Origin of the sequence: Primorskyibacter sedentarius (assembly GCF_004342065.1) — a bacterium.
Classification (GTDB): Bacteria; Pseudomonadota; Alphaproteobacteria; order Rhodobacterales; family Rhodobacteraceae; genus Primorskyibacter; species Primorskyibacter sedentarius.
This window is the reverse complement of sequence record NZ_SLZU01000011.1, coordinates 1-56,550: the sequence shown is the minus strand read 5'-3', so window position 1 is coordinate 56,550 and position 56,550 is coordinate 1. Positions and strand designations below refer to the sequence as shown.

General features: G+C 61.5%; 51 protein-coding genes and 1 pseudogene (1 of these 52 only partly in view). 25 read left to right on the top strand and 27 right to left on the bottom strand.

Annotated elements, in window-relative coordinates; genetic code table 11:
- Positions 1 to 678: the 5' portion of a glutathione binding-like protein gene (locus EDD52_RS14825; RefSeq protein WP_132246329.1), read on the bottom strand. 24 nt of this gene lie to the left of the window's left edge; only the first 678 of its 702 coding nucleotides appear in the window; its start codon is at positions 676 to 678; its stop codon lies beyond the left edge, outside the window.
- A 140-nt stretch (positions 679 to 818) separates the two neighbouring features.
- On the opposite strand from EDD52_RS14825, the gene mscL reads away from it, so the two are divergent.
- On the top strand, positions 819 to 1,241 hold the full coding sequence (gene mscL, locus EDD52_RS14820) for a large conductance mechanosensitive channel protein MscL (protein ID WP_132246327.1): 423 nt from the start codon (positions 819 to 821) through the stop codon (positions 1,239 to 1,241).
- A 179-nt stretch (positions 1,242 to 1,420) separates the two neighbouring features.
- Positions 1,421 to 2,296 (top strand): cation diffusion facilitator family transporter, encoded by an 876-nt coding sequence (locus tag EDD52_RS14815; RefSeq protein WP_424449919.1) that lies wholly within the window; start codon positions 1,421 to 1,423, stop codon positions 2,294 to 2,296.
- Positions 2,297 to 2,335: 39 nt separating this feature from the next.
- Here the strand turns inward: EDD52_RS14815 and ald are convergent, their stop codons facing one another.
- Positions 2,336 to 3,460 carry an alanine dehydrogenase gene (gene ald, locus EDD52_RS14810; RefSeq protein WP_132246323.1) on the bottom strand — a complete coding sequence of 375 codons (1,125 nt, stop codon included), beginning with the start codon at positions 3,458 to 3,460 and terminating at the stop codon, positions 2,336 to 2,338.
- Positions 3,461 to 3,597: 137 nt separating this feature from the next.
- Between ald and EDD52_RS14805 the strand changes: the two genes are divergently transcribed.
- Positions 3,598 to 4,056, top strand: a complete 459-nt coding sequence (locus EDD52_RS14805; RefSeq protein WP_132246321.1) for an Lrp/AsnC family transcriptional regulator — start codon at positions 3,598 to 3,600, stop codon at positions 4,054 to 4,056.
- Between the two features lie 87 nt (positions 4,057 to 4,143).
- Here the strand turns inward: EDD52_RS14805 and rpsU are convergent, their stop codons facing one another.
- Both rpsU and EDD52_RS14795 read right to left on the bottom strand, forming a co-directional pair.
- Positions 4,144 to 4,350 (bottom strand): 30S ribosomal protein S21, encoded by a 207-nt coding sequence (rpsU, locus tag EDD52_RS14800; RefSeq protein WP_008207378.1) that lies wholly within the window; start codon positions 4,348 to 4,350, stop codon positions 4,144 to 4,146.
- Positions 4,351 to 4,403: 53 nt separating this feature from the next.
- A complete protein-coding gene (locus EDD52_RS14795; RefSeq protein ID WP_132246319.1) occupies positions 4,404 to 5,120 on the bottom strand; it encodes a hypothetical protein in 717 nt (238 codons plus the stop codon).
- 51 nt (positions 5,121 to 5,171) lie between these two features.
- Between EDD52_RS14795 and EDD52_RS23860 the strand changes: the two genes are divergently transcribed.
- From EDD52_RS23860 to EDD52_RS14785, 3 genes are all read left to right on the top strand, one after another.
- A complete protein-coding gene (locus EDD52_RS23860) occupies positions 5,172 to 5,312 on the top strand; it encodes a hypothetical protein (RefSeq protein WP_207906035.1) in 141 nt (46 codons plus the stop codon).
- Positions 5,309 to 6,016, top strand: coding sequence for a COQ9 family protein (locus EDD52_RS14790; RefSeq protein WP_132246317.1), 708 nt, complete (start codon positions 5,309 to 5,311; stop codon positions 6,014 to 6,016). The genes EDD52_RS23860 and EDD52_RS14790 overlap by 4 nt, the downstream gene beginning before the upstream one ends.
- A gap of 95 nt (positions 6,017 to 6,111) precedes the next feature.
- The gene (locus EDD52_RS14785) at positions 6,112 to 7,095 is read left to right on the top strand and encodes an NAD(P)H-quinone oxidoreductase (protein WP_132246315.1); all 984 of its coding nucleotides are present in this window, start codon (positions 6,112 to 6,114) and stop codon (positions 7,093 to 7,095) included.
- Positions 7,096 to 7,150: 55 nt separating this feature from the next.
- On the opposite strand, the gene EDD52_RS14780 is transcribed toward EDD52_RS14785, so the two are convergent.
- Positions 7,151 to 8,152, bottom strand: coding sequence for a hypothetical protein (locus EDD52_RS14780; protein ID WP_132246313.1), 1,002 nt, complete (start codon positions 8,150 to 8,152; stop codon positions 7,151 to 7,153).
- Between the two features lie 77 nt (positions 8,153 to 8,229).
- Positions 8,230 to 8,862: a ribonuclease T2 family protein gene (locus EDD52_RS14775; protein ID WP_132246311.1), complete on the bottom strand. Its 633-nt coding sequence runs from the start codon at positions 8,860 to 8,862 to the stop codon at positions 8,230 to 8,232.
- A 124-nt stretch (positions 8,863 to 8,986) separates the two neighbouring features.
- Here EDD52_RS14775 and EDD52_RS14770 point away from each other — a divergent pair, with 124 nt between their 5' ends.
- Positions 8,987 to 9,751 carry a DUF1013 domain-containing protein gene (locus EDD52_RS14770; protein WP_132246309.1) on the top strand — a complete coding sequence of 255 codons (765 nt, stop codon included), beginning with the start codon at positions 8,987 to 8,989 and terminating at the stop codon, positions 9,749 to 9,751.
- Positions 9,752 to 9,965: 214 nt separating this feature from the next.
- Here EDD52_RS14770 and recR read toward each other — a convergent pair whose 3' ends face one another.
- Genes recR through EDD52_RS14750 form a run of 4 tightly spaced genes read right to left on the bottom strand, consistent with a single transcriptional unit; the run spans position 9,966 to position 13,120 of the window.
- Positions 9,966 to 10,559, bottom strand: coding sequence for a recombination mediator RecR (gene recR / locus EDD52_RS14765; RefSeq protein WP_132246307.1), 594 nt, complete (start codon positions 10,557 to 10,559; stop codon positions 9,966 to 9,968).
- Positions 10,560 to 10,611: 52 nt separating this feature from the next.
- Entirely contained in the window at positions 10,612 to 10,956 is a 345-nt protein-coding gene (locus EDD52_RS14760; protein ID WP_132246305.1) for a YbaB/EbfC family nucleoid-associated protein, read from the bottom strand.
- Between the two features lie 14 nt (positions 10,957 to 10,970).
- On the bottom strand, positions 10,971 to 11,378 hold the full coding sequence (locus tag EDD52_RS14755; protein ID WP_132246303.1) for a hypothetical protein: 408 nt from the start codon (positions 11,376 to 11,378) through the stop codon (positions 10,971 to 10,973).
- Positions 11,354 to 13,120 carry a DNA polymerase III subunit gamma/tau gene (locus EDD52_RS14750; protein ID WP_132246301.1) on the bottom strand — a complete coding sequence of 589 codons (1,767 nt, stop codon included), beginning with the start codon at positions 13,118 to 13,120 and terminating at the stop codon, positions 11,354 to 11,356. Before EDD52_RS14750 ends, EDD52_RS14755 begins: the two co-directional genes overlap by 25 nt.
- A gap of 522 nt (positions 13,121 to 13,642) precedes the next feature.
- Between EDD52_RS14750 and ypfJ the strand changes: the two genes are divergently transcribed.
- From ypfJ to EDD52_RS24035, 3 genes are all read left to right on the top strand, one after another.
- Positions 13,643 to 14,473, top strand: coding sequence for a KPN_02809 family neutral zinc metallopeptidase (gene ypfJ / locus EDD52_RS14745; protein ID WP_132246299.1), 831 nt, complete (start codon positions 13,643 to 13,645; stop codon positions 14,471 to 14,473).
- Positions 14,474 to 14,897: 424 nt separating this feature from the next.
- Positions 14,898 to 16,358, top strand: coding sequence for a family 16 glycosylhydrolase (locus tag EDD52_RS14740; RefSeq protein ID WP_132246297.1), 1,461 nt, complete (start codon positions 14,898 to 14,900; stop codon positions 16,356 to 16,358).
- Between the two features lie 272 nt (positions 16,359 to 16,630).
- Positions 16,631 to 17,794 carry a Hint domain-containing protein gene (locus EDD52_RS24035; protein WP_132246295.1) on the top strand — a complete coding sequence of 388 codons (1,164 nt, stop codon included), beginning with the start codon at positions 16,631 to 16,633 and terminating at the stop codon, positions 17,792 to 17,794.
- A gap of 190 nt (positions 17,795 to 17,984) precedes the next feature.
- Here EDD52_RS24035 and EDD52_RS14730 read toward each other — a convergent pair whose 3' ends face one another.
- The 3 genes from EDD52_RS14730 to EDD52_RS14720 all read right to left on the bottom strand — a co-directional run bounded on the left by EDD52_RS14730 (position 17,985) and on the right by EDD52_RS14720 (position 21,461).
- Entirely contained in the window at positions 17,985 to 18,587 is a 603-nt protein-coding gene (locus EDD52_RS14730) for an SDR family oxidoreductase (protein ID WP_207906034.1), read from the bottom strand.
- A 135-nt stretch (positions 18,588 to 18,722) separates the two neighbouring features.
- Positions 18,723 to 20,099 (bottom strand): NAD-dependent succinate-semialdehyde dehydrogenase, encoded by a 1,377-nt coding sequence (locus tag EDD52_RS14725; RefSeq protein WP_132246293.1) that lies wholly within the window; start codon positions 20,097 to 20,099, stop codon positions 18,723 to 18,725.
- Between the two features lie 153 nt (positions 20,100 to 20,252).
- Positions 20,253 to 21,461 (bottom strand): S8 family serine peptidase, encoded by a 1,209-nt coding sequence (locus EDD52_RS14720; RefSeq protein ID WP_243651958.1) that lies wholly within the window; start codon positions 21,459 to 21,461, stop codon positions 20,253 to 20,255.
- Between the two features lie 53 nt (positions 21,462 to 21,514).
- Between EDD52_RS14720 and EDD52_RS14715 the strand changes: the two genes are divergently transcribed.
- Positions 21,515 to 22,054, top strand: coding sequence for an RNA polymerase sigma factor (locus EDD52_RS14715; protein WP_132246291.1), 540 nt, complete (start codon positions 21,515 to 21,517; stop codon positions 22,052 to 22,054).
- On the opposite strand, the gene EDD52_RS14710 is transcribed toward EDD52_RS14715, so the two are convergent.
- Entirely contained in the window at positions 22,051 to 22,629 is a 579-nt protein-coding gene (locus tag EDD52_RS14710) for a hypothetical protein (RefSeq protein ID WP_132246289.1), read from the bottom strand. The genes EDD52_RS14715 and EDD52_RS14710 overlap by 4 nt on opposite strands.
- A 112-nt stretch (positions 22,630 to 22,741) precedes the next feature.
- On the opposite strand from EDD52_RS14710, the gene EDD52_RS14705 reads away from it, so the two are divergent.
- Together EDD52_RS14705 and EDD52_RS14700 are read left to right on the top strand one after the other, a co-directional pair.
- Positions 22,742 to 23,185 carry a toxin-activating lysine-acyltransferase gene (locus tag EDD52_RS14705; RefSeq protein WP_132246287.1) on the top strand — a complete coding sequence of 148 codons (444 nt, stop codon included), beginning with the start codon at positions 22,742 to 22,744 and terminating at the stop codon, positions 23,183 to 23,185.
- A 130-nt stretch (positions 23,186 to 23,315) separates the two neighbouring features.
- Positions 23,316 to 29,678 carry a calcium-binding protein gene (locus tag EDD52_RS14700; protein WP_132246285.1) on the top strand — a complete coding sequence of 2,121 codons (6,363 nt, stop codon included), beginning with the start codon at positions 23,316 to 23,318 and terminating at the stop codon, positions 29,676 to 29,678.
- A gap of 224 nt (positions 29,679 to 29,902) precedes the next feature.
- Here the strand turns inward: EDD52_RS14700 and iolG are convergent, their stop codons facing one another.
- From iolG to iolD, 5 genes are read right to left on the bottom strand one after another with little or no spacing between them, the layout of a single operon-like run.
- Entirely contained in the window at positions 29,903 to 30,892 is a 990-nt protein-coding gene (gene iolG, locus EDD52_RS14695; RefSeq protein WP_132246283.1) for an inositol 2-dehydrogenase, read from the bottom strand.
- 1 nt (position 30,893) lies between these two features.
- Positions 30,894 to 31,724 carry a class II fructose-bisphosphate aldolase gene (locus tag EDD52_RS14690; protein WP_132246281.1) on the bottom strand — a complete coding sequence of 277 codons (831 nt, stop codon included), beginning with the start codon at positions 31,722 to 31,724 and terminating at the stop codon, positions 30,894 to 30,896.
- Positions 31,721 to 32,578: a 5-deoxy-glucuronate isomerase gene (locus tag EDD52_RS14685; RefSeq protein ID WP_132246279.1), complete on the bottom strand. Its 858-nt coding sequence runs from the start codon at positions 32,576 to 32,578 to the stop codon at positions 31,721 to 31,723. The genes EDD52_RS14690 and EDD52_RS14685 overlap by 4 nt, the downstream gene beginning before the upstream one ends.
- A 14-nt stretch (positions 32,579 to 32,592) precedes the next feature.
- Complete coding sequence (gene iolC, locus EDD52_RS14680; RefSeq protein WP_132246277.1) at positions 32,593 to 33,573, bottom strand: 5-dehydro-2-deoxygluconokinase; 981 nt, start codon at positions 33,571 to 33,573, stop codon at positions 32,593 to 32,595.
- Positions 33,573 to 35,441, bottom strand: coding sequence for a 3D-(3,5/4)-trihydroxycyclohexane-1,2-dione acylhydrolase (decyclizing) (iolD, locus tag EDD52_RS14675; RefSeq protein WP_132246275.1), 1,869 nt, complete (start codon positions 35,439 to 35,441; stop codon positions 33,573 to 33,575). Before iolD ends, iolC begins: the two co-directional genes overlap by 1 nt.
- A gap of 139 nt (positions 35,442 to 35,580) precedes the next feature.
- Between iolD and EDD52_RS14670 the strand changes: the two genes are divergently transcribed.
- From EDD52_RS14670 to EDD52_RS14645, 6 genes are all read left to right on the top strand, one after another.
- On the top strand, positions 35,581 to 36,684 hold the full coding sequence (locus EDD52_RS14670; RefSeq protein WP_132246273.1) for a Gfo/Idh/MocA family protein: 1,104 nt from the start codon (positions 35,581 to 35,583) through the stop codon (positions 36,682 to 36,684).
- Between the two features lie 19 nt (positions 36,685 to 36,703).
- The gene (locus EDD52_RS14665) at positions 36,704 to 37,597 is read left to right on the top strand and encodes a TIM barrel protein (RefSeq protein ID WP_132246271.1); all 894 of its coding nucleotides are present in this window, start codon (positions 36,704 to 36,706) and stop codon (positions 37,595 to 37,597) included.
- A gap of 11 nt (positions 37,598 to 37,608) precedes the next feature.
- Entirely contained in the window at positions 37,609 to 38,742 is a 1,134-nt protein-coding gene (locus EDD52_RS14660) for a Gfo/Idh/MocA family protein (RefSeq protein WP_132246269.1), read from the top strand.
- 432 nt (positions 38,743 to 39,174) lie between these two features.
- Positions 39,175 to 40,125, top strand: a complete 951-nt coding sequence (locus EDD52_RS14655; RefSeq protein WP_132246267.1) for a sugar ABC transporter substrate-binding protein — start codon at positions 39,175 to 39,177, stop codon at positions 40,123 to 40,125.
- A gap of 87 nt (positions 40,126 to 40,212) precedes the next feature.
- The gene (locus EDD52_RS14650) at positions 40,213 to 41,337 is read left to right on the top strand and encodes an ABC transporter permease (protein WP_132246265.1); all 1,125 of its coding nucleotides are present in this window, start codon (positions 40,213 to 40,215) and stop codon (positions 41,335 to 41,337) included.
- Between the two features lies 1 nt (position 41,338).
- Positions 41,339 to 42,160: an ATP-binding cassette domain-containing protein gene (locus tag EDD52_RS14645; protein ID WP_132246263.1), complete on the top strand. Its 822-nt coding sequence runs from the start codon at positions 41,339 to 41,341 to the stop codon at positions 42,158 to 42,160.
- 283 nt (positions 42,161 to 42,443) lie between these two features.
- Here the strand turns inward: EDD52_RS14645 and kce are convergent, their stop codons facing one another.
- The 3 genes and pseudogenes from kce to EDD52_RS24025 all read right to left on the bottom strand — a co-directional run.
- On the bottom strand, positions 42,444 to 43,376 hold the full coding sequence (gene kce, locus EDD52_RS14640) for a 3,5-dioxohexanoate:acetyl-CoA acetone transferase (protein WP_132246261.1): 933 nt from the start codon (positions 43,374 to 43,376) through the stop codon (positions 42,444 to 42,446).
- 3 nt (positions 43,377 to 43,379) lie between these two features.
- Complete coding sequence (locus EDD52_RS24030; RefSeq protein ID WP_243651964.1) at positions 43,380 to 43,550, bottom strand: hypothetical protein; 171 nt, start codon at positions 43,548 to 43,550, stop codon at positions 43,380 to 43,382.
- 58 nt (positions 43,551 to 43,608) lie between these two features.
- Positions 43,609 to 43,836: pseudogene (locus EDD52_RS24025) on the bottom strand (3-hydroxyacyl-CoA dehydrogenase NAD-binding domain-containing protein); the annotation flags it as partial.
- Positions 43,837 to 44,373: 537 nt separating this feature from the next.
- On the opposite strand from EDD52_RS24025, the gene EDD52_RS14630 reads away from it, so the two are divergent.
- Positions 44,374 to 44,667, top strand: a complete 294-nt coding sequence (locus tag EDD52_RS14630) for a hypothetical protein (protein WP_165907554.1) — start codon at positions 44,374 to 44,376, stop codon at positions 44,665 to 44,667.
- Between the two features lie 48 nt (positions 44,668 to 44,715).
- On the opposite strand, the gene EDD52_RS14625 is transcribed toward EDD52_RS14630, so the two are convergent.
- Together EDD52_RS14625 and EDD52_RS14620 are read right to left on the bottom strand one after the other, a co-directional pair.
- Positions 44,716 to 45,897, bottom strand: coding sequence for an amino acid aminotransferase (locus EDD52_RS14625; RefSeq protein WP_132246255.1), 1,182 nt, complete (start codon positions 45,895 to 45,897; stop codon positions 44,716 to 44,718).
- A 12-nt stretch (positions 45,898 to 45,909) separates the two neighbouring features.
- A complete protein-coding gene (locus EDD52_RS14620; RefSeq protein WP_207906033.1) occupies positions 45,910 to 46,827 on the bottom strand; it encodes a DMT family transporter in 918 nt (305 codons plus the stop codon).
- 116 nt (positions 46,828 to 46,943) lie between these two features.
- On the opposite strand from EDD52_RS14620, the gene EDD52_RS14615 reads away from it, so the two are divergent.
- Positions 46,944 to 47,405, top strand: coding sequence for an Lrp/AsnC family transcriptional regulator (locus tag EDD52_RS14615; protein ID WP_132246542.1), 462 nt, complete (start codon positions 46,944 to 46,946; stop codon positions 47,403 to 47,405).
- Positions 47,406 to 47,577: 172 nt separating this feature from the next.
- On the opposite strand, the gene EDD52_RS14610 is transcribed toward EDD52_RS14615, so the two are convergent.
- A complete protein-coding gene (locus EDD52_RS14610) occupies positions 47,578 to 48,660 on the bottom strand; it encodes an NAD(P)/FAD-dependent oxidoreductase (protein WP_132246253.1) in 1,083 nt (360 codons plus the stop codon).
- 446 nt (positions 48,661 to 49,106) lie between these two features.
- Entirely contained in the window at positions 49,107 to 50,456 is a 1,350-nt protein-coding gene (locus EDD52_RS14605; RefSeq protein WP_132246251.1) for an aspartate ammonia-lyase, read from the bottom strand.
- Between the two features lie 222 nt (positions 50,457 to 50,678).
- Between EDD52_RS14605 and EDD52_RS14600 the strand changes: the two genes are divergently transcribed.
- The 3 genes from EDD52_RS14600 (at position 50,679) to EDD52_RS14590 (ending at position 54,205) form a co-directional block, all read left to right on the top strand.
- On the top strand, positions 50,679 to 51,644 hold the full coding sequence (locus EDD52_RS14600) for an asparaginase domain-containing protein (RefSeq protein ID WP_132246249.1): 966 nt from the start codon (positions 50,679 to 50,681) through the stop codon (positions 51,642 to 51,644).
- Between the two features lie 145 nt (positions 51,645 to 51,789).
- Complete coding sequence (locus EDD52_RS14595) at positions 51,790 to 53,217, top strand: alanine/glycine:cation symporter family protein (protein WP_132246247.1); 1,428 nt, start codon at positions 51,790 to 51,792, stop codon at positions 53,215 to 53,217.
- A gap of 175 nt (positions 53,218 to 53,392) precedes the next feature.
- Positions 53,393 to 54,205 carry a helix-turn-helix domain-containing protein gene (locus EDD52_RS14590; RefSeq protein WP_165907553.1) on the top strand — a complete coding sequence of 271 codons (813 nt, stop codon included), beginning with the start codon at positions 53,393 to 53,395 and terminating at the stop codon, positions 54,203 to 54,205.
- 6 nt (positions 54,206 to 54,211) lie between these two features.
- Here EDD52_RS14590 and EDD52_RS14585 read toward each other — a convergent pair whose 3' ends face one another.
- A complete protein-coding gene (locus EDD52_RS14585) occupies positions 54,212 to 54,946 on the bottom strand; it encodes an aspartate/glutamate racemase family protein (RefSeq protein ID WP_132246243.1) in 735 nt (244 codons plus the stop codon).
- A 1,041-nt stretch (positions 54,947 to 55,987) separates the two neighbouring features.
- On the opposite strand from EDD52_RS14585, the gene EDD52_RS14580 reads away from it, so the two are divergent.
- Positions 55,988 to 56,550, top strand: a 563-nt coding sequence (locus tag EDD52_RS14580) for a UPF0758 domain-containing protein (protein WP_424449918.1), incomplete at its 3' end; no start/stop codon positions are given.

Sequence of the window (56,550 nt, the reverse complement as noted above, 5' to 3'; positions counted from 1 at the left end):
GCCCACCTGCACGGCCGGGCGGGCCATGAACCGGTCGAGATAGGCCTTCAGATGGGGGTGGTCATCCCAGGCCAGAAGCTCCGTCGTTCCGTAAAAGTCAGGCGCGCGCAGCCAGGGTGCGATCGCCATGTCGGCGATGGAATAGTCGCCCGCGACCCAATCGCGCCCGTCCGACATGTGTTTTTCAAACACGCCCATCAGGCGGCGGGCCTCGTCGACGAAGCGTTGCACCGGGTAGGGATCCTGAACCGATTTGCCGGGGCCGGAATAGAAATGCCCCAGCTGGCCGAACATCGGCCCCAGCCCGCCCATCTGCCACATCAGCCACTGGATGATCGTGGCGCGCTCTGCCCCGTTTCGGCCAATAAACTTGCCCGACTTGTCTGCAAGGTAGATCAGGATCGCGCCGCTTTCGAAAAGCGGCAGCGGCTGACCGTCCGGCCCGTTGGGATCAATGATCGCGGGGATCTTGTTGTTGGGGCTGACAGACAGGAATTCGGGGCTTCTGACATCTGCATCCGCCAGCGTGACCTTATGCGCCTCGTAAGGCAGGGCCATTTCCTCCAGCGCGGTGGAGACTTTCACGCCATTGGGGGTGGGGAAGGAATAAAGCTGGATGCGGTCGGGGTGTTGAGCGGGCCACCGCCGGGTGATGGGGAAATCGGAAAGGTCGGCCATAGGATTCTTTCGGTTTTTTCATTCGAGTCGGAACGTAACTTTTTTTCCCCGTATTCAAAGGCCCAGTTCTGTGCGAATGCACCGGCACTATGTTTTTTTACGCACGTAAGATGTGCGGGTAGCCGTCTGGAGGGACAGGAATGGTACAAGAATTTAAGGACTTCATCGCCAAAGGCAATGTCATGGACATGGCCGTCGGTATCATCATCGGTGCAGCCTTCACCGCGATCGTCGCATCGCTGGTCGGCGACCTGATCAACCCGATCATCGGTCTGTTCATGGGTGGTGTCGATTTCACCAACCAATACGCCGTTCTGTCGGGTGACGTTCCCGCCGGTGCAAGCCTCGAAGCCGCCCGCGAAACCGGCGCTTCGGTCTTTGCCTATGGTTCGTTCATCATGGCAATCATCAACTTCCTGATCATCGCATGGGTCGTCTTCATGCTGGTCAAGATGGTGAACAAGGCCAAGAAGGCCGAAGAAGAAGCCCCTGCGGAAGATCCGGGCCCGTCCGAGCTGGACATCCTGAAAGAGATCCGCGATTCGCTTCAGAAATCCGCCTGATCTGACAAGAGTGTAGCCAGTACCGGCCCGTCGCATCCGCGGCGGGCCTTTTTTGTTGCGCGTCGCGAAGTAATTGAAAATGCGAAACATTCTCAATTTCTCTGCGATGCTTGCCGTACCGGCTTGCACAGGCTATCAGGCGGCAAGCAAGCGCCGGGGGTGAATTCGTGACAAAGACGATGAAGATCGCCTGGGGCAGCCTGTTCGTGGGGTTCCTCGTGCTGGGCATCAAGGCGCTGGCCTGGTGGATGACCGGATCTGTCGCGCTGTATTCCGACGCGATGGAAAGCATTGTGAACGTGGCCACGGCCATTGCCGCGCTGGTGGCGATCCGCGTGGCGGCCCAGCCTGCCGATGCCACCCACCCTTACGGGCATCACAAGGCCGAGTATTTCAGCGCCGTTCTGGAAGGCGTGATGATCGTGATCGCGGCGCTGCTGATCCTGCACGAGGCGTGGCAGGGCTTTGCCAATCCGCGCCCGCTTGACGCGCCGCTATCGGGTGTGGGCGTGAACCTTTTTGCCAGCGTTATCAACGGGGTCTGGTGCTGGGTTCTGCTGCGCACCGCGCGGCTGGAACGATCGCCCGCGCTGGCGGCGGACGGGCGGCATCTGCTGTCGGATGTGATCAGCTCTGTCGGGGTGACGTTCGGGGTTCTTATCGCGATTCTGACAGGCTTGCCCTGGCTTGACCCGCTGATGGCGGCGCTGGTGGCGCTGAACATCCTGTGGTCGGGGTGGCATGTCATCAAGGCGTCGCTGAGCGGTTTGCTGGACGAGAGCCTGCCCGAAAACATCCTGACAGAGCTGCGCGAGGTGATCTCGGCGCAGGCGGCGGGCGCGGTGGAGGCGCATGACCTGCGCACGCGTCAGGCGGGGTCGGCGACGTTCATCGAGTTTCATCTGGTGGTGGATGGCGCCATGTCGGTCGACGATGCGCATGTCATCTGCGACCGGATCGAGGCGGGCTTGCTGGAGCGTGTGCCCGATTGCCTTGTCACCATCCATGTGGAACCGGCGCATAAGGCCAAGCATAACGGCATCGTCGTGCTGTAGCCTGCGCCCGCGACGGGCGGGCACAGGCGGGAAACCCGGTCAGCCCGTCTGTTTCAGCATCAGCTGCGGCGAGGTCACATCGATCCCAAGCGCCTTGCCCACGGCGTAATAGGTCAGCTTGCCCGCATGGACGTTGAGCCCGTTCAGAAGGTGCGGATCATCCTCGCAGGCCTGCCGCCAGCCCTTGTCGGCAAGGGCCAGCATGAAGGGCATGGTGGCGTTGCCAAGCGCGATGGTCGAGGTGCGCGCAACGGCACCCGGCATGTTGGCCACGCAATAGTGGATGATGCCGTCAACGTCATAGATCGGGTCCTGATGGGTGGTCGCCTTCGACGTCTCGAAACAGCCACCCTGATCAATGGCCACGTCAACCAGCACCGAGCCGGGCTGCATCAGGGAAAGCTGCTCGCGCGAGATCAGCTTGGGGGCGGCCGCACCGGGGATCAGCACCGCGCCGATCACCATATCCGCCGTTGGCAGAAGGGTCGCCAGCGAGTGCTGGTCGGAATATTGCGTGGTCAGCCGGCCCATGAACACATCATCCAGATAGGACAGGCGCGGAATGGACCGGTCCAGCACGGTGACATTGGCGCCCATGCCGGCCGCGACGCGGGCCGCAGCCGTGCCGACAACGCCGCCGCCCACGATGACCACATTGGCGGGGCGCACGCCGGGGACGCCGCCCATCAGCACGCCGCTGCCGCCATTGGCCTTTTGCAACGCCCAGGCGCCGCTTTGCGGGGCCAGACGGCCGGCGACCTCGGACATCGGCGCCAGCAGCGGCAGGCCGCCACGGGCATCGGTGACGGTTTCATAGGCGATACAGGTCGCGCCAGAGGCCAGCAGATCCTTTGTCTGTTCAGGATCGGGGGCAAGGTGCAGATAGGTGAACAGCACCTGGCCTTCGCGCAGCATCTTGCGTTCGGCGCTTTGCGGCTCTTTCACCTTCACGATCATGTCGGCTGCGGCAAAGACCTCTTCGGCGGTGCCTGCGAGGCGCGCGCCTGCGGCGGTGTAATCATCGTCGGTGAACCCCGCGCCCATGCCCGCCCCGGCCTGTATCAGCACCTCGTGGCCGTGCTGGACGGCCTCGTGCGCGGCATTGGGCGTCATCCCGACGCGAAATTCCTGGGGTTTGATTTCAGTGGGGCAGCCGAGCTTCACGCCAAGTCCTCCTTCTGGTGTGTGGGGCAAGTATCGCGCAGCCTGGGCGCAATTGCATTGAGAATTGGCCCGGCTTATGGTGGCGTCTTCGAATAATCTTCGATGAAACTGCCACCTGACGAAAGAAACCGCGAATAATGACACTGGATGAGACGGATCTGCGGATCCTCAGGGTATTGCAGCGCAAGGGCCGGATATCAAATGCGGACCTGTCCGAAAAGGTGAACCTGTCGGCCTCTGCCTGCCACAGGCGCGTGCAACGGCTGGAAAGCGAGGGCATCATCCGCAATTTCGTGGCGCTGCTGGATCCGCGAAAGCTGAGCCTGCCGACAACGGTGTTCGTGGAAATCACGTTGCAAAGCCAGTCGGATGATATTCTTGACGGGTTCGAAAAGGCGGTCAGCAGAATCCCGGATGTGCTGGAATGTCACCTGATGGCGGGGTCGGCGGATTACGTGCTGAAGGTCGTGGCCGAAGATACCGATGATTTCGCCCGCATCCACCGTCAGCATCTTGCGCGCTTGCCGGGCGTGGCGCAGATGCAATCGTCCTTTGCACTTCGCACGGTGTTCAAGACGACGGCGCTGCCGATCTGACGCTGCGATCGGGGGGGCGGAAAAAGACAAACCCCCGGGCAGGAGCCGCGGGGGTCGTCAATTCATATCGTGTCGAAAAAGCTCTGCTTAGAGCATGCCTTCACGCTGTGCTTTCTTACGTGCCAGTTTACGGGCACGACGGATCGCTTCAGCCTTCTCGCGCGCTTTTTTCTCGGACGGTTTCTCGAAATGTTGCTTGAGCTTCATTTCGCGGAATACGCCTTCACGCTGCAGCTTTTTCTTCAGGGCACGAAGCGCCTGATCGACATTGTTGTCGCGAACACTAACCTGCATGTGGTTTTCACCACCTTTCTAGTTCGAGTTGCAAGGATTTGCAGGAAGCCGGTCTATAGCAAGGCACCCACTGCTTGTCCAGTGTCTTCCCCCTTGGCACCGACGGCGTCGGGACTGTACCACAGATGGTTGGCGGGGTTCACGAAGATGCCCATCGAGAGCAGGGCGAATATGCACTCATAGACCTCCCAGCGGCGGCTTTCGCCCAGCAGGGGAATGATGAGGGTGACGGCCAAAGCATAAAGAGCGTGATGGCGTCCCGGCACGGGCACGGACAGGGTCGAGGCCAGCCGTTTCACCCAGGCAAAGCGGCGCCACATCAGCGGCAGCACCACGAGGTAAGTCAAGATGACGATTGACAAAATCGGGCCGAACAGGCTTTCGTCCAGCTTCACCCCGCCGACGACAAGGTTGTGTATGGTGAATTCGCCCTGATCGTTGTTTTCAGCAAAAAATTTAGGCGTTTCAAAGCCCAGAAGCCTTTGCCCCCAACTGATTTCCTCGCCGCCCGCCCAGATATAGACAGCCCCGTAAAGCACGCCCAGAGCTACCGCGTGTACTGCCCATTCGCCGCGCTTTGCCAGCGTCCGGACGATCAGCATTGCACCGGCAGAGAAAAGGACCAATGCGGTCAGGTTTTCGACCGGCGAATCCTCGCGGCCGAAAAATGTGCTGAAGGCATCATGTGAAATGGCCGCGGCAACAAAGGCCGCAGCGAGGACAAGACCCCCCGCCAAGAGGCAGAGCCGGTCGAAAGACGATTGTGACATGGGCGCGCGCCTCATCGGGAGATACGGAAGGTCGTCATGTAGGTGTTACAAATGATTCTGGAAGGCTTTGGTAATCGCTTTTTCGTGTTCTGGTGGAATTGTGGCGAAATGCGCGACGTTTCGCTGGTTGGTCGCGCGAAAAGACTGCCCTATGTTGATAAAGACAGCTTCATTCATCGAGGTTCGACATGACCGATCCGAAAACAGAGACGGCACCGGCGGAAAAACTGCTGGAGGCGGCGCTGAACCACGTGCCGTTCGATGGCTGGACGGAGCCGACCTACCGCGCGGCGGTGGCTGATTCGGGCATTGATCCGGCCGTGGCGCGCGGGTTGTATCCGCGCGGGGCTGTCGACATGGCGCTGGCCTATCACCGGCAGGGCGATGCAGAAATGGTGCGCAGGTTGGAACAGGCGGACCTTTCGGCGATGCGGTTCCGCGACCGGATTGCGACCGCTGTACGGCTGCGGCTTGAGGCGGTGGAGGATCGCGAGGCTGTGCGCCGGGGCACCACGCTTTTTTCCCTGCCCATATATGCTGCCGACGGGGCCAAGGCGATCTGGGGCACGGCGGATCTGATCTGGACCACGCTGGGCGACAGCTCTGACGATGTGAACTGGTACACGAAGCGCGCGACGCTGTCGGGGGTTTATGGCTCTGTCGTGCTGTTCTGGCTGGGCGACGATTCGCCGGGCCATCAGGCGACATGGGATTTTCTGGATCGCCGGATTGATGACGTGATGCAGATCGAAAAGATCAAGGCGCAGCTGCGTGACAACAAGCTGCTGAGCGGTCTTCTGGCCGGGCCGAACTGGCTGCTGGGCCAGATCAAGGCGCCGGACCGGGCGCCCGACCCCGACCTGCCAGGCCATTGGGCGCCGCCGCGCCGACCCTGAGGCCCCGGCGCGGCGTGCATGCGTCCGGAACTTGCCGCAGGGCGCAGAACCGCTAGGGTGCGCGGAACCGATTTCCACGAAGGGGCCAGATACAGATGACAGCGACGATGCGGGCAGTCGAGATTTCGCAACCCGGCGGGCCGGAGGTGCTGAAGATGGTCGAGCGCCCGGTCCCGGAGGCCGGGCAGGGCCAGGTTGTGATCAAGGTCGCCTATGCCGGGGTGAACCGGCCCGATGCGCTGCAACGTGCCGGGGCCTATGCGCCGCCGCCCGGCGCCAGCGATCTGCCCGGTCTGGAAGCCGCCGGAGAGGTCGTGGCCACTGGCCCCGGCGTGGACTGGCCCGGCGTTGGCGACAAGGTTTGCGCCCTTCTGCCCGGCGGCGGCTATGCGGAATTCGTGGCCACCCCGGCGGCGCATTGCCTGCCCGTGCCCGAAGGGATGGGGCTGGATCAGGCCGCCTGCCTGCCAGAGACGTTCTTTACCGTCTGGTCCAACGTGTTCATGCGTGGCGGGCTGAAGGCCGGTGAACGGTTCCTGATCCATGGCGGGTCCAGCGGGATCGGGACGACCGCGATCCAACTGGCGCGGCATTTCGGTGCCCGCGTCTTTGCCACTGCCGGATCGACGGACAAATGTGCCGCGTGCATTGATCTTGGGGCAGAGCGCGCGATCAATTACCGCGACGAGGATTTCGTGGAGATTTTGCGCGCAGAGGGCGGCGCCAACCTGATCCTCGACATGGTTGGGGGCAGCTATATTCCGCGCAATATCAAGGCTCTGGCCGATGACGGGCGATTGGTGCAAATCGCCTTTCTGGGCGGGCCGAAGGTAGAGCTGAACTTTGCTCAGGTGATGATGCGCAGGCTGACGATCACCGGATCGACCCTGCGGCCGCAATCGGACCTTGCCAAGGCGGGCATCGCGGAGGCGCTGCGCGAACAGGTCTGGCCGCTGCTGGATGCGGGACGGATCGCCCCCGTGATGGATTCCAAATTCCCGCTTGCGGACGCGTCAGACGCCCATGCGCGGATGGAAGGCAGCACCCATATCGGCAAGATCGTCCTGAAAGTCGCCTGAACACCCACCGGATGATGCGCGGCGCGTCCGCGCATTATTCCCGGGCCTGCGGGGGTTATTTGTGCAGCTTGGGGCTGGCCGCGTAAAGCGCGCGCGACAACCTGATCCAGTAGCGCAGCTTGATATCGCCACGATGGACCATGTCGGGGTTGGGTTTGGGCCAGACGATGCTCAGGTCATGCCCCGTCTTGCGGATGTCGTCTTCGAATTTCCGGTTCAGCGGGTCGAAGGTGCGAATGAGCTGCTTCTTTTCCTCTTCGGTATAGACGGTGGTCTTCGCGTCTTTGCCGAATTCCTGTTCCAGCACCCTGCGCGCAATCGCCAGCAATGGCGCCCCGGCAGAGGCGTTCTCGGCGATCTGCGCAGAAGCCCATGCCGCCAGCGGGTCCTGCGAGACATTGCTGTTGCCCGTGCCCAACGGCTTCAAATCCGGAGTTAAACCCGGAAAACCGGCGAGATCGAGTATCTGTCCGATAATTCCGTCGGGCCGTTTCACGGCTTCATCGAAGATAAAGAACCGGATCTCCTCTGGCGCAAAGCCACGCTGCAAATGAGCGTAGAGATTGTTGAAATCCATGAACAGCCCGGTCGCCACGTGCTGCTTCACGGCCCGGTCGAAAAGTCGGCTCCACGGCACTGCGACGGTCGTCTTGGCAACTTGAAGGTAGATGGATTGCAGGAATGAAATTTGGTTGCGAATGCAGCAAACAACTTGAAACTCATCAAATCCGGAACAGATGTCGCGGATGTCGGCGAGATTTACACGTTGCCGTGGATCGCCGCGCGAGAATTCTTCGGTCGAGAGCAATACCGTCTTGTCGCTGCGAGCATAGTCGCGCGCCAGAGCCTTCCACGCACCGACTGAGCCTTCGGCGTAGTGATACTGCGACGGTAGCGTTATCCAATCGGCCACTAGACCGTGGTGGCCGCTTACGCGTCCCAATTTGGGATAGATGAGCCGTTCCTGCGCGAGCTTTGCTCGGTTGAGCGCAAGAAGGTCCTGAATCGTTGTCGTGGCGGTCTTGTGGGTGCCGACATGCAGGATCAGCTTGGACATTCGGGCCTCATTAAAACACCAGGTCGGAGGAGAATTCGGATGCCAATTAGCACCCCGCGCGGTTTTGTACCAGCGCCCTAGCGCACCGGATCGAACAGGGCGTCTGGCATGCGGCAGTCGCGGACGGTGTCGGCGCCGCAGGGCACCGGGTCGAGGTTCCGGGAGAGGCAGATCCGGACCTCCTGAATGCGGGCGCTCTTGCAGGTGACGGTGACCATGTCGGGCTCAAATTCCGGGTTGGCCTTCAGGAACGCCTCTTCCACGAGGCTGGCGGGCAGTTTGACCGGCTTGTCGAGCTTGCGGAACACGGCGGGGCGGGTGATGCGCCCATAAGCCTCACGCGACAGGGCATAGTAGTCTTCCGGCGACAGGCCCGAACAGCTGCCGTGTTTCTTCCACTGGTGCCAGGCCAGGCCGCTGGTGCCCATGATATCGGCCATCTCTTCGGTCTGCCTGCGCGAGGGGGGGCGTGCGGCGGTGTTGCAATAGGACGGCCAGCCGCGGTGAAATTGCGGCCAGAGCCCGTGCAAGACCCATCCGTGATCTTCGCTGGCGTCGCATTGCGGCGAATTGCGCGCATCGCCTTCAAGGGCGCACCAAGTGGGCGACCAGCTGAGAGACATGACGTAATAGTCGAATTCGCCCGGGGTTTCGCCCTCGGCCTGCGCCAGTCCGGCGATGAAAAACAGCAACAGGGCACACAGGCGCATTTTCTCTTTCCTCTTTCGTTCGCCGCCACTATATAGGCCCGAAGTTCCCCGACAATGGTAACCGGTCCGGAAATCGGATCAGCCTCTAGGCAGGCAACGGGGAAGATTTGTAAGGAGATACCTGATGGCCAAATTGCTGCACCCGAAGGCGACCGCGGTCTGGCTGGTGGACAACACCACGCTGACCTTCAAACAGATTGCCGATTTCACCGGCATGCACGAGCTTGAGGTTCAGGGCATTGCCGACGGGGACGTGGCTGCCGGCGTGAAGGGTTTTGATCCGGTTGCGAACAACCAGCTGACCCAGGACGACATCGACAAGGCCGAGAAAGACCCGATGGCCCGGCTGAAGCTGAAGTTCAACCCGGCCGCCCGTGACGAGGAAAAACGCCGCGGACCGCGCTATACACCGCTGTCGAAGCGCCAGGACCGTCCGGCCTCGATCCTGTGGCTGGTGAAATTCCATCCCGAACTGTCGGATGGCCAGATTTCCAAGCTGGTGGGCACGACCAAGCCGACAATCCAGGCAATTCGCGAACGGACCCACTGGAACATCTCGAACATTCAGCCGATCGACCCGGTTGCGCTGGGTCTGTGCAAGCAGTCCGAGCTTGACGCGGCCGTTCAGAAAGCCGCGGCCAAGAAGCACGCCGAAGGTGCGGCGATGTCGGATGACGAGCGTCGCAAGCTGCTGTCCACAGAGCAAAGCCTCGACATGCCCGCAGAGCCGCGGATTCCGACCGCCATCGAGGGGCTGGAAACCTTCAGCCTGTCCGACCCGCGCGGCGAGGATGAGGACGAGGAAGACCAGCGCGATTCCCGCGAGTATCTGGACGCCGACAGCTTCTTCAACCTGCCCGAAGGCGGCGATGAGGAAGAGCAGCCGTAAGGCGGTTCAGGACCGAGAAATTCAATGGCCCGCAAGTCAATGCTTGCGGGCCATTGTCGTTTCGGCGTGTCGGGTGCGTCTTAATCCGGGCGAGGGCGCGAGGCGTGAATGTGCCGTAAGCTGCTGATTTGGCAACGGCATCAGGGACGAGCGGGCAGCCTTTCGCGCGGCCCGGCGGGCCTTGCCAGACAGAGGGGCCGCTGGTCGGCTGGGATCAGATGGGTTTGCGCGCGTTGAGGGCGGCAGAGATCGTGCCATCGTCAAGATAGTCCAACTCTCCGCCGATGGGCACGCCCTGCGCCAGAGAGGTCAGGGTGACGCGGTGTTCCAGCTGGTCGGCGATGTAATGCGCGGTGGTCTGCCCGTCGACAGTCGCATTCAGGGCGAGGATGATTTCGGTGACATCCTCATCGTCGATCCGGTCCGCGAGGCGGGGAATGCGCAGGTCTTCGGGCCCCACCGCATCCAGCGCCGACAGGGTGCCGCCCAGCACGTGATAGCGCCCCTTGAAGACGCCAGAGCGTTCCATCGCCCAAAGATCGGCCACATCCTCGACCACGCAGATCTGGCCGTTTGCGCGCTTGTTGGAGGTGCAGATATCGCACAGGTCCGCCGTGCCGATATTGCCGCAGTTCACGCATTCCCGGGCTGAGGAGGCGACGTTCTGCATCTGGTCGGCGAGCGGTGTCATCAATAGCGCGCGTTTGCGGATCAGGTGCAGCACCGCACGGCGGGCCGAGCGCGGGCCAAGGCCCGGCAGCTTTGCCATCAGGTCGATCAATGCGTCGATGTCGCGGGTGCTGGACAAGCGGTTTCTCCGATGGGGCGGCGCGGCGATATGCGCGCCGCCGAAAGGTGGATCAGAAGGGCAGCTTCATATCCTTGGGCAGGCCCATGCCTTCGGTCAGTTTGCCCATTTCGTCCTGTGCCTTCTGGGCGGCCTTGGCCTGAGCGTCCTTGATCGCGGCAAGGATCAGGTCCTCGACCACTTCCTTTTCGTCGGGGTTGAAGATCGACGGATCGATGTCCAGCGCCCGCAGGTCACCCTTGGCAGAGCAGGTCGCCTTGACGAGGCCCGCACCGGATTCGCCCGTGACGGTGATATTCTGCATGTCTTCCTGAAGCTGGGCCATCTTGCCCTGCATTTCCTGCGCTTTTTTCATCATCCCGGCCATATCGCCGAGGTTTCCGAGGCCTTTGAACATGTGGTGTCTCCGACTTAGCTGGGCCGCTGTCTGCGCGGCAGGAGGTTAAGGATCATTGCCATACATATTGCAGCGACAGCCGCGATGAACAAGGCAGGCGAGGCGATACAGCCTTCTTTTAGCGCGAGGGCATGGATGCCGGTCGGGTCGGTGGGGCCATCAGTCAGTATGATCGTGGCAAGGCCCAACCAGAGGATGATGATAATCATGCTGCCCCAAAGGCTGCGGAACAGAAGGCAGAGGACAGTCAGCACCAGAAGGATGATCGACGGTGTGATCGAGAAAAGGTACACCGCTTCTGTCCAGGCAGTTGCCTGTGTACCGGGCACCCATCCTGGGCGCTCCTTGTCGCAGACCTCTGCCAGCGCGGGAGTGGGCAGGACAGCCGCTGCAACGGTCAGCCGTCTTCGAACGGGTCCCATTCGTCCTCAACCTCTGGCAGCGCCTCGGCTGTGGCTTCGGCGGCAATGTCTTCGGGCGTACGGATCGTGGTGATCCGGGCCTTGGGGAAAGCGGCGACGACGGCTTGCCACATTGGGTGTTCCATCGCTTTGGCCTTGAGTGCCAAAGCGGCGGCATCGCGCCTTTCGGCGACGGTTTCGGTGGTGGCATCATTGACCACAGTCACTGCCCAGCGATTGCCGGTCCAGCGTTGCAGGGCGCTGCCCAGCGTTTGCGCAAGATTGGCGGGGGCGTTCGGCGTCGGGGTGAACTCGATCCGGCCGGGTTGATAGGCGGCAAGGCGCAGGCCGGTTTCGACCTCGACCAGAAGCTTGACGTCGCGATTGGCGCGGATGAGGTCCAGCACATGCTCGAACGTGGGAAACCGGGCCAGCGCCTGATCTTGAGCGATGGCCTGAACCGGTGCGCCGCCATGGGCCGTCACGCCGGACGAGGGAGGGGCGGCGTGAGATTGCGGCGCCACGCCATGCGTATGAGACGCGGGTGCCCCACCTGCCGGAGCCGCGCGCCCGCCGGGGCCGCCGGTTGGGGCGGGTGGGGGCGGTGTGTCCTGCAGCTTGCGCAGCAGGTCTTCGGGCGAGGGCAGCTCTGCCACATGGGTCAGGCGGATGATTGCCATCTCGGCGGCCATCATCGCGTTGGGGGCGCTGGCAACCTCGTCCAGCGCCTTCAGCAGCATCTGCCACATCCGGGTCATCGCCCGCATCGGCAGCGCCTCGGCCATCTGCATGCCGCGGGTGCGTTCGTCGGGAGAGATCGTAGGGTCTTCGGCGGCCTCTGGCGTGATCTTGACGACGGAAATCCAATGCGTGATCTCGGCCAGGTCGCGCAGCACCGACATCGGGTCGGCGCCATCGGCATATTGCCCGCTGAGTTCCGTCAGGGCGCCGGCCGCGTCACCCTTCATGATCATGTCGTAGAGGTCCAGCACACGGCCCCGATCGGCCAGCCCCAGCATGGCGCGTACCTGATCGGCTGTCGTCTCGCCCGCGCCGTGGCTGATGGCCTGATCCAGCAGCGAGGTCGCATCGCGGGCCGAGCCTTCGGCGGCGCGGGTGATCAGGGCCAGCGCCTCGTCGGTGATCTCTGCGCCTTCGGAGGTCGCGATCTTGCGCAGCAATGCGATCTGCGTCTCGGGCTCGATCCGGCGCAGGTCAAAGCGTTGACAGCGCGACAGGACAGTGACGGGCACCTTGCGGATCTCGGTCGTGGCGAAGATGAATTTGACGTGCTCTGGCGGTTCTTCCAGCGTTTTCAGCAGCGCGTTGAACGCGCCGGTGGACAGCATGTGAACCTCGTCGATGATGTAGACCTTGTAGCGCGCAGAGGCCGCCCGGTAATGCACGCTGTCGATGATCTCGCGGATATTTGCGACGCCGGTATTCGAGGCCGCATCCATTTCCATCACATCGACATGGCGGCCTTCCATGATGGCCACGCAATGTTCGCAGGTGCCGCACGGTTCGGTCGTCGGGCCGCCATTGCCGTCCGGCCCGACGCAGTTCATGCCCTTGGCGATGATCCGTGCCGTGGTCGTTTTGCCCGTGCCGCGAATGCCCGTCATGATGAAGGCCTGCGCGATGCGGTCGGCCTTGAACGCGTTCTTCAGCGTGCGCACCATGGCGTCTTGTCCGACGAGATCGGCAAAGGTTTCTGGCCGGTATTTCCGGGCAAGTACCTGGTAGGCGGGGGAATCGGTCATGCGGTCCTTGCTGGGCTAGGGGCGGTGTCGGGGCAGAGCGTACAAATACCCCGGCCAAAGGTCCAGCGGCGGGGCGTGGTGCTGCGCCACGCATCGCGCGATTGCGCGCCTGCCTTTGCGGGGAGTCCCCCTGGGTCGTGGAAAGCCGAGATCGGCATCCCCTGACGATATAAGACGACCGGCTTTCGGTTTTCCCGGGCCGGTGCGGCGAACCCTTGGCCAGATCGAGAGGACCCGATGACCCTGTCCATCGACAGCCTGCGCCGTGCCTTTGAGGCCGGTAAATTATCCGCCTATGAACGCCAGAAGGCTCATCCCAGTGCGGGGGTGAGGAGGAGATAGCGGCTTTTCTGTCCGAAGGGGCGCGCCGGTATCCCGGTCAGGTGGTCTGACGCTGTCCGCTTTGGGTGTCTGACGTGGCGGCATTGGGGAACCCTGTGCTGTTTCGCGGCATTTCCCCTTCGACATAAGAGAAGCGCGTATATGATAAGCGGCACTGTGATGCGTAAGGACGGGTGAGATATGCGACTGAGAGGGGTGCGGACGAGCCGCAATGTGGAGGACCGCCGGCGCTCTGGCGCGAAGGGGGCCGGGATCGGCGGTGTTGGCCTGCTGGTCGTGCTTGCCGTAGGCTATTTCGCCGGGATCGATGTCACACCCTTGCTGCAAGGGGCCGGAACGCAATCCGGCGCCCCGCTTGAGCTGAGCGCGCAGGAAGAAGCGGCGGGCACCTTTGCCGCGCAGGTTCTGGGCACGACAGAGCAGGTCTGGAGCGAGGTCTATCCCGCCCAGATCGGTGAACAATATGACCCGCCCGTGATGGTGCTGTATTCCGGGGTGACGCAATCGCCCTGCGGGTCGGCCTCTGGTGCGACGGGACCGTTCTACTGCCCGGCAGATCAGAAGGCCTATCTGGACACCGAATTCTTTTCGACCCTGTCAGAGCAGCTTGGCGCGGGCGGCGATTTTGCAGCCGCTTATGTGATCGCCCATGAGGTTGCGCATCACATTCAGAACGAGCTGGGCATCCTTGGGCAGGTCGATCAGGCGCGCAGGCAGTCGAGCGAGGCGCAGGCCAACGCGCTGACCGTTCGTCTGGAATTGCAGGCCGATTGCCTGTCCGGTGTCTGGGCGCGGTCGGTCAACGGATTGCTGGAACCCGGCGATCTTGAAGAGGCGCTGAACGCGGCCCGCAAGATCGGCGACGACTACCTGCAACGCCGCGCTGGCAAGGTGCCGCAACCACATACGTTCACCCACGGCACCAGCGAGCAGCGCTCGCGGTGGTTCGCGCGCGGCTATCAAAGCGGGCGAATGGGTGATTGCGACACGTTCAACGCCCAGCAACTGTAGGGTAAGTGCGTCAGGGCCAACGGAGTTCGGCAGGACCGCTGCCGAACCCTTGAAGCAGGTGGGTCACCCCTGCTGAGGGTGGACCTTACAGAGCTTGATCCAGAGAGGCCCGAACAGCCGGGTCTTTCCGGGCCTCAGGGGTGGGACATCTTTTACCAAAGCGCGCCGCCTGAGTATCGCTGTGCAGTGACCGGCCCGTGCCGTGCGCTGGCTCGCGCGGCTGCCTGTGCGAGGGACCCTCCTTGGACGCGTCACCCTGCCTTTGCGAGGGGGGTGTGTGGTCTGGCCGCGTTTGAGACCCTCGCAGTATCACTTCGGATAGGGCGGGTTGCGATGCGGATAGCCCGGCAAGCCGGATGCGTCGTTGAGCCGATCGCGGGCTTCTGTTCAGTTGTGGCGGTACAGAAGGTCCGAGGTAAGAGTGATGGCACGCAAGACGATTGTAGCGGGTGGCAATGGCGCAGGCCGGGGCAAGAACAAGGGCGCAGAGGTCGTTGAACCCGATCCGGTGACGGAGGTTCCGGCACCCGAACCCGCTGGCGCAGTGCCCAGCAGCCTGACCATCGATGGCCAGAGCTATGTCCTGACGTTCAATGATGAATTCAACGGCAGCACGGCCGCTTACTGGACAGGGCATGGCAAGGGCGGCGTCTGGGCGACCTCTTATTCGCCGCATCTGGAAAACAGCCGGACCAATGCGGCCAATGGCGAATTGCAATACTATGTCGATCCCGACATGGCGGGGTTGCCCGACCCGTTCACTGTCGCGGATGGCACGATGACGATCCACGCTGCGGCGCTGGGCAGCGAGCAGAGCGCGCTGGCGGACGGGCTGACTTACGGGTCGGGTATGCTGTCGACGGAAATGAGCTTTGCCACCAATGGCGGCTATATCGAAATCTCCGCCGATATCCCGGATCAAACCGGGTTGTGGAGCGCCTTCTGGATGATGCCTGCCGATGGGGACTGGTCCTCGGAGATCGACATATTCGAGTATCTTGGCGGGACTGGCGATACGCTGCACACCAACCTGTGGGATCAGGGCGCGCCCGATGCCATGCAGATTGACGGCAGCGGCGCAGGCGCGGGTTTCCACAGCTATGGCCTGTATTGGGATGAGACGGTAATCCGCTGGACGCTTGACGGGGTCACGATCCGCGAAAGCGCCAATACCGTTCAGGAAGATATGTACCTGATCCTCAACCTTGCCGTGGGCGGATGGGCCAGTGACCCGGATGCGAGCACGGATCTCACCGACGGGTTCTATGTCGACTATATCCGGGTTTACGAGCTGGAAAGTGCGGCGGATCGCAACCCCGCGATCGAGGATGGCGGATTTGTCGGGGCCGACCTGCATGCAGGCACAGCGGGCGACGACGTGGTCAACGGGTCATCCTGGGGCGATATCGTGGACGGGGCTGCAGGGCAGGACACGCTTTACGGCGATGCCGGGACCGACACGCTGGCCGGGGGCGCTGGGGATGATTTCGTTTACGGGCAGGCAGGCGACGATGTTCTGTCCGGCGGGTCCGGCAATGACGAGCTGGTCGGCGGGCAGGGCGCTGACGTGCTGCGCGGCGGCGCCGGAACCGATCACCTTTGGGGTGGCAGCTATGGCGCGGACGAAAGCAGCGACGCCTTTGTCTTCGATACCGGGTGCGGGACAGATTACGTGCATGACTTCGAGGCTGGCCGTGACCAGATCGACCTGACGGGCTTTGGCCCTGACTGGTCGGCGATCTGGCAAAGCGTGAGCGATCTGGGATGGGCGGCGCATATCGATCTGGCGGCCCTCGGCGGAGAAGCCGACGATCAGGTCTATCTGCTGGGAAGCACCATTGCAGAGCTGAGTGCGGCGGATTTCGGCTTTGACCTGCTTGCCTGACATGGCGTTTCGCCGGGCTGAATCCCAACCCAAGGTGCGTGCCGAAAGAAGCGCAGGCAAGACCGCTATCGCCCACCAAATCCCGATTGGCAGTTCGCCTGCGGGCGCGGCACCACAGGAAGGTACCAGAAAGTGACGCCATATTCTGCAGCAGTTGCAGGAAAGCCGCCCCGGAGCACCAGAAAGGGTTGATCGGGGCGCGCATAGAGGCAACTCTGAGATGCAGGCGCGCCCACCCGAACCGTTCAGGTTAAAACCGAAAGGAAGAGACATTGCCGTTTCAGTTCACAGGGTATTTCGGAGCGGACACAGGTCTGACACCGTCCGAGCTTAACAATATCGCCGCGGGCTCCTGGACGGTTCCGGCAGGTGGGCCAAGCTCTCTTACCGTTTCTGATGGGTCCGATCCCACCGTGCTTGCTGGCGATGGCGGAAGCGACAGCCCGGTCGACCCCACGCAGCTGGTTACTGCCGGCACGACAAACACCGGGAACTTCATCAACTATGAAGGTGTGGTGCAGTTCAACGGGAGTGACGGAAACACCTATACGGCCATTGTTTTTGATTATGACGAGGACGGCAGCGGCGGGATCAGCAACAACAACAGTGCCGGGACAAATTCCAATGGCGTCTACGAGGAAGGCTTCTTCATCGCTTTCGTCCCGGACGGCTTTGACGTCAATAACCTGACGCTTTATTCGGTGGGCGGGACCGGCACCCTTCCTGCAAGTGCTTTGCCGCCCCCGGGCACCACCCTGACCAAGATCCCGGGAGAGTTGGTAAACAACGCGGGGCTGACCAACATCGTGTTGTGCTTCGGCTCTGGCACGTTGATCGAGACACCCGCCGGGCCCGTCGCGGTCGAGGATCTGAAGGCAGGCGATCTTGTCTCGACGCTGGAACATGGAGCCCAGCCATTGCGCTGGAGAGGCAAGGCGCAGCTGACCGGTCGGCATCTGGCCCTGAAGCCCCATCTGCGGCCAATCCGCATCCTGAAGGGCGCGCTTGGTCCGAATTCCCCGTCCAATGACCTGACCCTCTCGCCTCAGCACAGGGTCGTCGTGTCCTCCCGGATCGCGCAGCGCGTGGCAGGGTCGCCGGACGTTCTGGTCGCGGCAAACAAGCTTACGTCGCTGCCGGGGGTTTTCGTTGACGAAAGCGAAACGGGCGTGGAATACCACCACCTTCTGTTTGACAGGCATGAGCTTGTTCATGCGGCAGGCGCGATCACCGAGAGCCTGTTTCTTGGCCCCGAGGCCAGAAAAGCGCTGTCACCGGCAGCCTGGGTTGAGATATCGGCGCTGTTTCCAGAGCTGACAGAGGCGTCGCCCGTTCAGGCGCCCGCCCGGCCAATGCCCTGTGGGAAGGTCCAGAAAAAGATCATCTCGCGCCATCTGAAAAACGGCAAACCTGTGCAGCCAAGCTGCACAGTTTAGGGATCGCCGGGGCGACAGGCGCGAGCCGGAACGTCCGGGGTTTGCCGGGGGCCATCACCCCGAAAGAGGATGATGGCTGTGACAAAGGCAAACCGGCAATGCGCAATGTGCCTTAGACACGCGCGCGCCGACCGGTTGTGTTTCGGGCGCGCGGCGCGGTCGGTGTGACTGGCCTGTTGGCTGCGCGATGTCAGGCCGACTGCATATCAAGCGCCTTGCCATCAAACCGGCCCGAGGTGGCAGCCTCTGCCAGCAGGGCGGCAACATCGGCGCGCGCGGCTTTGCCTGACTTGTCCACATCCTCGCCCAGGATCACGTCGTCACTGCGCCCGTCATCGCTCAGGGCGACGGGGCGGAGGATGGCATATGTCAGGCCCGATTGTTTGAGGTGTTCATCAGCCTCGTGCTTGGCTTTGAGATAATGCGCGATGTCGCCCTGCGGGTCAGACTGATCTGCGCCAATCGTGCTGAGCATCACAAAGCGGCCAACGCCCGCGCCCTTGGCAAGATCAACCAGCCGTTTCGCGCCGTCACGATCGACCTTATCCGTCATCTCGGGGCCTGTTGATCCGCCAGACCCGGCCGCGAAGACAACCGCGTCCATACCGTCGCAGACATCCGGGTTCAGGTCCGTCAGGTCGCCCCGGCGCAGGGCTACGCCTTGCGGAAGATCGCCGGTATCCGAACTTTCGCGCACGAGCGCGGTGGGTTTGTGCCCGCTTTCGATCAGGTCCTGAACAAGGTGCAGGCCGGTTTTGCCGGTTGCGCCGGCGACGAGGATGTTCAAGGTCATCATATTCTCCAATTGTTTGGATGCGGGTTGCGGTGCCACGGCACCATTTGGGCGCACGGGCGACCGTTGCGGCAGCGTTTGCCGCCGCATTGCACGTTTGCGTTGTTTGGGGTCAGGCCAAGGGCAGACGGCCCATTACGGCAGGAAGATCGCCTTGGTGTTGACGAATTCCTTCATGCCAAAGCCGCCATGTTCACGCCCGTAGCCGGAATCCTTCACCCCGCCGAAGGGCATGTTGGGATCGGCCGCGCCAAAGGAATTGATGCGGATCATGCCGGTGTCGAAATGATCGCGCGCCAGTTTCATCGCGCGCTCTTCATCCTGCGAGAAGATGCCGCCGCCCAACCCATAGCGGCTTTCATTGGCAAGGCGCATGGCGTCTTCGTCGTCCCTGGCGCGAATGATCGACGCGACGGGCCCGAAGATTTCATCGTCATATGCGGGCATTCCGGGTTTGAGGTCTGCCAGTACGGTGGCGGGATAGTAGGCCCCCTTGCGGTCCGGCGCTTCACCGCCGCAAAGAACTGTCGCGCCCTTGGCAACGCTTTCTTCTACCTGCGACTTGACGGTTTCGAACTGGTCCTGGCTGGATAGCGGGCCAAGCTGCGTGGCCTTGTCGGTGGGATCGCCCATCACGATGTCCTTCATGGCGGCCACAAAGCCCTCGACAAAGGCGTCATAGACCTTGTCCGTCACGATGAAGCGTTTCGCAGAGACACAGGTTTCGCCGTTGTTATAAAGCCGCCCCATGACAGAGAATTTGACCGCCGTTTCGATATCGGCATCCTCCAGCACGAGATAGGCGTCGTTCGAGCCAAGCTCCAGCACGGTCTTTTTCAGCGCCTTGGCGGCCACGGCGCCGACATGGCGCCCGGCACCGTCGCTGCCCGTCAGGGTTACACCGCGCACCAACGGGTGTTCGATCAGCTTGTCGCTTGTGTCGTGGTCGATGAGGATCACCTGAAACAGGTCTTCGGGCAGGCCGGCCTCGATGCACAATTCGCGCAGGCGCAGGCCGGACCCGGTACAGATGCTGGCGTGTTTGAGCACGCAGCCATTGCCCGTCATCAGATTGGCCGCCAGAACGCGCACCGGCTGGTAAAGCGGGAAGTTCCATGGCTGGATCGAATAGATGACCCCCAACGGCTGATAGCTGACGACGCCGCGTTTGCCGTTTGCGCCATGCGTGCGCTCCTCGTCTGCCAGCGCGTCCGGGCCGGTCTTGGCGGTGTAGTCAAATATCGCCGCACAGATTTCCACCTCTGTCAGACCGTCCTTCAACAGCTTGCCTGTTTCCTTTGTCATCAGGGCGGCCAGTTCATCGGCATTGTCGCGAAGCTTTTGCGCAATCGCGGATAGGTGCGCGCCGCGGTCTTTGTGCGACAGGTTTCGCCAGTCGAGGAAGGCGGCATGGCATGCCTCAAGCCGATCAACCGCTTCCGCTTCGGTCATCAAATCATAGGTCTGGATTTCAAGTTCGGTCGCAGGGTTGGTGGTGGTGATCGTGGACATGAATTCTCCTTTGGCGTTGTCAGGAGAACAGATGACAGGTGGAGAAAGTTCCTTGCGCCACGTGAAAGGGCCTCTGCGGAAGGGGCCTGAGCGGTGGTTTCGATGTGGGGGATAGAGCGCGTAGGATTGGCAGGGCGGTCGCTCGTGGATGGGTCAGAGACAAGCGGCTGGCGCTTGGACAAGCCCGGCCCCGTAGGTGCCGTCAAAGCCAGCGGGGCCAAGATCTTTCGCCTGTCCGCGCAGCATGTTGCGGATGGTCGCCAAGGTGCCGCCCGACTGCAATGACGGGTCCGCCGCGATGCGCGACGTCACGAATGGGGCCGCCACAGACGTGCCTGTCACGAAGCGTTGCCCATCCTGAGCGGTGACCAGCACATCGACACCCGGTGCTGCAAGATCGACGTGGTCACCGCGTACCGCGTTTCGGTAGATCGCCTCGCTGGCATCTACGGCGGTGACGCCGATGACATTGTTGAATGCCGCCGGGTAGCGGGGAGAGGCCGAGGCCCCGTCATTCCCGACGGATGCGACAATTGTCAGGCCCAGGGCTGCGGCGCGGTCGATGCCCCGGTCCAATATCTTGTTGTAGGGGCCCGCCAGGCTGACATTCACCACCCTGACACCGTTCGACGCCATCCAGTCGAGCGCTTCAAGTATCGCGTCGACGCCAGCTTCCTCGCGCCCCGCCGAGGTCTGCCCGACCACGGCCGCGCTGTAGAGCGTGACATCGCGCAGCCGGTCTGGATCGACAAGCAGCATGGCAACGTCTGTGCCGTGCTGTTCGGGCACATCGCCGCCACGGACAAAGGACCGCTCTGTCACCTCCGCACCGCTGGGCTGCAAGGCGCCTTCGTCGATGCCGGTGTCCAGCATGCCGATGGGGCCATGCGCGCGGCAGGCACCGGCGGTCCAGCCGATCATGCGCGAGGCGTAATCGAACCGGTTCCCGGCCTGCTCTTCGATCTGCGTCAGCCGGTAGGCATGGTTGACGCCCGCCGTGGCGCCGGGTTCAAGACTTTCCAGCAGGGTAATGGCACCGGCCCCGTCCAGCGGCTGCGGGATATCGAAACTCAGCATCCGCAGCCCCAGCCGTTCCAACGGCACGACCTCGCGGGTGACAAAGCCCCGGGCCTCTGCCTTTGTTTGCAGCGAGTCGGCGGCGCTGCGCGTGGCAACAAGTGCGACTATCTGCCGGTCGTCAATCACCTGCGCACGATCAGCGGGGCTTGGCGGCACGGTGGGAGGGTTCAACTGGAAGCTGCTGCACGACGCCAGAAGGGCGAGAATGACAAACGCGCCCGAAATCTGGCGAAAGGGGCTGTTCGGCGCAGAAAAAGGCCGGAAAATGCTCGCGAAGGTCATGACAGACTCCTTAGTCTGAGAGAAATACTATCAAGAAGCGGCGGCGGGGCCAGATGGACGGGCAAGATGAAGATCGCGTATTGATTGCACGCATCGCAACTGGCGATAAAGCGGCCATGCGCCGATTGTATGAGCGCCACCATGACGCGCTCAACGGCTTTGTCCGGGCACGTTCGGGCGATAACGGTTTGGCGGCGGACGTCGTGCAGGACGCGATGCTGGATGTCTGGCGCGGGGCTGGCCGGTACAAGGGCACGGCCACCGTCAAGACCTGGATCTTCACCATTGCACGGAACAAGATGGTCGACAGGCTGCGCCAGAGTGCCAGATTGCAGTTCACGGACGACGTGCCGGAAACCGTCGATGACGCGCCCGGTCCGGAGGCCGCGGCAGCCGCTGCGCAAGAGGCCAGACGGCTGAGAGCATGTCTGGAAAAGCTTAAGGATGTGCAACGGTCCATTGTGCAGCTCGCGTTCTTTGAGGGGTTTACCTATCCGGAAATCGCCGCGGTCGAGGGGATCCCCACAGGGACAGTGAAAACGCGGATCTTCCACGCCAAACAATCCCTTATGAGATGTCTGGGTCGCCGCTAGGGTTGCGAGACGATGTCGACCAGATCGGGTTGGGCGCGCAACGCCTCCAGCGCCGCTGTTCGTGCAGCCTCATCCGTGAAGCTGAGTGTGACAAGGCCGAGTGCGCCGGGACCGTCGACCAGCGTTGCGCCCAGCTCTTGCAAAAGGGCGGTGAGCTGGGCTGCGGTAGCCTCTGGCGCGAAGCCCACCTGAAGGACGAAACCGCTGGTGTCTTGGCTTGCAGGTGCAAAGCCTGCGCCCGGATCATCGGGCCAGAGTGACAGGGTGAAGAACTGGGATATAACGACCGCGAAAACCGCGATTGCGGCCACTTGGGCAAGCGAGAAGCCACGATTGTCATTCGCCGGAATGCGTCGCGCGTCGGCGTCGATTGCGGCAGACAGCGAGGCCCATCCCGCGTCGCGCGCCTCTGCTGTCGGGGGGGTCGCGGCCCCCTCGCGCGCAACCGCCTGCACGACGGCCAGTTCGGCACGCAGATGCGCGTCCCGGCTCAGATCCGCCTCTAAGGATTGCCGTGCTTCGGGATCAAGCCTGTCATGGACGTAATCCAGCATCTCTTCGGTTCTGTCATTCATGGCCGCGCCTCCGTCAGCCGGGTAGTGTGATCTTACCCTTTCTGTCGGTTGCAATCATGGAGCGGTTCAAAAAAACTTGGAAGGGAGTAACCGACTCGGGGAAGAGGACACGATGGCACAGGAAGAACCGCGACAGAGCGCTTTGGCACAGCTTGGCCCGCGCCAGCGCTACACGCTGATCGGCGAGTTGGCAGAGATTGCCATGCACACGCCGGTCCTGGCCGAGATGGAGCTGCGTTTCCTGCACGAAGTCTTTCTTCGTCCCTACGATCTGGGGCAACTCAGGCGCTGGCACCGGGCAGAGCGCATCGTGGGCGTGGCGACCTGGGCCTGGCTGAGCGACACGGCGGCGGATGCAATGCTGGCAGAGGGCGGCGTGGCCCCCGACGCCTGGCAAAGCGGCGACCAGCTTTGGTTCATCGACGTGATCGCGCCCTTTGGTGACATGCGCGCAATCTCGCGCGATTTGCGCAGCCTCTTTCCCGGTGTGACGGGCCATTCGGTGCGTTGGAACGAAGACGGCACGGTCAGGAAAATCGGCCGGTTCCATATGTAGCCTTCGCCGCAGAATTTTTTCTCACAAAATTTGAACCATTCCGACGCGCCGCCCGACAGAGGTGTATGGCGCGCCCGGAAATTTGCGGGTGCGCTTCCCGAAAACGGCATTTTATCAAAGGAGTTTAGCCATGGGACGCGCAAAGAAATTTTTCAAGAAAGTCGGTAGCTTCGTCACCAATCAATTCGTGGTCACGAAGCATGGCAATGACGGCGACAACACGATCGACGGCAAGAACCTGATCAAGAACAAACTATTTGGCGAAGGCGGCGACGATATCCTGAAGGCCTTTGGCGCGCGCAACGAGCTGTACGGCGGAACCGGCGACGATTATCTGCGCGCGATTGGCGTCTCGAACAAGATGCGCGGCGAGGCAGGCAATGACGAGTTGGTCGGTCTTGGTCTGCATAATGACATGTCCGGCGGGACGGGGCATGACACGCTGCGCGGTGCTGGAGCCTATAACGATATGAAGGGCGACGAAGGTAACGACGAGCTCATTGGCGTCGGCGCCTATAACGCGATGAACGGCGGCGCGGATGACGATCTGGTTGTCGGCATCGGCGCCTATAACGACATGAAGGGCGGGGACGGCAGGGACCGGCTGGTGGGCATCGGGGCCTATAACCGGATGGATGGCGGCACCGGCGATGATGTGATCGTGGCCGTGGGCGCGGTCAACCGCGTTCATGGGGGGGATGGCGACGATCTGATCACCTCGGTCGGTGGGGCCAACATCATCCACGGCGGCGGCGGCAACGATACGATTGCTGCGGGCGGTATTTCCAACATCGTCTATGGCGGCGCGGGCGATGACGTGATGGTCAGCGTTGGCGGTGTCAACGTGATGGACGGGGGTGAGGGCGACGACATCATGGTCGCCGCAGGGTTCATCGCGACAACGCAGGACGGCGGATCGGGGGATGATGTGATGATCGCCGTGTCCGACGCCGCCAATGTGCAGAAGGGTGGCGCGGGCGACGACAAGATGGTGGCGCTCGCAAATGGCGGGAACTTTCAGCATGGCGGCGAGGGAAATGATCTCATGGTCGCGGGTGGCGGTCTGGGCAATGTCCAGTTCGGCGATGACGGCGACGATATCATGGTGGCTGCGGGCGCGCTGAACATGCAGCACGGCGGCAAGGGTGATGACATCATGGTCGCCATCGGCGCGGGGAATGCGCAGTTCGGCGATGACGGGGATGATATCCTTGTGGGGCTTGGATATTTCGGCAATGTCCAGCACGGGGGCAGGGGCGATGACATCCTGTTCGGTCTGGGAGAGGCCAACCTGCAGATCGGCGACGAGGGCGACGATATCATGGTCGCGCTTGGGCGGGTCAACGTCCAGATCGGCGGCGCGGGCGATGATATCGCCTTTGCGCTGGGTCAGGCGAGCCTGCAGCTGGGCAGTTCCGGCGACGATATTCTGGTGGCCGCTGGCCAATACAATATCCAGCATGGCGGCGCGGATGATGACATCATGCTGGCCGTGGGCCAGGGCAACCTTCAGATGGGGTCCAGCGGTTCGGACATCATCATCGGGCTTGGCAAAGGCAATGTGCAGTTCGGTGGCGACATTCTGGATGTGCTGCCCGAAGAGCTGGGCCTGGATCAGCAGAACAAGGACGACCTGACAGCGCATGCGGCAGAGGGGCAGGAAAGCACGGACACCAATGTTCTTGTGGCTGCGGGCAAGGGCAACCTGCAATTCGGCGATGCCGGGCGAGACATCGCGATCGGACTGGGGGAGGCCAATGTCCAGCTGCTGGGCAAGGGCGAGGACGTGGGCGTGGCGCTGGGCAAGAAAGCCAGCGTGCAATTCGGCGAGGGTGGCAAAGACGTTCTTGTGAACATGCAGCTTTTCAAGAACGGCGGCGTGTTCCAGTCCGGCGGCGGTGACAGCGACACGATGATCACCTTCTTCGGCGGCGCGAACAAAAGCCCGCTTGGCGTGCAGATGGGAAATTCCGGCGACGACGTCATGGCGATGGTCAGCCAGGATTTCTACAAGGAGCTCTTCACCAAGAAGAAACCCGATGCCAACCAGGCGCCGACGAAAAGCGCGGGTTTTGGCGGCGTCACCTTTCAGTCCGGCGGCAGTGGCGACGACACATTCATTGACATCGCAACCGGTACGACTCTGCGCTCTGGCGGTGCGGGGAGCGACACGTTCTTCTCGTTGGGCAAGGGGGGCATCGCCTTCGGCGGCGACGGCGATGACCTGATGATCGGCGGGTTCAACCAGTCGTCCTTCTATGCTGGCGGTGCGGGTGACGATGTGCTGCTCGACATGAACAGCTTCATCAGCGTGATGCTGAACAAACACCTCGTGCGCCCGGCCGTGGAGATGGTCGACAAGATGGTCGACAAGGTCGTGGCGGCCATCCTGTCCGAGATGCAATTCGTGATTGACGGCATCGACGGGGTGATCACGGGGATCGAGGATTTTCTGGATGCCATAGCGCTTGATTTTCCGGGCATCGCGCTGCCCGACATCGCGTTCAGCTTTGACTTTGACCTCGGTCTTGGCAGGCTTGGAAAGCTGCTCGACGCGCTCAACCTCGACATCCCGCTGGACGACGTCGTCTCGGCGCTGCATGCCAAGATTTCGGAAATCCTCGCAGATGCGGCGGGTCTTCTGAATGCCGACATCATCGATCAGGTGCTGGGTGCGATTGCCGAAACCGTGAGCGGGCTGGTCGGGCAGGTGACCACGGCGGCAATGGACCTCGCCAAAGTGGCAGAGCTTGCCTTCGAAGGAGTGATCGACACGATCCTGGAAGGTGCCGAGCTGGTCATTGACGGGGTGGAGGGCACGATCCGGGGGATCGAAGATATTGCCGATTACCTTGCCAACGGCATTGAGGGCGCAGTGGCGGACATATTGGATGCGCTGACGATCACCCTGCCAGACCTGTCTCTGGACTTCGGCTTCGATTTCGACTTCCTGCCAAACTTCAACTTCCTCGATCATATCGGTGACTTTGCGGCTGCGATTCTGGACGCGATCCAGAGCTTTGATTTCTCGGCCGGGCTCGACTTCGTGGCGCATGTCACCGAAGCCGTCGGTCAGGTCATCAAGAGCATCGCGGATGCGGTCTCTCTTGATGGGCTGCGGGAGCTTCTGGATGCGCTGGGTGATGGGATTGCCGACGGGATCGACGGGATTGCCGCGTTTTTTGACGACATGCCCGATTTCGGCGCAATTCTGGACGCTATCGGCGGGGCCATCCCCGACCTTGGCAGCGTGCCGGATGTCATCGGGAAATTCATGCCCGACGGGCTTGAGGATCTGGGTGGCAAGCTGATGACGCTTTACGACCTTTCTGGCGGAGACAGATTGCTGGGCGGTGACGGCGACGACACATTCGGCATCTCCAGCAAGAACACGAAGGCCTTTGGCGGCGCCGGTGACGACACTTACCTGGTGACGCTGGACAAGGTTGATGTCGCCTTCATCTCGGAAGGCAAGCTTGACGGTGACATCATGGATGCGCTGAGCGTGGCCGGTGACGCCGCAACCGCCTTTGACGGCGGGGATGCGGGGCTTATCTCGGAGGCGGGTGGCGCTGATACGCTGGAACTGCGCGCGCTGCTGGGTGTGGCCCCCAGCGAAGTGTCGATCACGCGCGTGCCGGGTGATATTCCCATTTTCGGCGGCAGCCTGATCGTTTCCTATACCGATACGGCCCTTGCTGCGGCCAATGCCCTCAAGCTCTACAATATGAAAGACCTTTTCAAGTTCGACGAGGGCATCACCAGCTTCGAGGACAAGGCCAAGGCTGTTGCGGCCAAGCTGACCGGCACGGCCAAGGGCATCGCCAAGAACACAAAGACCGTTTTCCTTACCAATATGGAAAACGCGGATAAGCGGATCGAGACGCTGCGGCTTGTCAGCCTGAACGGCGAGACGACCGAGATTGATCTGGCGGGGGCCGTTGAGGCGGGCGTATTCAGCGCCGTGCCGACAGAGGCGGCATCCCCCGATCTTGCCGCGTTTGTCACCCAAAACGATGCCGCGTCGGAGTTCCGACTGGCGCTGGAGGACAGGATCGAAGACGGGACGCAGACCATCCGCGACGGCGTCAGCGACCTTTTCAACGACATCAAAGACGCCGGGCAGGACCTTCTGGGCACTGGCAGCGATCTGGAGGAGGTCGAAGTCGAAGACGCGCCGGACCATGCGCAATATGAGGAGGATTTCGACGAAGACGCCGAGGCGGAGGATTTTCTTACCGAAGAAGAGCTGGCCGCAAAGGACGAACGCGGTGACAGCGACACCGGCAATCATGCCGAGGAAGCGGGGGTCGACGTTCCCCCGCCACCGCAGGCGCTGACCATCCTTGTCAACGCGCTTGACGTGCATACGGTAGAGACGACCCAGACACTCGCGCTTTCGGATGGGACCTTCCTGGTGCTTTGGGCTGCGGACGAGAAATCCGGACCGCACAAGATCCACGCGCAACGGGTGGATGCCTCGGGCCAGAAGATCGGCGCGGAAATCAGGCTGAGCACCGACGCGGTCGACCTTCACCAGTGGGAAGCCATGTCGCTGGGCAATAATGAATTCGCGTTGCGTGCCAACAACTACAAGGACGGCGAGCATCATTTCCGCGCAGAACCTGACGGGACGATCAAGAAGCTGGCAGACCCGGCGGACGGCACCTTTTTCACCAACTACGTCAAGACGATCAGTCTGACAGGTGGCCGCGAAGCCCGCATTGACAATATCCGCCACAGCACAAGTGAAGGTGCAGCCGCTGTCACCATCTTCGATCAGGACGGGACGAAGACGACGGCAAACGGGCATTTCGCCGGCAGCGGCCATATGCGTCAGGGCGATATCGCGGCGCTGGCGGATGGCGGTTTCGTCGTGGTGTTCCAGCATACTGCCGGAGGCGACCAGGATTTGTTCATGCAGATCTACAACGAGGACGGCTCTGCCCGCACCGGATACATCAACCCGGCAGTGAACGCGGCAGCCCAAAGCGCGCATAGCGAGCCGCAGCTTGCCGCCTTGGCCGATGGTTCGTTCCTGCTGGCCTATAACAAGGATGAGGGCAATGACGAGATCCACGTCATCAGGCTGAACGCGTCAGGCGAGAAGATCGGCGAAGATCTGATCATCAGCGGTCGCGCGCATCCTTCTATCGCAGCGCAGGCCGACGGCACGGTTGCGATCACCTATGAAACCCCTGGCCAGGTCTTCACCGCATTCAAGACGTATGACCTTGAATTCGAGGGCACGGTCGAGAACGACCTTATCGAGGGTGGCAAGGGGAATGACATCCTGGAAGGCGACCTTGGCGACGACGCGCTGTTTGGCCAGGAGGGCGAGGACAGCCTGCGCGGCGACGGTGGTGATGACTTCATCGAGGGCGGCGCCGGGGCGGACACGCTCGAAGGGGGCGCTGGCCATGACGTTCTGATCGGCGGCGCGGGCGATGACCTGCTGACCGGCGGTGCAGGCGCGGATACGTTCGTCTTTGCCGGGGCGGGTTCCGCCATTTTCGGGGCTGACACCATCACCGACTTTAAGGCAGGCGAGGATATGCTGGACCTGTTGGGCCTTGCCGAGATTGACAGCTTTGACGATCTCTTCATCAGTCAGGACGGCGCCGACGCTCTGATCTCGACCCGCGGCGGGTCCATCCGTCTGGAAAATACGCAGGCCGAAGAGATCACCGAAGATGACGTGGCCCATTCCGGCAATACGGTGGGTGAATATGGCACCATCCGTGCCGATGACACGGTGCAATCGATCAGCACGCTTCAGGCATATGACAACCCTGTTGTCGTGGCTTTCGTCAAAACGATGAACGGCCAGGATATCGTCGAGGTGCGCGTTTCCAACGTGTCGTCCAACGGGTTCGACATCCAGTTGCAGGAGACCGAGGATCTGGACGGTATCCACAAGGTCGAGACGGTGCAGTACATGGTTCTGGAAGCCGGACGGCACGAGCTGTCGAACGGTGCCGTGATCGAGGCGGGAACGGTCAGCACCGGTGCGGTGTACCAGTCCACGCGGGAGGCGAACCCGGCAGAGGTTGCTTTCGAAGGGGAGCTTTCAGGCAGCGATACCCGCGTTTTCGCCACGGTGAATTCCCGGAACGGCCACGAATTCGCGACGGCGCGGGTGGATGCGATCACCGAGACCGGTTTCAAGATCTCGATGGCAGAGCGGGAGGCCGACTTTGCCGGGCACCGCACCGAAACCATAAGCTACGTGGCCTTCGAGGATGGCAGTTTCAGCGCCTTCGAGACGGGCGTTCTGAACGTATCTGACGCCCGCCAGTCCGTGCCAGAGACGCTGGATTTTGCGCAGATCACGCAGATCTCCGACCTGGATACGGCGGTTGTCCGTCAAGACATTGTGACGGGCGAGGTGTTTGTGCAGGAGGATCTGTCCCATGATGCAGAGACAGCCCATGGCATGGACGAAGTGTCGTTCCTGATCTTCCAGCAGGACGAGGGCCTCTTCATGATCTGATCCGGCTGAGTTGATCCGCGCGACCGTTCCGCTGCCACTCTGGCAACGGTGCGGTCGCGATGGTCTTCCGGGCGGTGTGCGGCAGGCGGCGGCGGGGGCCACCGAAACGGGCGTCCGCGAATTTTTGAGACCTGGCAGACCTGCGGCTTACCCTGTTCCCTGCCGCCCGGCGGTAAGGCCCTTGGATCTGCGGGGCGCGCGGTGACGCACCCCGCAGATTGACCCTATTCCAGGGTGATGGCCTTGCCCTCTTGCCACGAGCGGGTGGCGGCGTCTGCAAGAAGCTGGGCGCGCAAACCATCCTGAATACCCGGCGAGATTTCCGTCTGTCCGGCAACGCATGCAACGAAATAGGACATCTCGGCGCGATATGCGGCCTCGTACCGTTCAAGAAAGAAATGCTTTGCCGGGGCCTTGGTGAAACCCACAGACGTGGCGACTTCGACAGTGTTTTCCAGCATGTTGTCGGCCCGCAGCATGCCTTTCTCGCCATGCACTTCGATGCGTTGGTCATAGCCATAGCTGGCGCGGCGGGAATTGGTGATCTGGCAGATCCGGCCGCTTTTCGTGGTCAGCGTGACGGCCGCAGTGTCGACATCGCCTGCCTTCCCGATCTCCGGATCGACGAGCGATGCGCCCGTCGCATAGATGGTCACGGGCTCTTCGCCCAGCAGGAATCGCGCCATATCGAGGTCGTGGATCATCATGTCCCGAAACAGGCCGCCAGAGCTTTTGACGTAAGAGATGGGCGGCGGCGACGGGTCGCGGGATTGAATCGTGACGATTTCTATGCCGCCGATCTCTCCATCCGCGATACGTGCCTGAACGCTGGCAAAGTTGGGGTCGAAGCGGCGGTTGAACGCAGTCATGAACGGAACGCCCGCAGCCTCCACCGCCTTGATGCAATCGCGGATGCGCTCGGCTGACATGTCCACCGGCTTTTCGCAAAAGATCGCCTTGCCCGCGCTTGCTGCGGCATGGATCAAGTCGAAATGGGTGTCCGTGGGTGTGCCGATGACGACGGCGTCCACCTCTGCACTGGCGATAAGGTCCTGGGGCCCCATCACGGCGGCTCCGGTCTTGTCTGCCAGTGCCTTTGCGGGTGCTTCGAAGGCATCTGCCACCGCCGTTACCTTGGCACCGTCGATCTGACTGATGGAGCGAGCGTGGACCTGACCTATTCTGCCACAGCCGAGAAGCCCGATTTTCAACATTTCATTCTCCTTTGAAGGCTTGCAACACGGTGCGTGTCGCGGCCACCAGTGGCTCGTGGGTTTCTTTCAGGATCTGCACACGGTCAAAGCGGGCAGGGTCGCGGTTCACCGCCTCGCGCAGCGCCGCCCCGAAGGCCATTCGCAGCTCTGTTCCGATGTTGAATTTGCAGATTGCCGAGCCTCGCGCCAGCGCACGGCGCTGCGCCACAGGCACGCCTGACCCGCCATGGATGACAAGCGGGATCTGGCAGACGGCTTCGACGGCGCGGATGCGCGCCTCGTCCAGACCGCCCTGCTTGTCCTGTTGCAGATGCACGTTGCCGACCGAGATCGCCATGGCGTCCACGCCGGTTTCGCGGGCAAACTGGGCCGCTTCCTCGGGATCGGTCCCGGCAGAGCCTTCGCCGCCCGAATAGCCAACAAAGCCGATCTCGCCTTCGCAGGACACCCCGGCGGCATGGGCCATCTCGGCAATGGCTGCCGTTTCAGCGATGTTCTCGGCCAGCGGTTTGCGCGACCCGTCGAACATCACGGAGGTAAAGCCGCTGTCAATGGCGATGCGGCAGTCCTCGGCGGTGTAGCCATGGTCGAGATGCGCCACCACGGGCACCGAAGCACCTTCGGCCAGATGCCGGAACATCTTGCCCAGCACCGGCAACGGCGTGTGTTCGCGGCATGACGGGCCTGCCTGCAGGATCACCGGGCAGCCTTCTGCCTCTGCTGCCGCCACATAGGCGCGCATGTCTTCCCAGCCCAGCGTCACCAGCCCGGCGACCGCGTGGCCCTGCCGCAGCGCAGGCTGCAGGACTTCTGCTAATGTTTGAAGAGTCATTTGAACTTTTCCACCATGTCCATGATCCCGGGGATCGTGTGCAACTGTTCCTCATGCGTCGGTTGGAAATACTGCTTGAGCGAGCGCTGCGACAGTCCGCCCAGAATGGTGAAATAGTACATTTCATAGCCCGGCAGCGTGCAGCAGGGATGATAACCCTTGTCGATCAGGATCGTTGAGCGGTCCATGATGTGATAGGCATCGCCCGGCTCGTTATCCTCGCGTTGCAGCATTTGCAGGCCAGAGCCCTTGTTCGGCTTGAAGCGGAAATTATACGTCTCGTCGTGGCGTGTCTCGATCAGCTCGCCATTTTCATGGTGGCGGTCGGTATCATGCTTGTGGCTTGGAAATCCGGACCAGCCGCCAGCGCCGACGGTGTAAAGCTCGCTGACCAGCAGACGGCCCACCTTGTCATGCTGGTTGGCGCCCAAGATATGCTTGATCTTGCGATGGGTCTTGGTGTCGTCAGAGCCGTATTGCACAAGGTCAAGCTCTGCCTCGCGCACGTCGAAAGGTTCCAGCACCTTGTCGTATTTCGCCCCGGCGATGAACACTTCGGCGGTGTCGCTGACACAGGTCAGTCGGGTTTTCGCGCCGGAGGGCACGTAGACGCCCTCGGGCTCGCCATCCCAGACATCGGTGCCGCGATTGCCCAGCTTGGCAAAACCCGCGCCATCGACATCCACGTCAACCGTGCCGGTTGCGGGGACGACGCAGGTTTCATAGCCGGGCACCGCGTAGTCGAAGCTTTCGCCCTTCTTGAGGTTGACGATGTTGAAATAGTTCAGCGGCACCAGATCGTGATCGACATCAACGATGGGTTTGTTGCGATTGTCATGCGGCGCAATATGCATTTGTGGGTTTCCTCTTAAACGTCCGTGGGGCCGGAGCGTTCGGCCAGAAAGGCGTCAAGCTCGGCAGTTGTGGGCATGGCGGGGGCGCAGCCGGGTTGGCTGACCACGATGGAGGCGCAGGCAGAGCCGCGCAGCACGGCTTCCTTCAGCGGCCGGTCCTCTGCGATGGCGGCCAGAAAGCCCGCCATGAAACTGTCGCCGGCACCGTTGGGTTTGACGGCGGTAACAGGGTAGATGCCGGTACGGATCTCTTCGTCGCCCGCAAGCGTCAGTGCGCCTTCGTGACCCATCTTGTAGATCACCATCTTGCCGCTGGCGGCAAGTTCGCGCGCCTTGTCGAGACCCTTTTCAATGCCGCCCGCCATGAAGCCGAACTCTTCGTCATTGCCGACGATCAGGTCGCTCTCTTCGCCCGCGCGGGTCAGCACCTCTGAGGCGACCTCTGCCGAGGGCCAGCTATAGGGCCGGTAGTCGATGTCGAAGATCACCGGCAACCCGGCCTTTCGGGCATTCTCGAACGCGCGGAAGGTGGAACTGCGCGATGGCTCGGCCGCAAAGACGGTGCCTGCGGTAATCAACGCCCCGAAATCGGCGTAATTCACCCGGTCGACATCTTCCTCGGTCACCTGGAAATCCACCGCGTTGTTGCGGTAGATCACCAGTTGGAAATCCTCGATGCAGCTTTCGTAAACCGCGAGCGAGATGCGGTATTCGCCGCCCAGCACCTTGAGGTATTGCGTGCCGACACCGTAATGTTTCAGCCGCTTGGTGCAGAACCGTCCCGCCGCGTCATCCGATACCGAGGTTACCAGCGCAGAGCGCATCCCCAGCTTGCAAAGCCCGGCGCAGATATTGGCCGAAGAGCCGCCCAGATCAGCGCGGAAGGTCTCTGCCTCGTCGGCGCGGGTGCCGGGAGGGTCGGCGAACATGTCCATGCCCGCCCGCCCGAACACCGCGAAATTGCCCTTGCGGATTCCGTCAATCAGCGCGCTCATCACACACCCCGCCGTTGCTTGCTGCGGTCCGACTCCCAGTCTTCATGCGCGGCACGCACGCGGTCGCTCTCGGTCACATGCGGTGTGCCGACCTCCCACCAGGCGTGGCCTTCTGTTGTCCATCCCTCATAGGCGTCGACATCCATCACGATCACATAGGATCTGTCCGAGGCCTTGGCGCGCTTGAATGCCACGGCCAGTTCGGCCGGGTTGGCGACTTTCTCGGCCGCGGCCCCCATCGATGCGGCATGAGCCACGAAATCAACACCGAAGGGTTCAGGGATGGTCGGGCAATCTTCCAGCAGGTTGTTGAAGCTCTCGTTGCCGGTGTTGTTCTGCAACTTGTTGATGACGGCGAACCCGCCATTGTCCAGCAGCAGGACGATCAGCTTCTTGCGGCTGAGCACGCTGGAATAGAGATCCGAGTTCAGCATCATGTAAGACCCGTCGCCGCAGAAGGTGATGGTGTCCTGCTCGGGCTCCCGCTCGGCCTGCGCGATGCGCGCGCCCCAGGCGCCTGCGATCTCGTAGCCCATACAGGAAAAGCCGAACTCCACGTCCACCGTTCCGATCTCCAGCGTGCGCCAGTTGGCGGTGACCTCGGCAGGCAGGCCCCCGGCGGCGGCCACCACGCGGTCACGCGGGTCGCACAGGTCGTTGACCACGCCGATCGCCTGAGCATAGGAATTCGGGCGGTTGCCGGGTTTGACGTTCTCGGCGACATAGGCGTCCCACTTGCCACGTTCTTCGCGGGCAAAGCTCACCCAGTCTTCGGGCGCGGTATAGTCCAGCGCATCGGACAGAGCGGTCAGGGACAGCTTTGCGTCGCCCACCACCGGCAGCGACATGTGCTTGCCCGCGTCATGGCGTGCAGCGTTGACAGAGACAATCTGCGCATCCCTGGCAAAGGCGGTCCATGACCCCGTGGTGAAATCCTGCAACCTTGTGCCGACGGCGAGGATGACGTCGGCCTGCTCGGCAATCGCGTTGGCGCTGTCCGAACCGGTGACACCGACCGGGCCGATATTCAGCCTGTGGGTCGCCAGCATATTGGCGCGGCCCGCGATGGTTTCGACAACCGGGATCTGGTGCTTTTCGGCAAAGGCGGTGAGTTCCTTCACGGCCCGCGAATATTGCACGCCGCCGCCCGCGATGATCATGGGGCGCCTGGCCGATTTCAGTGCTGCAACCGCATCGGCAATCTCGACCTGATCGGGCGTCTGTCGGCGAATGCGGTGCACCTTTTTCTGAAAGAACACCTCCGGGTAGTCATAGGTCCAACCCTGCACATCCTGCGGCAAACCGATGAAGGCCGGGCCGCAATCGGCGGGGTCCAGCATCGTCGCCAATGCCGCGGGCAGTGACTGGATGATTTGCGCAGGGTGGCAGATGCGATCCCAGAAGCGGCTGCAAGGCTTGAACGCATCGTTCACGCCAAAGGTCGGATCGTTGTAATTCTCCATCTGCTGGAGCACCGGATCCGGCAGCCGCGTGATGAAGGTATCGCCGCAAAGCATCAGCATCGGCAACCGGTTGGCATGGGCCAGCCCGGCCGCAGTCAGCAGGTTGGCAGTGCCCGGACCCGCGCTGGCGGTGCAGAACATGAAGCGCTGGCGGAGCCACTGCTTGGCATAGCCCGAAGCGGCGAATCCCATGCTGGTTTCGTTCTGGCCACGGTAGAGCGGCAGCTCTTCGCGGACACCGTACAGGGCCTCGCCAAGACAGGTCACGTTGCCGTGGCCGAAGATGCCGAAGCCGCCTCCGCAGACCCGCATTTTCTGGCCGTCAATCTCGATAAACTGGTTGGCCAGCCAGCGAATGATGGCCTGAGCTGTGGTCAGCCGGATGGTGCCGTCTGTCGTAGTCATTTGAGCGATGCCTCCCTAAGAAATCCTGATCATCGACGAAATGTCGCTTGCGAGATGTCTAGACTCACGATACATCGTTTGCAACCGGTTGCAAATCGAAATCGCATCCGATGACCACCGACAGGGAGGAGGCGGTGAAATGGCTGAAATCGGAATAGGTATCCTGGGCGGCGGCTACATGGGCAAAGCGCATGCGGTGGCCATGTCCTCGGTAGGGGCCATCTTTGACACGGCGTTGAAACCGCGCTTGGAAATGGTCTGTGCCACCACACCGGCAAGTGCCGAACGCTACCGCGCCGCCTATGGCTTTGCGCGGGCAACCGATGACTGGCAGGTGCTGGTGAACGACCCAAAGGTCGAGGCCGTGGTGATCGCCACGCCGCAGGAAACCCATCGCGAAATTGCCGAGGCGGCCTTCAAACTGGGCAAGCCTGTCTTCTGTGAAAAACCGCTTGGCGCATCGCTTGAGGACAGTGCAGCGATGGTGGCCGCGGCCCAAGCCGCGGGCGTGGTCAACATGGTGGGTTTCAACTACATCCGCACCCCCGCCAGCCAGTTCGCCCGCAAGCTGATCGCCGATGGCGAGATCGGCGATATCACATGGTTCCGCGGCGAACATACCGAGGATTTCTATGCCGATCCGCAGGCGCCCGCGACATGGCGCACCACCGGCATGGCGAATGGCACGATGGGCGATCTGGCGCCGCACATGATCAACGGTGCGCTGGCGCTGATGGGGCCGATCACACGCCTGATCGGCGCGCATGAGACGGTGCATCACACCCGCCCCGGCGGCGAAGTCACCAATGACGACCACGCGCAGATGATGTGCCGGTTCGAAAACGGTGCCATGGGGCAGATGTATTTCAGCCGCGTCTCGACGGGCCGGAAGATGGGCTATGCCTATGAAATCTCCGGCACGAAAGGTGCGATCCGCTTTGATCAGGAAGATCAGAACGCACTATGGCTCTACCGGATGGAAGGCCCCGAGGCGACGCGCGGGTTCACCAAGATCCTGACTGGCCCCGCGCATCCCGACTATGCGCCCTTCTGTCAGGGGCCGGGCCACGGCACCGGCTATCAGGATCAGATCATCATCGAGGCCAAGGACTTTCTGGAAGCGATCGCTGCGGGCAAACCGCTCTGGCCCACTTTCCACGACGGGCACGAGGTCAACCGGGTGATCGCCGCCACGCTGGCCTCGGCCGACGCCGGGACCTGGATCGACATCGACAAATTTTGACATACGGAGGAGACAGGACATGACAATCAGAATAGGCAATGCGCCCTGTTCCTGGGGCGTGGAATTCGCCAGCGATCCGCGCAATCCCACATGGCAGCATGTGCTTAAGGAATGCGCCGAGGCGGGCTACAAGGGGATCGAACTGGGGCCGGTAGGCTTCATGCCCGAAGATCCCGCCGTGCTGGGCGAGGGGCTGTCGGAATACGGGCTGGAGCTGATCGGCGGCGTGGTTTTCCGCCCCTATCACGACCCGAACGCGTGGGACGACGTGCTGGACGCGACGCACCGGACCGCGAAGGCGCTCATGGCCCATGGTGCCCAGCATATGGTGTTGATCGACTCGATCTCACCGCGCCGCGCGCCTACCGCCGGCCGTGCCGGTGAGGCCGAGCAGATGGACAAGGCCGAATGGACCGCCTACCGCGACCGCCTAGCGGAAAGCGCCCGCATCGGCACCGAGGAATACGGGCTGACGGTCGGCATCCACGCCCATGCCGGGGGCTTTCTTGATTTCGAGCCGGAGCTGGAGCGTTTGCTGGACGAGGTAGACGAGAAGATCCTGAAGATCTGTTTCGACACCGGCCACCATTCCTATGCCGGTTTCGACCCGGTGGCGTTCATGAAAAGGCATATCGGGCGGATTTCCTATATGCACTTCAAGGATATCGACCCTGCAGTGAAGGCAAAGGTGATCGAGAACCGAACTGGATTTTACGATGCTTGCGGTCAAGGCATTTTCTGCAATCTGGGCGAGGGCGACGTGGACTTTCCCGCCGTGCGGCAGGTGCTCCTCGACGCGGGTTTCGAAGGCTGGTGCACGGTCGAGCAGGATTGCGACCCGACGCTTGACCCTGACACGCTGGGTGATGCGCGCAAGAACCGCGAATATCTTGAATCCATCGGCTTCAAATAGGAGGCAAGGACATGGCCAAACTCAAATGGGGCATGATCGGCGGCGGCGAAGGCAGCCAGATCGGGCCAGCTCATCGTCTGGGCGCGCTTGCCGACGGACGCTTTGAACTTACTGCCGGCGCGCTCGATCACCGGGCCGACGAAGGCCGCGCTTATGGGCAAAGGCTCGGCATGGCTGCAGACCGCGCCTATGGCGACTGGAAAGAGATGCTGGCGGGCGAGAAAGGTCGCGATGATCGGATCGACCTGGTGACAGTCGCTACGCCCAATGCAACCCATTTCGAGATCACCAAGGCGTTTCTCGAAGCGGGCTTCAACGTGCTGTGCGAAAAGCCGATGACCATGACGGTCGAAGAGGGCGAGGAAATTGTGCGCGTGGCGCAGAAGTCCGGAAAGATCTGCGCGGTAAACTACTGCTATTCCGCCTATCCCATGGTCCGGCAGGCTCGCGCCATGGTACGGGCCGGAGAGCTAGGCAAGGTGCGGCTGGTGGTCACCAATTTCAGCCACGGCCATCATGGCGACGCAACGGACGCGGACAATCCGCGCGTGCGCTGGCGGTACGATCCCAAGATGGCCGGCGTCTCGGGCCAGTTTGCGGATTGCGGCATCCACGCTTTGCATATGGCCAGCTTCGTCTGTGATGACGAGGTGGAAACGCTTGCTGCCGATTTCGTGTCGACCATCCCGTCACGTGAATTGGAAGATGACGCGATGGTCAACTTCCGCATGACCGGGGGCACTGTCGGGCGGCTTTGGACCTCCTCCGTTGCCATTGGGCGGCAGCACGGGTTCGACATCCAGATTTTCGGTGAAACCGGCGGTCTGCGATGGGCATCGGAACAGCCGAACCAGCTGATCTACACACCGGTCGGTGGCCGCACGCAGATCATCGAAAAAGGCGAAGCTGGGCTGCACGAAGACGCAACTCGGCTGAGCCGCGTGTCGATTGCCCATCCCGAAGGGTTCCCGTTGGCGGTTGCCAATATCTATTGCGATCTTGCGGATGCCATTTCCGGTGAGCCGCGCGACGGGCTGCCCCTTGCGGAGGCCGGCGTGCGCTCGATGGCGGCGGTGCACACTGCCGTGGCCTCGGCGGCCAAAGATGGCGCATGGATGGACGCACGTCCGCCAATGTTCCGTTAACGTCAGGGAGCGGGGCGAGATGTGCCCCGCTCAACCGCAGCGCGGTGCAATTTCGTGCCTTCTATGGCAGTCATTGCGGGTTCGACCGACACCAGAGAGGGGCGCACGGAATTCGGGCCAGACCCGGTGCCCGATCCGCCTTTTCATATCGCGCCGCAAAGCGTCCCGAACCAAGGCATCAGGCAAAAAGATGCGCCACAACGCATGTTGATGTTCGCGGCCATTTCTGCAACCTTTTGCGACATGGGAACAAGCGCTTCTTTCGCGTAAGTTGTTGTGAATAAATAGAAACGATCAAGATATGGAGCAACGGAATGCAGCCTTCGAAATTAATTCTGCAACCGGTTGCAAAATGTCTGCACTAACGCTACGTTAGGCAGTGAGGAACGGGGCGAATCCGCCGCGGAGTTGGAGTAAAAAAGGGAGGAAAACATGACATCAATTATCAAGAAGCTGGCGATGGTCACGGCTGTTGCCGCAGCGCCGATGATCGCGGCGACGGGAGCGTCCGCCGAAGGCGAGAAATACATTCTCGTCAGCCACGCACCGGATAGTGACAGCTGGTGGAACACGATCAAGAACGGCATTGCGCTGGCCGGCGAACAGATGGGCGTTGAGGTCGAATACCGCAACCCGCCCACCGGCGACCTTGCCGACATGGCGCGGATCATCGATCAGGCCGCAGCTTCGGGCCCGAATGGTATCATCACGACGCTGGCTGACCCTGACATCCTTGAAGGCCCGATCCGCAATGCGGTCGACAGCGGCATCGACGTGATCATCATGAACACCGGCAGCCCCGAAAAGGCGCGCGAAATCGGTGCGCTGATGTATGTCGGGCAGCCCGAATACGACGCCGGATATGCCGCTGGCCTGCGCGCCAAAGGCGATGGCATCGGTTCTTTCCTCTGTGTGAACCATTACATCGTGCAACCTTCTTCGCAGGAACGTTGCCAGGGGTTCGCCGATGGTCTTGGCATCGAGCTTGGCAATCAGATGATCGATGCGGGCCAGGATCCGGGTGAGATCAAGAACCGTGTCATGGCGTACCTTTCGTCCAATCCTGACACTGACGCCGTGCTGACCCTTGGCCCGACCTCTGCCGATCCGACGCTTCTGGCGCTGGAAGAAAACGGCATGGCCGGTGACATCTATTTCGGCACCTTTGACCTTGGTGGCGAGATTGTCGAAGGCATCAAGAGCGGTGTCATCGAATGGGGTATCGACCAACAGCCCTTCCTGCAGGCCTACCTGCCGGTAGTGGTGATGACCAACTACCATCGCTACGGCGTTCTGCCGGGCAACAACATCAATTCCGGCCCCGGCTTCGTAACCGCCGATGGCCTTGAAAAAATTGAGGAATTTGCGGGCGAATACCGCTAATTCCACCTATCGGAAGGGTGCCGCCGATCAGGCACCCTTCCCCCTACTTCGCGCCAGAAGAATCCTAACAATTTGGGGAGATGTCGCATGTCCAACGCGGCCCAACCCACGGCAAAGCCCGACGAACGCATCAAAGAAATTTCTGCGTTTCGTAAAGCGTTGATCCGTCCCGAACTGGGTGGCATCGTCGGTACAGTTGCCGTGTTCACTTTCTTTTTGCTGTTTGCTTTCGACAGCGGCATGTTCAACAGTCAGGGGATCATGAACTGGTCCGTCGTCTCGGCGCAATTCATGATCATTGCCGTCGGTGCCTGCCTTTTGATGATCGCCGGAGAGTTCGACCTTTCCGTGGGGTCCATGATCGGCTTCGCCGGGATGATGATCGCGATTTTCTCGGTCACCTATGGCTTGCCGGTCTGGCTCGCAATCATCATGACCTTCGTTTTATGCGTGGCGATCGGTGGGCTGAATGGCTGGATCGTCATTCGCACCGGGCTTCCAAGTTTCATCGTGACGCTCGCATTCCTCTTCATTCTTCGCGGGTTCACCATTTTCCTGCCCCAGGTCATCGAGCGTAAGACGATCATCGGCGGGATCAATGACGTGGCCGAAGGCGACTGGCTCGCGCCGGTTTTCGGCGGCAAGATCCTTGGCAATGTGTTCACATGGCTGGGTGATGCCGGGCTTATCGCGACCTTCGAGCGCGGCACCAAACAGGGCCAGCCGGTCGTTGACGGCATTCCAATGCTGATCGTCTGGGCGATTATCCTGATCATTTTCGGCCATGTGCTGCTGACCAAGACCAAGTTCGGCAACTGGATTTTCGCTGCCGGTGGCGACGCCGAGGCTGCCCGCAACTCCGGTGTTCCGGTCAACCGCGTCAAGATCCTGATGTTCATGTTTACCGCCTTCTGCGCAACGGTCTTTGCCGTCTGCCAGGTGATGGAGTTCGGGTCCGCCGGGGCCGATCGCGGCCTGCTCAAGGAGTTCGAGGCGATCATCGCGGTGGTTATTGGTGGCGCGCTGCTGACCGGCGGATATGGCTCGGTTCTGGGGGCGGCACTGGGTGCGCTTATCTTCGGCGTGGTTCAGCAGGGTCTGTTTTTCGCCGGTGTCGAGAGTTCGCTGTTCCGCGTGTTCCTTGGCGTGATCCTTCTGGGGGCTGTTATCCTGAACACATATATCCGTCGCATCATCACGGGGGAACGTTGAGATGACTGAGGAAACCACGTTTCATCACGGCGACCCCAAGGATCAGGACCGGCCGATCATCGAGATGAAGAACATCGAAAAGCACTTTGGCCGGGTGATTGCGCTGGCCGGTGTCAGCTTCGATGTGAAGCCCGGCGAATGCCATTGCCTGCTGGGAGATAACGGCGCGGGCAAGTCGACCTTCATCAAGACCATGTCGGGCGTGCACAAACCCACCGCGGGCGAGATCTTCTTCGAAGGCAAGCCGATGCATTTCGAAGACCCGCGCGATGCCATCTCTGCCGGTATTGCCACGGTGCACCAGCATCTGGCGATGATCCCGCTGATGAGTGTTTCGCGGAACTTCTTCATGGGCAACGAGCCGGAACGCACGGTTGCTGGGATCAAGTTCTTCGACAAGAAGCATGCCGATGCCGTGACAATGGAAGAGATGCGCAAGATGGGCATCAACCTGCGCGGGCCCGATCAGGCGGTTGGCACGCTGTCGGGCGGCGAACGTCAGACCGTGGCGATTGCACGGGCGGTCCATTTTGGTGCCAAAATCCTGATCCTCGACGAGCCGACCTCGGCACTTGGCGTGCGCCAGACCTCCAATGTGCTGGCGACAATCGACAGGGTCCGCAAGCAGGGGATCGGCGTGGTCTTTATCAGCCACAACGTGCGCCATGCCCTGGCGGTGGGTGACCGGTTTACGGTTCTCAACCGCGGTCAGACATTGGGGACGGCGAAACGGGGCGAGATCACTCCCGAAGAGCTGCAGGACCTCATGGCTGGCGGGCAGGAACTGGCGCAGCTTGAAGGGTCGCTCGGCGGCACCGTTTGACCGCACCGATACCTGACCTCCATTAAAACGAAGAGACCCCGCCATCTTGTGTCATGGCGGGGTTTTTGTCGCGCCCGGAGGGGTGTTCGTGGCGCCCGCGCATATTCGCGAAAGTCTGCCTTCACGCCGGTCAAAAGTCCGGCCTGAAGGCAACGCAAACCAATGCGCGACGTGGCGAGGGCGCCTGGCAATAGTGGGCCTCAGCCCGATCTCGAAAACTGCCGGAGGCCCAGCTTCCGGCAGCTCACGCATGGGCGGCGTTCGGATGGCGGCGAATGCGGGCTCAGAACCCGACGGCATCAGCACCCTTCAGTGCCAGCAACTCGCGAGCCTCGTCAGGGCGCGCAACTTCGAGGCCAAGGCCTTCGATAATCTGGCGCGCGGCCACGACCTGTTGGGCGTTGGTTTCGGCGAGCTCGCCGGGACCGGCCCAGAGCGAATCTTCAAGCCCGACACGCACATGTCCACCAAGGGCTGCCGAGATCGCGGCGATAGGCAGTTGGTTCTTGCCCGCGCCAAGCACCGACCAGCGGTAATTTTCGCCAAACAGCCGGTCGGCGGTCCGCTTCATGTGCATGACGTCATCATAATGCGCCCCGATGCCGCCCATCAGGCCAAAAACCGTCTGGATGAAAAGCGGGCCTTTCACCAGCCCTGCATCGTGGAAATGCTTGAGATTATAAAGATGCGCCGTGTCGTAGCACTCAAATTCGAAGCGGGTGCCATGCTCGGTCAGCGTGGTGAGGATGTGTTCGATATCTTCGAACGTGTTACGGAACAGGATCCCCTTGTTGCCAAGGTAGTCGCGTTCCCACTGATGCTTCAACTGCGCGTCATAGCGCGTGAGCATCGGGAACAGGCCGAAATTCATCGACCCCATGTTGAGTGACGCAAGTTCGGGTTTCCAGGTGGCGGCGGGGCGCACCCTGTCGTGAATGCTCATGGTGGGGGCACCACCGGTGGTGATGTTCACCACGGCGTCGCTCCGCTGTTTGATGACTTGCAGAAAGGGGGTAAACGCTTCGGGGCTTTGGTCAGGTCTGCCATCCTCGGGGTCGCGGGCATGCAGGTGAACCACAGCGGCACCCGCCTCGGCGGCCTCAATGGCGGATTGGGCAATTTGCTGTGCAGTGACAGGCAAGTGTTCCGACATCGAGGGCGTGTGGATTGCGCCAGTCACGGCGCAGGTGATGATGACCTTGCGTTTGGACGCCATGGATCAGTCCTTTTGGTTGAGGGTCGTGTGGAAATTCGCGAGCGTGGCCAGATTGCGATCGCGCAACAGCGGCAGGTCTGCCACGCGATCGGGGGGCAGGGCAGCTGCCAGCTTGTCGGCGGAAGACCGGGTGAATGCCTCGCCCCGGGCGCTGCTGTCTGCCAGCCGTGCCATGGTTGGCATAGATCGCCTGTTTGACGTCGAGCTTTTCAGGGACGTTTTCCTGAACCCAGACCGTCCCCCTCACAGCCTCGGCGAGGGTCTGGTGGATGCTGACGCGGGCCAGGATTGCAAGGTCTGCGCCTGCCGCGAGACACGCCGTTTCCAGCAAGCCATGCGCGGCGCCAAGCACGGCGGGGTTCGCATCCCAAAGCCGAACATCACAGCCCGCGCGGGCAAAGGCGATGGTCCATGCCCGGCCGATCAGGCCGCAGCCACTCACGGCAACTGTTTCATTCATGCGGCCTTCTCCAGTTGCATCGGGGCCGGGTCAGGTTCCGCCCCGCTCCTGTTCATAGCGTTTCAGGGGCGCATCGGTAATATCGCGGACAACAGCCGCTTGCTGGGCGGCTGCGTCTTTGGCGCGCAGCGCGGCCTTTGAGGCGTCATCGCTCTCCTGAGTAACTGTGATTTCAGTTATCGGTCAGAAGAACCTGAGCGAAAGGAAAAGTCTATCATTTGCTGGGTTGGTCGGGGAATTGCCTCGCCGCGACTGATGCAGATGGCGTAGAGGGAGAATTCGTAGAGTAGCCACGGCTGCGCCCCCTGCCTTGGTCCCATCATCGCAAATCCTCCCGCCAAATGCGCGGGTTGGATCAGCCCGATACCCGTCGATAAAGCACGAGCTTTTCAACTGAATCAGCTGGGAGTGGACTCTCTCCACGCGGTCGGGGTCCTCAATTTCGCCGAGGAACTGGAACGCCTCTCGGACGGCCTCCTGACCATTCGGCCCCAACACGACCACGCGCCTGGTGCCGAGCGGGAGGTCATCGAATGCATGGGACTTGCCCTGATCGACATCGCCATCGCATCGACTGGTCCCATGGACGGCTTCAAGACCGAACGCTTAGCTCTTCGTCATCCTTGCCAACCTGAACCTGCCTTTCGTGGGAATGTCCCCTTCGTCCTGATCCTCCCGGCGGATCTTCTTTTCGTCAGCTTCCTGCAATGGCCGCCGTCCCCGCAGAACCGCAACGCCAGTTTGCATCCCGCCCTGACGGATCAATCGAAGGCCAGGACATGCGGACGAAGGGGCATTGGCTGCGCCCCAAATGACCACGCTAATACGTAGGTAGAAGCTGGTATCGGGTGAGCGCAGCAGAGGCGTGACGTCACTTTCTCAGTGGTATGCCGCGACTTTCACGATTGCGTCGGCGACCATCGGGATATCTGCGGCGCGCAGTCCGGCGATGTTCACGCGGCCGGTATTGCTGCCGTAGATACCATGTTCTGCACGCAGCCTTTGCATCTGCGCGGGGCTCAGTGGCAGTATCGAGAACATACCCTTGTGTTGACGCAACGCCTGAAACGAGGCTGGCGCGCCGATGCTTTCCAGTGTGTCGCAGAATGTGGTGCGCAAAGAAGACACCCGGTTGCGAATGGCGGCAAGTTCGGCGGCCCACTGATCCTTGGCGCTGAACACGATATTTGCCACCGCCGCCGCGTGTTCCGGCGGCATGGAGTAATTGGTCCGTCCCAGATTCTCCAGATTGCGGGTCGTGTTCGCAAGCACACCTGAATTCGGCGCCACGATCATCGCAGCCCCAAGGCGATCACAATATAACCCCATATTCTTGGAACAGCTCGCGGCACACAGCACCAGCGGCAGCGCCTCGACCAGATGGCGCAGCCCTGCGGCGTCTTCATCCAGCCCCAAGCCAAAGCCCAGATATGCGATGTCAATCAATGGAACCACGTCGCGCTTTGCGCAGAACGCGGCGATCTCTGCCCAGTCCTCGGCGCTTGGGTCTATGCCCGACGGATTGTGACAGCAGCCATGGATCAACAGCACGTCTCCGGGCCGGGCGTCCGCCAAACTGTTGAAGGCCAGTTCGACATCAATGCCTTCTGCTTGCTGGCGCCAGTGATAGTCGCGCACGTGCAGCCCCGCGGCTTCAAATATCGGGCGGTGATTGATGTATCCGGGATCCGTTGTCCAAACCGTGGCCTCTGGCTGTGCGAGCTTGATAAAATCGCCCAAGAGCCGCAGCGCTCCGGTGCCGCCTACGGTCTGGATTGTCGCTGCCCGTTCCAGCGAAGAGGCCCCGTCGCCAAGCAGCAACCGTGTCATAGAGGCGTTGAAGGCCGCATTGCCAGCCAAGGGCCGGTAAGCTTTGGAACCCGCGGTCGCCGCCAGTTGACGCTCGGCCTCTTTGACGACGTTCAACGTGGGCGTCTGCCCGGTTTCGTCGCGGTAAACACCGACGATCAGGTCGATTTTTTCCGGGCGCGGATCGGCCTGAAATTCCGCAGTGAGGCCCCAGATGGGATCAGGGGACAGTATGGGCAAGTGATGCAGCATCGGTTGAGGCTCCTACGATTTGTTCGCGCGCCAAATGCCAGCGCAAATGACGCAGACGGCGACGAGAATGGGGATGCTGAGCGCTTCGCCCAGCACGGGCCAGGCCAGAACCGCCGTCAGCGCAGGTGCGGCGGCCCCGATGGCGGCGCATTTGTCGGCTCCCAACAGCCTGATCGCGGTGGTATAGGTCAGGCTTGCCACAAGGCCGACCCCAACGCCCTGCACGAAGATGAACGCGATCAATTCGTTGACAGGGCTGGTGACAAGCGCGGTGGGCACAGTGCCCGTTGCGATCAAGGGCAAGAGTATCGCCGCAGAGGGCACAGAGACGAGGGCACCTGCCGTCAACGGGTCCAGCCCGCTGTTGCGCAGACCGATCGTGTAGGCACCCCAGGCAAGGCTGGCCATCAGCAAGCTAACAACGCCCCATGCCATGTGGCTGTCATGGGTGTCTGATGACAAGAGGAGCAGCAACGCGCCGCAGGCAATCGTCAATAGGGCGCAGGCCGCGCGGAAGGTAGGCCGCCGCCCGGTCCCCGCCCAGATCAGCAGGGCCACCGAGACCGGCACCGTTCCCGCGATCAACGCACCGACATGGGTTGCAGAGGTGAGCGCCCCTCCGATGGCGGCCAACGCGAAAAATGGCGCGCCGCCACCGATGGCAATGGTGGCCGCATAGCGCAACGGAAGGGCTCGCAGCTTTTCCCGGCGGAGCCAAAGAAAAGGGCAGAGGACGAGCGCGGGCACGCAGGCGCGAATGAACGCGACATCGGCCACTTCAAGATGAGAGCTCTCGGTCGCCCGTGCTGACAAGGCAAACCCCGCCCAGATGCAAAGGGTGATCCCCATCGCGAAATATCCGAAGACCGTGTCGCGGGGGTAGAAAACAGATGAGGTTGGGTTTGGTACGGAAGAGATCGCATAAGACATGGCAACAGGTCCGGTTGAAGATGTCTTCAGGCTACACGATCGACCGAGGCATTTAGTTGCTAACTATTGCTCGAAAAGATACAATCTTGGCATGTTCTGCTAAGAAATTCGGGAAAATGGACCGGAAAGACCTGCAAATTATCCGGGCATTGCAAGAAAATGGCCGACTCACCAATCAGGATTTGGCGGATGCTGTAAACCTGTCGCCATCTCCGTGTTTGCGGCGAACTCGCGCGCTCGAAGCGGCAGGCGTGATCAAGGGGTATACCGCGATTGTTGATGAGGACGCGTTCGGACTGCCTATCACGGTCTTTGTGCGTATTCGACTGTCCGAACATACCGGCAAGGCGGTGCAGGCGTTCGAGGCCAGGATCCGCGGGATTGACCAAATCCTGGATTGCTATGTCGTCACGGGAAGCGACGATTACATTCTTCGGGTATTGACCCGGGACCTCGCGGATTACGAACGGTTCGTCCGGGAACGTCTGCACCGCATCCCCGGCATCGCATCGATTGATACCAGCTTTGCCTACGGCACGGTGAAACGGTCAATGACACTCCCGCACCCCGATCTGTAAAGAGCGATGTTTCGAGTGGTGGGGCGTCGACGTCCTGCCATTCGATTTCATCTTCAGTTTCGTGACAGGGGCGCCGTTATGGGTGGCATTAGGTTAGGCCCTGTCAGTCAATTTTCTTCCTTGGTTTGCAAGCAAGGAGCGAGCGGCCTTATCTCCCCCCGACCACCCTTTATCAGTCCCGCTTCAGCAGCTTGTTGTACTTCGTGATGAACAGGTCCTTGCCCTTCAGCTTGCGTGTCACGAAATCCCCGGCGGTGAACAGGCTCAGGAAAGAATTGCCGCGCTTGGGGCCAAGCGGCACAAGGATCGGGGCCTTGGAACCCCATGGCTTGTAGGGCTTGATCTCTTCCAGCTGTTTGCCTGCCATCAGCCCCTTCAATGTGGCCTTGAGCCAGGGTAATTCGCGGCTTATGGCGACGATGGTCATGCCGTCGCCCGCATCGGCCACGTCCCCGGCAGCAAAGACATTGGGCAGTGATGAGGGGCGCAGCCACGCGTCCACCTTGACCCGGTTCGCGCCGCTTGTCTGAGCGCCGGGCAGGCCGGTGACCAGAGCGGAACTGGCGCGGGAGCCGAGAACCGGGAAAATCAGGTCGAACCCGTGTTCCGACCCGTCCGAAAGCTTCAGGCGACCGCTGAAGGGTTCGGTCAGGCTTTGCAGATCCTCCGCCCTTTGTCCAAACTCGATGGTCACGCCGGCGTCGCGCAGCTTACCCGCCAATGCGGTGCCGAGCTTTTCCGGCATGGTCGGAAACAGGCGGTCATTGTCCGAGATCAGCGTGATTTTCTTGTCCGGCATGGCAAAGGCGATCTCTCCGGCCAGTTCGATGCCCACGGCCCCGGCACCGACGATGCCGATGGACTGCGCCGCCTTGAGCTGGCCGTGAATGCGCTGGTTGGCCTGCCGCAGCCCGTCGATATCGTCGCCCACAGGCTTGAAGGGCGTAGCATTGGACGAGCCGGTGGCGACGACGATGTAATCGGCCTCGACCTTCTGACCATCGGCCAGCGTCACGCCATTGGCATCAATGCCGCTTGCACGGTCGCGCAAGACACGGCCGCGGCTAAGCAAGCGGTCATAGGGGATCAACGCGCGGTCAAGCAGGGATGGATCGACAACAGCTCGGATCATCGCGGGGGCATGCACGAAATGGCTGCGCGGTTCGATCAGGGTGATGTCGGCGGTGTCATCAAGCGACTTGGCCAGATCGGCCCCAAGATAGCCGCCTCCGACGATGGCAATGCGTTTGGACATTATGAAGGTTCCTTTCCGGGGGGGCACTGGGCCGACGGTCCGAATCAAAGGCCACGTTAGATTTGACATTAAACGGGGCGCTGACGGGGGCTAGGCGGCGTCCGTCATTTCTTTCAGATTGCGCAGATACTTGGGCAGCCTGCTCTGGCTGCCGATTTACAGCAGTGCAGTGGTAGATTGACGGCAAAATACAAGCGGCGCGGGGATCGCGGCTCGGATCGGTTGACCGCGGCCCGCCCTTTTTGCGGCGATCAGGGGGGCACAGTTGTGTCTCCAGCGACAGGGGGGGCGGGACAGTGCATTTCTGCGCCTTTAAAGCAGCGGGTAGAACCTCAGAATGCTGATGGCGTGAGTGGTCTTCGCATGGCGCGGCCTGCGCGATGTTGGTGCGTGAGATAGTCGCCAAACCATTGCTGCCGAAGCAAACGGTACGGCGGTCTATCACGTCAACTCAAATCGACATTCGCCTCGATGCCGAGTGCTGACAATGCATCGGGCACCGAAACGCCGGTGTTTAGCGCGTGCTTCGCGACCCGAGCGGCCTCTTCGTAGCCGATGATCGGAACCAGCGATGTTGCCAGCGCCAGACTGTTTTCCAAAAGCGCGCCGCACCGGGCCTCGTCGGCCTCGATGCCGACCACGCAGCGGTCGGTCAGGCACGTCATGGCGCGTTTCAGAATGCGGATGGACTGCAGGATGTTGAAGATCGCAACGGGCTCCATCGCGTTAAGCTGCAGCTGTCCGGCCTCTGCCGCCATCGTGACCGTCAAATCGTTGCCGATCACCTGAAAAGCGACCTGGTTCACGACTTCCGGGATCACCGGATTGACCTTGCCGGGCATGATCGAGGACCCCGCCTGCACCGGGGGCAGATGGATTTCGCCGATACCGGAGCGGGGGCCTGAACTGAGCAGGCGCAGGTCGTTGCAGATCTTCGACAGCTTCACCGCGACCCGTTTGAGAATGCCCGAAAAGGCGACGAAGGCGCCAAGATCGGACGACGCCTCGACCAGATTGCGCGCGGGCTTCAGTGGCCATCCGCTGATCTGCGCCAGTTGCGCCACCGCCACCTCGGTATAATTCGGTGGGGTGTTCACGCTGGTGCCGATGGCCGTGCCGCCCAGATTGACCTCGGTCAACAGCTTGGCCACGTCCTGCAGCCGGTCGATATCCTCGTCGATCGTATTGGCGAAGGAACGGAACTCCTGGCCAAGCGTCATCGGCACCGCATCCTGCAACTGCGTGCGGCCGACCTTGGCGATGCCGTCGAACTCGGCCGCCTTGGCCTCGAACGCATCGCGCAGGCGCTGATGTTCGGCGGTGAGCGCGGGCATTTTCTGAAGCACTGCGAGGCGGAGCGCGGTCGGGTAGACATCATTGGTTGATTGCGACTTGTTCACGTCGTCATTGGGGTGCAGGTGGCGGTAATCGCCAAGCGCATGGCCCATCGACCGCAGCCCGAGGTTTGCGATCACTTCGTTGGCGTTCATGTTGGTCGAGGTGCCCGCGCCGCCCTGCATCATGTCAACGATGAAAGCATCGTGATGCTGATCCGAAATCAGCGTGTCGCAGGCCACGGCGATGGCTTCGGCCTTGGCAAGTGGCAGCACGCCAAGCCTGCGGTTTGCGCTTGCGGCGGCCTTCCTGACCATGGCAAGCGCACGGACAAGTTCAGGGAAATCCGAGAGCAGAACGCCGGAGATCCGAAAATTCTCCTGCGCCCGAAGCGAGTGAATACCGTAAAGAGCATCATCGGGCACTTCGCGGTCGCCGAGAGAATCGTGTTCCTTGCGCATGTCGCTTTCCTCGATTGCGTTTCAACGGCAGATGTCGCCCGACGGCTGCCTTTCGGCAAGTAGGGGAGTTCGCATGTCGATCAATTTTGATGCTGGTTGGCGCTCTTTTGGGCAAGGCCTGCAAACGGCGCTGACACCATGGCATCTGGTCCGCAGGGGGAGATCCGGGGCATTACTTGTGGAAACGGCGCGGCGCGCGTCAGCAACAGCCGAGGCAGCATGATGTCCATCCTCTTGATACACACCGGCGGCACCATCGGCATGGAGCAGACCGAACATGGCTTCGCGCCCCGGGCTGGGATTGTCGAAGATGCGGTGGCCGATCTGATCGCCAGCGGACAGGTCGCGGGGCCGGTCGAGATCCTCCGCCTTGATCCGCTGATCGATTCCGCCCAGGCCACGCCCGAGGACTGGCGACGCGTGGCGCAAACCATCCATCACGCGTCAGAAAGGCATGAAGCCTTTGTCGTGACCCATGGCACCGACACGCTGGCCTATACCGCTGCGGCGCTTTGTTTGGCGTTGGCAGGGTTGCGCAAGCCGGTCATCGTGACCGGCGCCATGCTGCCGCTGACGGTGGAGGGCAATGACGGGGGCGCCAACCTGATCGCGGCGCTGGACGTCGCAAGGACAGCAAAACAAGGCGTATGGGTCCAGTTTGGTGGGCGTCTTCTACATGGTGCGCGGGTGCGAAAGTCGCATTCCCGGGCCTTTGACGCCTTCGAAGACACAGCCAGCGACAGCCCACCGCTGCTGGCCGCCACGCACCCCTCGCTGAACGATGTCCGCACCCACAAGGTCGGGATACTGTCTGTCGCCCCCGGTTGCTGCACGTCGCTTTTCGCGCTTGCGGCCGAGGCCTGTGAAGGGCTGGTGCTGCGCTGTTTCGGGTCGGGGACGGCCCCTGACACGCCCGAGATGCGCGCGGCGTTGCAATCGGCTTTTGCACGGCAGGTGCCGGTTCTCGCGGTCAGCCAATGCCCCGAGGGCGGGATGCGCTTGGGCACTTACGCGGCGGGTAAGGTGCTGCAGGAGACCGGCGTGGTCGATGGGCGCGACATGAGCCCAGAGATGGCGTTTGCAAAAATGCAGTTCGCCCTGAGCCTTTCGCCCGGTTTTGAAACCCGTAGCAAGTTCCTCGGCACCAGCCAATGCGGAGAGATGCTCGACCCTTCAGAAGGGGGGTAGGCAGCCCTCGCCCCTCGCTAGTTGATGCTGGTTTGGCACCAATCCGCGTGTCATCAACGCAGGGTAGTGAAGGGCCAAACCCTGCATTGTTACGTAGGGTTCACTCATCAATGGCGGAACACCGCATAACTGAGGGACATGAACAATGGAATTTCTGGAGTTGATCTTCGGCAAGATCGGAGACCTGACATGGGGCTGGTCACTGATTCCGATCCTGGTGATTTTCGGGTGCTTTATCACCATCGCAACTGGCTTTGTGCAGTTCGAGTATTTCACGCGCATGTTCCGCGTGCTTTCAAACAAGAACAACACCGGTGATCCGGACCAGATTTCCGCCCGCGAGGCGCTGCTGGTTTCAGTCGGCGGGCGTGTGGGCGGCGGCAATATTGCCGGTGTCGCGGTGGCGATCACGCTTGGCGGCCCCGGAGCCGTGTTCTGGATGTGGGCCATCGCCCTGGTCGGCATGGCGACAAGCCTTGTCGAATGTTCGCTGGCGCAGCTATTCAAGCGCAAGGTCGGCGAGAAAACCTATCGCGGGGGTCCGGCGCGGGCCATCATTCACGGCCTGGGCAAGGAATACCGTTGGCTGGCGGTTGTCTATGCGGTCTGCCTGATCGCCGCCTTCGGCCTCGGCTTCAACGCCTTCCAGGGCAATACCGTTGCAGGCGCTGTTCAGGACAGCCTTGGCATCGACCGTATCTGGACCGGCATCGGCCTTGCCGCCATTTCGGGTGTGATCATCTTCGGCGGTATTCACCGCATCGCGAAAGTCGCGGATGTCGTCGTGCCGGTCATGGCCATCGGTTATCTGCTCATGGCGGCGGCCGTGATATTGCTGAACATCACCAGCGTTCCTGGCGTGATCTATGACATCGTCGCCAATGCCTTTGGCTTTCAGGAAGCCGTCGGTGGCGGCATGGGGGCGGCCATCGCACAGGGTCTGCGCCGCGGGCTGTTCTCGAACGAGGCCGGTCTTGGCTCGGCGCCCAACGTCGCGGCGACCGCAGAAGTGCGCCATCCGATTAGTCAGGGCATCACGCAGTCCTTCTCGGTCTTCATCGATACAATCATCATCTGCTCGTGTACGGCGTTCGTGATCCTTTTGGGGGATGTCTATGTGCCGGGCGCAGAGGGCATCGACGGCGTGGCCCTGACCCAGCAGAGCATGGTTTCGCATCTGGGCGGATGGGCGCAGTATTTCCTGACGGCGGCAATCCTGCTCTTTGCCTTCTCGTCGGTGATCTACAACTACTACCTGGGCGAGAACGCGATGACCGTGCTGACCAAGAACCCGATGGGCGTCCTGGTTCTGCGGATCGCAATCATCGGCATCGTCTTCCTCGGGGCCATGGCACCGGCGGCGACCTCGGTGTTCTTCTTCTCTGATCCGATGATGGGCATTCTTGCACTGGTCAACCTCTTGGCGATCATGATGCTCTTCCCGGTGGCGATGCGGCTTCTGCGCGACTTCCGCCGCCAGCTCAAGGCCGGTGTGGAGCGCCCGGTGCTGAACCCGGACGACTTCGCTGACCTCGATATTGACCGCGAGGCATGGAAAGCACCGGCGGCCTGAGCCCCGGCAGATATGAAAACGGCACAGGCTGCGGCACCGCGCTGCGGCCTGATGCATTTCCCAGTGCCGCGTCCCGTCGCCGCAGGAGCGATTTTCGATCCGGCAGTCCGGCATTCCCATCCCGCAACGAGTGCGCTACCACTTTGTGCAACATGACCTGAAGGTAGGCGGGCGATTGTCTAAAGATCTTCCAGAAAACCTGCGGCTGCTGTGCAGCTATCATCCCTCGATCGCCGAGGTCTGCCGCAGGCTGGGGGCGAACCGATCACAGTTCAATCGCTACCTCAACGGCCAGACGCTGCCCTCGTTGCGGCTGATGCGCAAGATTTGCGATTTCTTCGGTGTCGAAGAGGCCGAACTGCTGATGCCGCACAGCCGATTCCAGGAGTTGATCCGGCTGAAGCCGCAAGGTGGCGGTGCCGATATCGAACGCAACCAGTTGCGCAGCGAAAGCGAAAAGATCCTGCAGGCGTCGCTGCCACGGCTCGAAGCCTATTCCGGCTATTATTTCACCTATTACAATTCGATGTCGAACCCGGGCAAGGTTCTCAAGGGGCTGACGCGGATCTATCCCACTTCCTACAGCATGAACGTCAAGACTCTGGAGGTGATCGGGCGGCGTGGCCATGGCGGTTTTACCTGCAAGTATCAGGGCGGCTGTTTCATGCTTGGTGACAGGCTGTTCATCACTGCGATGGAAACGCTGACCGGGAACGAGGTGATCCAGATCATCCTTTATCCCAGCTACACCAACCGCATCCGCCACCTCAGCGGCATCATGTCGGGCGTATCGGCCCATGCGACCCGTGCCCCTGCCGCGACCCAGATCGCGATGGAGTTCCTTGGCACGCAAGTCAATCCCCGCAAGTCGCTGGCGCTTTGCGGGCTGTTTGATCCGGATGATGATGAGGTGCCGGACATGGTCAAGCGGATGATTTCCGGTCACAGCGATCCGGCGTCGCATCTGCTGATGGCGGCGCCCGGCTGATCCTGTCTAACGCTGCACAGGCGGGAGGACGGATTTCTCTACCAGCCCGCGGGCAAGCAGCCTGGTGACATCCACCAGATCCTTGCCCGTTTCGCCGCAAGGGATAAGCGGCAGTTCGGTGCAGGCGAGCAAGACCGTCTCGCTCTCCAGCGTGCCGATCAGATCGTAGAAGCGGAACATCATGTCAGAATGCGTGCCCCCAAAGCGTTTCACGTCATAGATGATCTGGTGCAGAAGCGCAGGGTCTTTCGGGGTCTCGACCTCAAACTTGTCGGCGAGCCGGTGATAGGCGGACCACCGGTCCATTTTCGTCACCGGCGCAGCCCCCAGAAGCGCCACAGAGGACAGTCCCCGGTCTTCGAGATACGCCTCGACCACATCGCAGACCGAGATCATCTCGGCCGTGCGCGGCACAGCTTTGATCTGGTGCTCGTAGTAATTCAGCGTGTTGCAGGCGATGGCGATGAAATCCGACTGCGTCGCAAGGTCGTCGAAGGCCCGTTCAAGCTCCGGCCAGACGGCGATGTCATTGCTCTCAAGCTCCATCGAGAGCCCAAGTACGGGCGACGAGACGATGCGCACATATGGCCCGTCGAGATCGCCAAGATACCTTTCGCCCAGCAGCGACTTGGTCTCTTCGATGACCTTCATCCAAAGGTCCACGCCGGCTTCGGGGCCGGACCCCGCGACCAGCCCGATCCGGCGGCGTTCGCTGCGCGGCAGGATTTCCAACGCTGTCATAAGTCACATCTCCGTCAAGCGCGCTCGCCGTGTCGAAACTCTCCGCCGACCACGGGCATTTCATCAGAAACCGAATTGAAATGGGCTTTCGCAGGGACGCGTCGAGGCGTCTCTACCTGTGCCAAAGATGGCGTCCATCAGCGTCCGTTGCCATGTAGCTCTTCCCGAGGCACGGCGCGCGCCAGTCTTAGTGCTGCCACATGGACGATAGCAACAGAGATGGCCTGTTGGGCCGCGAAGACCATCGAATAGGTCTTCGATTGGTGTCGCGTCGATCAGATGGGTTTTCCATCTGCCGAATGGTGAAGCCACGCAGATAGTTCATTGGCCCTCCCGACCGTTCGGCTGCCTTAGCCGTGTCGTCAGAGGGCAGATTTCGCAGCAAGGCAAAGTAGAAAGTGATGCAGAACGGCTGTACCTTATCTTTGGCGAAAAAGCGCCAATAGCGGCGGGGCGGGCCATGTCGGCGCCATTGTGGCGCTGCGCCGCTTCGTGAACAATCAGCCGTTCGAGCGGCTCGCGCAATACCAAAAGCTTGTACGCGGTCATCGCATTAGGGTCTGCCAGAAACCTGGTAGCGAGAAAGGCCATCGCTGTTCTGCATCGGCTGTCAGATCGGAATGTGGTCCGCCCAGCAGGAAAACCCAATTTCGAGTGCTAGCAGCATAATTGGGTTCTGAGGCGTGTCTGAGGCTGACGGAGGTCCCCATTGACCTATGCTGTATCTGGTTCAATGGCGTCGTTGAGGACGTCAGCATTCTAACGCGGGGCTTCGGACTCCCGCTGCGCGCTTATGCTCTCCTGTTCGGTCAGGCAGGCCCATGCCAAATGCGATCTCATTTGCGCGTAGTCATAAAGGACACAGTTTGTTGAAGATTTTTACCAATTTTCCTATAAACGCCATCTTCTCTCGCCCTTTTAACAACGCATTAACCGTCTTCTGATCACCATCCGTCGGTCCTTCAATTGACGAGAAGCTACGACCATGAGGAATTGCGAACCCGCTACGTCTTGTGCAATCGTCCTGTGCGGCGCCGGACGATGACCAGATCCATCAAGGACCAGCTCGCTCAGCAGATGAAGAAGCATCTTTGGCCCGAGCGCACAGCCGCCAGCGGGCAATCGAAGGCAGACCCCGTGACCGGGTTTTCTGAGGCGGCAATGCAGGGGCTGGCGGATCTTGAGGCGCGCATTCCTCCGCCGGGATCCGCGACCAGACCGGCCTACATGCCAACGTATAAGCATACCGACCGCCTGTCGCCGGATGCCGCCGCAGGGGGCGGGGTGCTGAAGGACGAGCATGGCAACGCGCGTCCGCATTACTGGGGGCACCGCGAAAGACTGCGGACCCGGTTTCTCGCGGGCGGGCACAAGGCCATGCCTGAATACGAATTGCTGGAGCTTCTGCTCTTCAACGCGATTGCGCGCATCGATGTCAAACCGCTCGCCAAGCGCCTGCTGGCGACCTTCGGAGATTTGAACGGCGTGGTGGCAGCCTCCGAGCATCGCCTCTTGCAGGTTGAGGGCGCGACAAAGAAGGTCTACCTGCAATTACGGATCGTTGAGGCCCTTGCACAGCGCATGGCACAGGCAAAGGTGCTGGA

Coding starts and splice junctions, on each gene's coding strand:
- mscL (WP_132246327.1), top strand. CDS start 819: ATGGTACAAGAATTTAAGGACTTCATCGCCAAAGGCAATGTCATGGAC.
- EDD52_RS14815 (WP_424449919.1), top strand. CDS start 1,421: ATGAAGATCGCCTGGGGCAGCCTGTTCGTGGGGTTCCTCGTGCTGGGC.
- EDD52_RS14805 (WP_132246321.1), top strand. CDS start 3,598: ATGACACTGGATGAGACGGATCTGCGGATCCTCAGGGTATTGCAGCGC.
- rpsU (WP_008207378.1), bottom strand. CDS start 4,350: ATGCAGGTTAGTGTTCGCGACAACAATGTCGATCAGGCGCTTCGTGCC.
- EDD52_RS14795 (WP_132246319.1), bottom strand. CDS start 5,120: ATGTCACAATCGTCTTTCGACCGGCTCTGCCTCTTGGCGGGGGGTCTT.
- EDD52_RS23860 (WP_207906035.1), top strand. CDS start 5,172: ATGATTCTGGAAGGCTTTGGTAATCGCTTTTTCGTGTTCTGGTGGAAT.
- EDD52_RS14790 (WP_132246317.1), top strand. CDS start 5,309: ATGACCGATCCGAAAACAGAGACGGCACCGGCGGAAAAACTGCTGGAG.
- EDD52_RS14785 (WP_132246315.1), top strand. CDS start 6,112: ATGACAGCGACGATGCGGGCAGTCGAGATTTCGCAACCCGGCGGGCCG.
- EDD52_RS14780 (WP_132246313.1), bottom strand. CDS start 8,152: ATGTCCAAGCTGATCCTGCATGTCGGCACCCACAAGACCGCCACGACA.
- EDD52_RS14775 (WP_132246311.1), bottom strand. CDS start 8,862: ATGCGCCTGTGTGCCCTGTTGCTGTTTTTCATCGCCGGACTGGCGCAG.
- EDD52_RS14770 (WP_132246309.1), top strand. CDS start 8,987: ATGGCCAAATTGCTGCACCCGAAGGCGACCGCGGTCTGGCTGGTGGAC.
- EDD52_RS14760 (WP_132246305.1), bottom strand. CDS start 10,956: ATGTTCAAAGGCCTCGGAAACCTCGGCGATATGGCCGGGATGATGAAA.
- EDD52_RS14755 (WP_132246303.1), bottom strand. CDS start 11,378: ATGGGACCCGTTCGAAGACGGCTGACCGTTGCAGCGGCTGTCCTGCCC.
- EDD52_RS14750 (WP_132246301.1), bottom strand. CDS start 13,120: ATGACCGATTCCCCCGCCTACCAGGTACTTGCCCGGAAATACCGGCCA.
- ypfJ (WP_132246299.1), top strand. CDS start 13,643: ATGCGACTGAGAGGGGTGCGGACGAGCCGCAATGTGGAGGACCGCCGG.
- EDD52_RS14740 (WP_132246297.1), top strand. CDS start 14,898: ATGGCACGCAAGACGATTGTAGCGGGTGGCAATGGCGCAGGCCGGGGC.
- EDD52_RS14730 (WP_207906034.1), bottom strand. CDS start 18,587: ATGACCTTGAACATCCTCGTCGCCGGCGCAACCGGCAAAACCGGCCTG.
- EDD52_RS14725 (WP_132246293.1), bottom strand. CDS start 20,099: ATGTCCACGATCACCACCACCAACCCTGCGACCGAACTTGAAATCCAG.
- EDD52_RS14720 (WP_243651958.1), bottom strand. CDS start 21,461: ATGACCTTCGCGAGCATTTTCCGGCCTTTTTCTGCGCCGAACAGCCCC.
- EDD52_RS14715 (WP_132246291.1), top strand. CDS start 21,515: ATGGACGGGCAAGATGAAGATCGCGTATTGATTGCACGCATCGCAACT.
- EDD52_RS14710 (WP_132246289.1), bottom strand. CDS start 22,629: ATGAATGACAGAACCGAAGAGATGCTGGATTACGTCCATGACAGGCTT.
- EDD52_RS14705 (WP_132246287.1), top strand. CDS start 22,742: ATGGCACAGGAAGAACCGCGACAGAGCGCTTTGGCACAGCTTGGCCCG.
- EDD52_RS14700 (WP_132246285.1), top strand. CDS start 23,316: ATGGGACGCGCAAAGAAATTTTTCAAGAAAGTCGGTAGCTTCGTCACC.
- iolG (WP_132246283.1), bottom strand. CDS start 30,892: ATGTTGAAAATCGGGCTTCTCGGCTGTGGCAGAATAGGTCAGGTCCAC.
- EDD52_RS14690 (WP_132246281.1), bottom strand. CDS start 31,724: ATGACTCTTCAAACATTAGCAGAAGTCCTGCAGCCTGCGCTGCGGCAG.
- EDD52_RS14685 (WP_132246279.1), bottom strand. CDS start 32,578: ATGCATATTGCGCCGCATGACAATCGCAACAAACCCATCGTTGATGTC.
- iolC (WP_132246277.1), bottom strand. CDS start 33,573: ATGAGCGCGCTGATTGACGGAATCCGCAAGGGCAATTTCGCGGTGTTC.
- iolD (WP_132246275.1), bottom strand. CDS start 35,441: ATGACTACGACAGACGGCACCATCCGGCTGACCACAGCTCAGGCCATC.
- EDD52_RS14670 (WP_132246273.1), top strand. CDS start 35,581: ATGGCTGAAATCGGAATAGGTATCCTGGGCGGCGGCTACATGGGCAAA.
- EDD52_RS14665 (WP_132246271.1), top strand. CDS start 36,704: ATGACAATCAGAATAGGCAATGCGCCCTGTTCCTGGGGCGTGGAATTC.
- EDD52_RS14660 (WP_132246269.1), top strand. CDS start 37,609: ATGGCCAAACTCAAATGGGGCATGATCGGCGGCGGCGAAGGCAGCCAG.
- EDD52_RS14655 (WP_132246267.1), top strand. CDS start 39,175: ATGACATCAATTATCAAGAAGCTGGCGATGGTCACGGCTGTTGCCGCA.
- EDD52_RS14650 (WP_132246265.1), top strand. CDS start 40,213: ATGTCCAACGCGGCCCAACCCACGGCAAAGCCCGACGAACGCATCAAA.
- EDD52_RS14645 (WP_132246263.1), top strand. CDS start 41,339: ATGACTGAGGAAACCACGTTTCATCACGGCGACCCCAAGGATCAGGAC.
- kce (WP_132246261.1), bottom strand. CDS start 43,376: ATGGCGTCCAAACGCAAGGTCATCATCACCTGCGCCGTGACTGGCGCA.
- EDD52_RS24030 (WP_243651964.1), bottom strand. CDS start 43,550: ATGGCACGGCTGGCAGACAGCAGCGCCCGGGGCGAGGCATTCACCCGG.
- EDD52_RS14630 (WP_165907554.1), top strand. CDS start 44,374: ATGGGACTTGCCCTGATCGACATCGCCATCGCATCGACTGGTCCCATG.
- EDD52_RS14625 (WP_132246255.1), bottom strand. CDS start 45,897: ATGCTGCATCACTTGCCCATACTGTCCCCTGATCCCATCTGGGGCCTC.
- EDD52_RS14620 (WP_207906033.1), bottom strand. CDS start 46,827: ATGTCTTATGCGATCTCTTCCGTACCAAACCCAACCTCATCTGTTTTC.
- EDD52_RS14615 (WP_132246542.1), top strand. CDS start 46,944: ATGGACCGGAAAGACCTGCAAATTATCCGGGCATTGCAAGAAAATGGC.
- EDD52_RS14610 (WP_132246253.1), bottom strand. CDS start 48,660: ATGTCCAAACGCATTGCCATCGTCGGAGGCGGCTATCTTGGGGCCGAT.
- EDD52_RS14605 (WP_132246251.1), bottom strand. CDS start 50,456: ATGCGCAAGGAACACGATTCTCTCGGCGACCGCGAAGTGCCCGATGAT.
- EDD52_RS14600 (WP_132246249.1), top strand. CDS start 50,679: ATGTCCATCCTCTTGATACACACCGGCGGCACCATCGGCATGGAGCAG.
- EDD52_RS14595 (WP_132246247.1), top strand. CDS start 51,790: ATGGAATTTCTGGAGTTGATCTTCGGCAAGATCGGAGACCTGACATGG.
- EDD52_RS14585 (WP_132246243.1), bottom strand. CDS start 54,946: ATGACAGCGTTGGAAATCCTGCCGCGCAGCGAACGCCGCCGGATCGGG.